The following is a 41,845-nucleotide window of genomic DNA, read 5'->3' on the forward strand; positions in this document are numbered from 1 at the left end:
TCTCTCCCGGTTTCGTTTTTTAAGCTTCAACCGGTCAAAAGCATTTTTACACTTTAGGTGTATTGCCACGCTGAAACCAACGAATAAGATTGTGGTAATTGTCAAAATACCGCTTGGAATGATATTATTTTTATGCTTTTGGATTAAGAACTATTTATGGTTCTCTGGAATAAATAATGGCCCCCATATACCCTTCAGTAATTTAGGGCCTATAAGCTTTTTGGGAATGATTTATTTATTTATTTTTATCATAGCACTAATGAATTTACTAATGGAAAAGGCCCGAATGGATACGATGATCCGGGAGCTAAGGGAAATTCTGAAAGAGTTAATCAAAGAACAGGAAGAATACGCTGACAGCGATGCCAGAGCCGAAGAACTAAAACCTAGAGAGAGCAGACTTAACCTTTTGTGAACAATGTATAGTAAATCGGCAATCCCGATTCAGAAAAAATCGATTGATTTTGGAGTCAAGTAGCTACAGGGTATTGGTGAGAATGTTTCGGGTTAGCGGAAAAAAGTCCTTTCTCTTTTGTACCGTCAAGATGCATGAAGCAAGTGTTTTTTTGATTATCTAATCAATTTGTTTTATATAAAAAAATAGTTTGAACCAATACACTCTTCTTACTTATCAACCATGAAATACGAACATCAGATTGATTCACTTTTAGCGGAATACAATCAACTCAACCAACCGGGATTTTCCGTTGGGGTTTTCCAAAATAATGAGTGGGTTTATACCCGGGGACTAGGTTTGGCCAACCTCGACTATAAAGTACCTAACTCCAAAGATACTGTATTCAGAATAGCCTCTACCTCTAAGCAATTTACGGCTGCCTGTATTTTTTTGTTGGAAAGACAAGGCAAGTTATCATTACAAGATCGTTTGTCAAATTTCTTCCCGGAGTTTCCGGAGTATGCACAACGAATCCGGGTGCATCATCTGCTCCATCATACCAGCGGTCTCCGGGACTATCTGATGCTGGCTTACCTTGCAGGTAAGAGAAAGGAAGATTACTACACAGACTTTGAAGTAATGGAGTGGTTGGTTCGTCAACAAAACCTGAATTTTGAACCCGGAAGTGCTTATGCTTACAGTAATTCCGGATATTGGCTGTTAGGGCAAATCGTCAGAAAAGTATCCGGGAAAACATTGGCAGAGTTTGCGCAGGAATATGTGTTTGCTCCTCTGGAGATGACGCATACTCACTTTCACGATGACCCTACACGTATTGTTGAAAATAGAGCCACCGGCTATACGGTAGATGAAAAGGAAAACTTTAAAATCAGTATGACTCCTTTGCCCATGGTGGGGGACGGTGGCGTATTTACTACTATCACTGATTTTAAAAAGTGGATAGATGAGTATGCGTTGTGTACCTATTTTGACCGGGAGTTTTGGGAGAAAATGACCAGTGTGGGCATGCTGGAAAACGGACAAAAAACCAACTACGCGGGAGGTTTGGAAATATCCACCTATCAAGGACTGAAAACGGTTAGCCATGGAGGTTCTTTTGTAGGGTATTTGTCACACTTTGTCCTTTTTCCTAAAGAAGAGTTGGCATTGGTTTGTTTTGCCAATCGCAATGATATTCTGCCCTGGGCCATTAATTTTATGCTGGCAGATGTTTTTTTAGATGGAAATGTAAATGCTCAAGCTCCGGAGAAGCAATCTGGTTCGCAGAAATTTCTTCCACTTTCAAGTGAGGAATTGAGTTCGTTTGCCGGGGAGTATGTCATTCAGCCTGGGATTGAATGTTTGATCGAGGTTGATCAAAGCGGATTGACTGTAATGCAAAACTGGAATGAATCTCAATATATTATCCGGCCCATCGCTACCAATGTCTTTGTGCTTCCGGAACAAGCGGAAATCCGTTTTGAATTTTCTGATTTTAGAGAGGGAAAAGCTTCTAAATTGACAGTGTTTCAACAAGGCAAGAAGACAGAATGTGAGCGAAAACAAGCAACAGACTTTTCCGGCTTGAATCTGGAAGATTATGTAGGAGTATATTCAACTAAAGAGTTGGATGTTCGTTACAATATGTTGATTGGCGACAAAGCCTTACTTTGTAAAGTAGGAAATCAGGAATGTTGGGAATTAATCCCCCAAGCTGACGATCGTTTTGTTACTCAGGAAATGCAATTTATTTTTTGCCGGAAGGAAGGGTTGGTTTCGAGTTTTATTTTGGAAGTGGCAGGAATCAAAAATTTGGAATTTATCAAGGAATAAAGTTCACTGAAAATCCCCAACGGATTTTTAAGCGATAGAGCTATAGTGTTCATTCTATTGGGTATTTTGGCACAAATGTCTTACTTAATGCCGTCAACTTTAGGAAAATAGCTGCTTGTAAATATAAAAAGCCGGCTTTCTAATTACGTTGACAATCCTGAGCATCCCGTTGTACCTATTTTCAAAATGTCCAAATTGAACAAACAAATTTAGGTGAGATTTCAAGAAATTGCATCATAAAATTAATCGTATCGTTTATGAGCAATCAAACCCAGTTAGACCGCTTCAAGGCTGTGACCGATTTTCTTCGCGACAGGTTTAAAGACGACATCACGGCTAAGGATGTTGAGGAAATAGCCTATTATTCTTACCGGAATATCAACCGGATTTTTCGTGCTTTACAACATGAAACCATCGGACAATATATCAAAAGGCTGAAGTTGGAAAAAGCTGCCGAGTATTTGAAATATTCGGATGCCGCTATTTCCGATATTGCTTTGGATATCGGGTACAGTGATATTGCTGCTTTTAGCAAAGCGTTTAAAAACCAATTCCAATGTTCTCCTTTAGCATTCCGGGAGGTACAACACCTGAAACTGGAAATTACACAAAAAGCATCCGGTACGGCGACATTGTTCCAAACTCCTGAGCTTCCCTTTGAAATAGAAGAACTTCCGGTTTTGGAGGTTTTATACCTTGAGTACCAAGGAGCGTATGAAAATTTAAAAGGAATACAAGACACCTGGAATCAATTGATAGCCTATGCTCACCAACAGGGGCTTCTGACTGCTGATACTCTCTACCTGGCGGAGATTTTAGACGATGATGAAATCACGGATTCTTTGAATTGCCGGTTGAATACCGCTATTGTATTAGAGAAACCACTATCGTTTCCCTTGGAAGGTTTTTTCAAAACCAAACCAATCGAATCGCAGAAGTATGTCAAATTTGTGCATAAAGGAAGCCATGAAACATGTATGGATACCTATGATTCCATCTATGCCCAATGGATGGTGCATGTACAAAAGGAATTTGCAGACAAACCTATTTTGGAGTTTTATGTAAACGATGAAGCCGATACCCCGAAAGAGGAACTGCTCACCGAAATTCATATCCCGATTCTGGCGTAAACAAAGGGCAATATTCCTAATTCCTTCAATCCCTCATTCCTTCTATCCAACAATCCTTAAAAGATGAAAACCGAAGAATTGTTTCAATTGTTCAAGACCTCGGAGTTGCTTGAACTTGTAGCCTTGATATTTATCGTCAACCTAGGCATTACTTTTATCGAAATATTATTGGATTTTTTCACGAGTAAAGTGCGCAGGTGGAAAGATACCGGAGCGAATATTGTCATTTTTATGATGGGGCAACTGCTCGAAAAAACGGCATTCGGCTCTATCGGACTCGTTTGCCTTTTGCCCTTCTATCTATTGGTCCCTTGGGAAATTCCGATGACTTGGTGGACTTGGCTCTTGGGCTTGCTGGCCGCAGACTTTACGTATTATTGGATGCACCGGCTGGAACACGAACACCGGATTTTGTGGGCCAACCACAGTGTACACCACTCCTCCGAAGACTATAACCTAACGGTAGGCTTCCGGCTGAGTATAATTGAAAGTGCCATCGAGTGGGTCTTTCTGGTACCCATGATATTGGCCGGATTCAATCCCTTTCAGGCGGTTTTGTGCTTGGTGTTTGTTGCACAGTATCAGCATTGGATTCATACGGAAAAAGTCCGTAAACTGGGTTGGCTGGATGAAGTCTTCAATACGCCTTCCGTCCACCGGGTACACCATGGATCTAATGAAAAGTATTTGGACAAAAACTACGGAGGTATTCTGATCTTGTGGGACAAACTTTTCGGTACCTTCCAACGGGAAGAAGAAAAGGTAGTGTATGGCCTGACCAAAAACATCCGTACCAACAATCCCATCAAAATTAACTTTATCGAATACCGGCATATCTGGCGGGATGTCTGTCAGTGTACGAACTGGAAAGACCGGTTTAAAATGATCTTTGGAGCTTTAACCTGGCGACCGGAGTATTTTCAACAAAAAGAAGAAGAAAGGATAAATTTAGGAAACTACAAGAGATGTGAGTGATTACTATGCCCTGAAAAATTATAGTTTGCCACCTTTATCTTAAGATATTGAACGCTAAATCATATATTTAATGCCCGCCCCAGGGCTAATTAGCGTTAGCTTTGAATAAATGTATCTTATAAAAATGAATAAAAAAGAAAGAATAACATTAGCGCATACTTCTTTGAAAGGCGTTTCGATCGGAGATGCTTTTGGTGATAGTTTTTTCGGAGAAACGGATCAAGTACTTGCCTGCATTCAAAATAGAAAAATTCCGGAAACCTCTTGGGAGTTTACAGATGATACAGTGATGGCTTTGGCAGTTTTTGAGCAGTTGGAACAAAATGGAGAGATAAATCAAGATGATTTGGCACTTCAGTTTTCTGTGAATCATATAAAGGATCCTAACAGAGGGTATGGAGCAACAGCTAGAAGAATTTTGAGGAAAATAGAAAAGGGTGAGTATTGGAAAGAGACAGCCCAAAATGTATTTGATGGAATGGGTTCAATGGGAAATGGAGCTTCTATGAGAGTGAGTCCAATTGGAGCTTATTACTATGACGAACTAGAGAAGGTGAAGGAACAGGCAACTTATTCTGCTGTAATTACACATGCCAATCAAGAAGGAATTGCAGGTGCAATGGCAGTGGCCATTGGTGCTGCTTTGGCAACGCAATCGAAAGTAGAAGGACGGATAATGTCTCCGAATGAATTCATAAGTAATGTTGTGAATGAACTTCCAGATACAGATACTAGGGCGAAAATTCAAAAATCACTGACGATTTCAAAAGACTATCATATTAGTACCATTGAAACGATATTAGGAAACGGGATCAATGTTATAGCGCAAGACACGATTCCCTTTTCCATCTGGTGTGCGGCACACCATCTCTATAATTATGAAGAAGCATTGTGGAAGGCTGTTTCGATTTTAGGGGATCGGGATACTATTTGTGCTATAGTAGGAGGAATTACGATTCTATCTTCTCTGGAAGAAAAAATACCTTTGACTTGGTTGAGATCCGTAGAGGATTTCGATAAAAGCATCTTTAGAAACAAAAAAACTGCTTTCCCAAAGTGATAAATACTCTAGCATATCGTATAGGTAAATGGAAGTTTTTCATGGAGTATTTTTTAATAAATCACTCTTGTGTGCGAAGGATATCATCCATCATGGGGAATGTGAGATTCTTTTTTGTAACTAATAAATGGAATTCTGACATTTTTCCGGATAATTGATTCGTTTCTATCGTCTTTATTTCTTCTTATAAGCCAATCCGTTAGGGAGTATAGCGGGTTAAAAGTGCTGGGCTTTTATAAAAACTAAAGGTTAAAGATTTTGTAAGGCAAGGGCTGAGATATTTGGTATTGGTAAAAGATGACTACTTTTGGGGCTTTTAAAGCAATTGAAAATTCTGAAGAATACCATCAACGGTATGATCAGATAGCACAAACCCTAAACGTATGAAAAGACTTTTTCTCTTACTTTTGTTTTTATTTCCTTATACCGTTTTACAAGCCCAGCAGCAACTTACAGAGATAACTTATAGGGATGGGAATGGTGGCTCCAGTCCTGAAAACTTTATCGAGTTTAACGGCTTGATGTTTTTTATCGCAAATTCAAAAAGTGAAGGTAAAGAAATATGGGTGAGTGACGGTACCAAAGAGAATACTCAGGTATTAAAAGATGTTTACCCGGGGCCGGAAAGTAGCATTTTCGATTATTTTTTATCAAGCCCTATACTGGAGCAAATTTCAGCTGTGCTAAATAATAAGCTCTATTTTATAGCCAACGATGGGCAAAATGGACCTCAAATTTGGGTGACGGATGGGACGCGACAAGAAACAAAGAGAATTACCAATGTTCCAAATTTTCACCCATCCCGGTTGACGGTAGTGGGTGAAAACCTTTTTATGATTTCAAAAAAAGGTGATTTATTAGAAGTTTGGAAAAGTGATGGGACCAATGATGGGACAGTTTTAGTAAAAGGAGATATACCTAGTAACCGTGTAGCAGTGATTGAATCGAGTGTAAATAATCTTTTTGTCTTTGCTCACTCCATTCCAATGGCGGGCGGTTATAATGTTTGGAGAAGTGATGGGAGTGAAGCAGGTACGTTTCCAATCCTGCAAAATTTACAGGGAAGTGCTAGTGGGCTTAGCCATTTTATTGAATTTCAGAATGAGTTATACTTTGTAGCAAGAAAAAATACTCAAGACTCTAGTTCTTTATTATTTTTAAAAAGTAATGGCCTAAATGCAATAGTGATCAAGGAAGTAAATATAGATCAAGAATGGATTGATTTCGAGGATGTGATAAAGGTGAATAACAAATTATATTTTTCCTTTTATAAGTTTGAAAGCAATCACTTTTTTATATGGGAGTCGGATGGCACCGCACAAGGAACCAGAAAAGTACATGATGAAACAGGAGGTAAGTATTTTATTCCTTCAAATTTAAGTACAGATGGAAACCATTTAATTTTTACTAGTAAGAATATTAATGAAGAAACTGCTCTATTGAGATTGAAACCGGATACATATGAGCTGGAAGAAATTAAGACGTTGGTAACTGATCCTGTAAAACCATACTTTTTCTCTCGGTTTGATATAAATGATATTCAAAAAATTAAACTTGGCTCCTACTTAATCTCCTTTGGCAATTCTCAGGATCAAAAGAAATATTGGAAGACTGATTTTTCCACGGCTAATACCTCCCCAATAACCAATATACCTGTTATCGGTGCTTTTTTCCATTATAAGAATCAAGTGTATTTTTCAGGATATTCAGAAGCGATTGGTTATGAGTTATGGAATGCTAATTTAGATTTTACGAACCCTCAGCTCTTTGCTGATATTAATACATCAAGGTATGGTTTGCAAAAAAACTTCGGACGATTCCAATTTACGGAGTTGAATGATAAACTATTATTTAGTGCGGATGATGGTGTACATGGAAACGAGTTATGGACATACAATAGCTCTACAAATACAAGTCATTTAGTCAAGGATATCTTTATAGGTGAAAACTCTTCAGGTCCTTCAAATTTTATTAGCTATAACAACTCCTTATATTTTACTGCTAATAATGAAAATGGTGCCAGAAGGGTATGGAAAAGTGATGGTACAGAAGCGGGGACAACTATGATAAACGATTTGTCTGTTGGGTTTAACGCCTTTACTCGAAACCACATGACTTTCTTCCAGAATAAAATTTTGTTCATATCAGAACAAGGTGGAAACCATGTACTATTTGCAATAAATGGAGAGAATATAGAGATGATCAAAAACTTTGGTGAATATATTATGAATATCGAAGAGATGGTTGTTTCTGGAAACAAAGTGTTTTTTTATAATCTATCTTCTCAGGGTGGTATTTGGGTAAGTGATGGAACGGAGATGGGTTCTTTTAAAATCAAAGATCTTTATTCTATTAGAGAATTGACGGCTTTCAATGGAAAAGTTTTCTTTTCCGCAGCGAAAGAACAGGGAGGAGAGATAGAGTTATGGCAAAGTGATGGAACGCTGGAAGGAACAAAGATGGTAAAAGATATTGGAATGGGGTATTCCTCCGAGCCTGATGACTTGGTGAGCTTCAATGAAAAGTTGATTTTTACAACATACACAGAAGAAACCGGAAGGGAGTTTTGGGTATCGGACGGAACCGCAGAAAGTACTGTACAATTGATTGATATTAACCCTGGAAGAAAGGCATCTGTATTAACTAAGGATTATAATATCATTACCTCTCTCTATCGTCCCAAAGTTGTCGTAGGGTATACAGAGTTAAACGGGTTCTTGTATTTTACAGCCAATGACGGGGTACACGGTACCGAGCTTTGGAGAACAGACGGGACGCCTGCCGGAACTACTTTGGTGAGTGATATAAACGAGGGGGCTTATGGTTCGATTCCCAGGGATTTGACAAGCCATGAGGGAAAACTCTATTTTAGTGCCTATACGGAAGAAAGTGGCGTGGAGCTTTGGATATCGGAAGGAACTGATGCAACCACCCTCCAACTGTATGATGTCATCCGTGGGCCTGAAAGTTCTCTCCCCTCACATATATCCTTTATCAATGACGAGATATACTTTATTGCCGAAACGGAAAATCACGGAAGGCAACTTTGGAAGGGGGGAGAAGATAGTGTGACAGGGATAGAAGACTGGTTGGAAGATGATGGGCTGAAAGTCTATCCGAACCCGACCTCTGAGTACCTAATGTTTGAACATAGTGACTGGCGAATTCAACAGGTGAAAATAGTGAATATGCAAGGGCAAACCTTGTCTGTCCAACCGGATGCCACCAACAAAATCTATGTGGGTAACCTACCGTCCGGTATGTATTTGTTGATTGCCGAAGCAGACGATCAAAAGCTGGTCAAGAAGTTTATTAAGGAGTAGCTTAATATGCTGTTTGGTGAATTGAATCACTAGGGTAAAACCCGGAAAAGAACATGTTCAGGCATGTTCTTTTCCTTTTTAAATACAATTGAAATGCTTTTACCTTATTTTTGCCCCTGTTAATTTGTACCTTCATGATTGAAAAATGATCAAGGTGATTAAATCCGGATTTTGGAAATCAACAGGTGGAAACCCTTTTTGGATCAAGGTGATTGAAAACAATGTTTTCGGGTTGGGCATGAATAATGTTTCCCAAGAGTATACTCTTGGGGAAAAATGGTGCCATGTAGGGAAGGGCGAAATCCAGGATATGTTTTTATATCTGGAGTGGTCGGATATTCCCGGTGGAACCGATGAACTAAACGGGAAAATTAAGGTTGAAACCCTCAACGAGACAAGGATGAAAGTGGTGGAAGATTCCGGGAGCCTTGGTTTGTCCACCTGGAATCGGGTCAGCAATAAAAAGGACTTTGCAGACTGTCTGATGTCCGAAAATCAAGAAATCAATGGATAAGGTTTTTTGTGTTATTTTAAATATTATTCAAACTATTGTTCATATTCCATATTGGAATTTAATTGGATCAAATGGAAATCAATGCACAATTGAAGCGAATTAAAATCAAACTTTCAGAGTTAAAGCAACTTGACAAAAAGTTTGAAATTTTTGGGGCGTTTGACCACAAATATCAATTTAACCTTCCTAAGACAGAGGCGGAATTGACGGAGTTTGAAAGCAAGTATGGCATTGTATTGCCCTCTGGCTACCGGGAGTTTTTAAAAGAAATCGGCAATGGCGGGGCCGGGCCTTATTATGGACTGGAACCACTTGAAAACAGTATTTTCGCAGACCTGGATCATATGGATGAGAAAGATGTTCTCAATCCGTCCAAGCCGTTTTTGTTAGAGGATGCTTGGAATCTGGATTTTGAGGAAGCTACCGAAGAAGAAATTCTGCAAGCCGAAGAAAAGTATTTTGATAACCAATGGGTAAATGGCTTGTTGAGAATATCGAATTATGGTTGCGGGGTTTCTCTCAATATTGTGGTGAACGGTGCGGATTATGGTAATATCTGGGTGGACGACCGTGTCAACGGAGGAGGCATTTACCCGGACTCTTTTTTTGACCAGGAAGACAAAACTAACTTTTTGGAATGGTACGAGCTTTGGCTGGATCAGTCGATTTATGAGCTGAAAAATTAGTTGTAAAAAAAGAAACAGAAATAATAGAAGGCTATTTACAAATTGTACTGTAAATAGCCTTTGGTTTTATTGTTTGGCAATGAAAAGGGGGGAGCGTGAAAATAGTCCATATATATGGATGGCATTGATGTATATTCATAATTTGTATAATATAACATAATATTCAGTTAAAGGAAGGGAGTGGAAAGATATCCATCTTTGTACATGGATATATTAGTTTCAGTGGCCTCTTTTCAGGCTTTTGTGTCTTTTTTGTTGTTGACCACACATAAAAGTAAAAGCACTTTCGACCGGATACTGGTTTACTTTCTGATGTTGATGATGGCACATCTCGGTACGAAGTTTTTCGTTTTGGTGATTTTGCAAAACGAATACATCTTTCATCATTTGGTGACCGGCTTTGGTTTTGCTTACGGTCCTTTTGCCTTTTTAGCTACTAAAAAATTAATGGAAAAGTCTGTTAAGAAGTATGAGGCTTTTTTGCATTTTGCTCCCTTCTTTATTATTTCACTTTTGTACTTATGGGTAGTAATGGACATAGATCCTCATCACCCAACAGGTTTGACATGGGTGTATACCCGGCATATTCCCTCATTAGAGATGTTCTCCTTTACTGCCTATAATTTGTTCAGTTTGTACTTACTCTATTCTTTCCATCAGAAAAGCAACACGGACCAATTGCAAAAACAATTGATGATATTGATCTGTAGTTTATTGTTGTTGTTGGTATTGTCAGGGTTTGGGTTGCACCATCTGACGGTGCATATTTTTCAAGGCGTTTCAGTGCTTAATGTCCGCATTGCCCCCTACAGTATATTGCTTTTGATTTCGATTCTTATTATTCATTATAAATTCAAGGTTATCACTTTGAAAGAAGAGAAGCCCGTTGTTTCTGAAGAAGTGATAAAGAAATATGAAAAATCCGGTTTGCAAGCCACTGATATAAACAAATATCAACGCCAACTGGATAAGCATATGTTATTCAATAAACCCTACCTGGATTCGGAGCTTACCCTTTCGGAATTGGCAGAGCAACTAGCAATGCCGCGTCACCACCTTACTCAATTATTGAGCAGCCGGTATCAGCAAAGTTTTTATCAGTTTATCAACGAGTACCGGATCAAGGAAGCTACTGAAATTATGAAAGCTCAAAAAATGAATGGAAACTTCCTGAACCTGGCACATGAAGTGGGCTTTAATTCCAAATCCTCTTTCAATAATTATTTTAAAAAAATTACTGGAAAGACCCCATCTGATTTTAAAAATCAATTGAATAGTTAAGCGTCTAAAAAGTAACCAAATTGACAGGGTAGTTGTAGTTCTCTGTTTCTTCTCATAAAAAGCAATTCTTTTCGGAGAATAAGGAAATTTAACGTGTAGATAATAAATATTTAAAACTTTTAAGTATATGGTTTTCAGTTAGTTGTTTTTGTGATAGGTTTTTCCCTGCTGAGCAGGACAGGGGAAATGTAGTCGCCATCCGGGAACGACTATTATTTGTGAATTCTCTGTTTGATTTGCACGAATCATCAAATTTCAACTTATCATGAACAAACGTTTCATCAGAGCCGGTAAATTAAAAAAGGCTTTATTTCCGGGCTTGTATCATGCTTTGCCAGAGGCTCAGGTAGGGCAGCAGTTAGCATTCACCGGTAATTGTTCACACCTGAAAAACGGCTATTCAAATCACATTTGATAGCATTAAAAAAAAAGTATTTGATCTAAGTATTCTTCGTCTGTTTTTTCGTATCAATTGAATTGTTATAAAATGATATAGGAAAATGTATATATGATTTCTACAATCCATAAAAACAATGGGTTTGAGAGAACAAGTCAGAGAGATATTTGAAGTAGAATCAGACGGTTAAATTATTTATTTGACAACCACAAAAGTAAAATCTTCAAACATGCAGTTTTCATTTGCAAAAGAAATAGTAGGCGTTTTCTTATTAGGATTGTTATTTACAGCTTGTAGCACCCCACAACTGGTAGTAGAGGATGTTTCTTTACCCACTGATCTTAAAATCAACCAATTACAAGTATTGGGGACGCATAATAGTTATGCCCAACCTGTAGACACTGCGGTTTTAAATTATATTGACCCTATTTTCGAAAAAATGATGGGGCAGTATTTTGCCAATCAGCCGGAAACTATAAAGGCAAAGTATAAGGAATACCACCCCAATGAGGTAAAAATGAGTGAGGGGTTAGCGTACAATCATCCGGATTTTGAAGCGCAGTTGAATGCCGGAATGCGGTCTTTGGAAATAGATGTGTATCACGACCCTACGGGAAATCGCTTTAACCGGCCGGCGGCTTATGAAGTGTTAAAACAAATGGGGAAGACGGATTTGCTGCCGTTTGACAGTACGGGCTTGGACAAACCGGGGTTCAAAGTGCTTCATATGGCTGATATTGATTTTCGAACCCATTATACAACCTTTGAAAAAGCCTTACTCGCATTAAAGGATTGGTCAAATGCACATCCTCAGCATAGTCCCATTTTTATCATGATAGAGGCCAAAGACAGTGGGATTCCGGTTTTTCGGGTTCGGCTGAAGTATTGCCTTTTACAAAGCAGGCTTTCGGTGAATTGGATGAAGCGGTTTTATCTATGTTGGGAAGGGAGAAAGTGATTACACCGGATGATGTCAGAGGGGAATACTCCACTTTGGAAGAAGCAATATTGGCGCATAATTGGCCTGCTTTGTCTGAGTCATTAGGCAAGTTTGTGTTTATGCTTTTGCCTTCTACTGCGGGAATATCCGAAGATGACCGTTACATTGAAGACCATCCGTCTTTAAAAGGAAGAGCGATGTTTGTACAGTCGGAGCCCGGTGCGCCTCATGCTGCTTTTTTATTATTTGATAATTCCATCCTGAGGAAAGAAGAGATCAAAGCGGCCGTCCGGAAAGGGTATTTGGTTCGCTCCCGGGCGGATATTGAAACCTATGAAGCAAAAGTAAATGATATGACCCGTGCTCGTGCAGCTTTTGAAAGTGGGGCTCAAGTCATTTCTACGGATTTTTTCAAACCGGGCAACCGCTATGGAACGGACTATTTTGTCAAAATGCCTAATGAAAAACCTTTGAGAATAAACCCTGTGAATGGCCAAAAGTAAAGTGATTCATTCTTGTAAATACATAGGTTGCTGGTTGTCAGATCCGTCTGACAACCAGCAATGATTCATAATGCAATGCCCCTGTATTGACAAATCATCAGAACGTTCACTTCTGCCTTTGGCTTTCACCGTTATTTTTAAACCTTGAAAACTAAAGAAAAATGAAACATGCACTCATCTCAGTTATTGCCATAGTTCAAATGCTTGTCATCAATCGCTGTAATGACAGCATTCGGGAATCACCGGAACCGGCAGAGAAGAACGTTGTAGTCGATTACAGACAGGAAATGAGAAAATTTGTGACGGACCTGGGGGCTTATGCCAGAAGTTATAACCCCAATTTTTTGATTGTGCCTCAAAACGGACAAGAACTTGTGACGAATACCGGGGAGGGGGACGGAACACCTCAAACGACCTACTTACAAGCCATTGATGCTACCGGAAGGGAAGATATGTTTTATGGATATTACAACAAAGACGATGTGAGAACCCCCAAAGAAGATGAAGAATATTTGCTTGACTTATGTTTGGTGTGTGAGCAATTTGATGTGGAAGTTCTGGCTACGGATTATTGTTATACACCAAGTAAAATGGATGACTCTTATCAATTGAATGAGCAATACGGCTTTATTTCTTTTGCCGCTGACGAACGGAACCTGAATCAGATTCCACGTTACCCTGCAAAACCTTACCATGAAAACAGCGACAATATTACGCATATTTCACAAGCCAAAAACTTCCTTTATCTGATCAATAGCGAACACTTTACCACCAAACAGGATTTTATCAGTGCCGTTTCTTCGACCAACTACGATGTGGTCATTATGGACCTGTTTCACTTTGGGGTGGCTTATACAAATGCTGAGATTGAGCAGTTAAAAACCAAACAAAACGGAGGGAGCCGCTTGGTGTTGGGGTATTTAAGTATAGGAGAAGCTGAAGATTATCGCTATTATTGGAATGATGAATGGAAAACCAATAAGCCCGGATGGCTGGAGCCTGAAAATCCTGATTGGGAAGGCAATTACAAAGTGAAGTATTGGTATCCGGACTGGCAAAAGATCATTTTCGGTAATGAGGAATCATACTTGAAGCAAATCGTAAATGCAGGATTTGACGGGGCATATCTCGACATCGTGGATGGCTTTGAGTATTTTGAAGAAATGTGATTTTTCTGAATATAAGTTTAAAAGGAGGGTGGCTGAAGTTAGAACGAGCTTCTCTCAAATTATAAACCGGTTCCCTTCAACGTTACTCCATCTTCCGCTTTCTTTGTAAACTGTAGAGGAGGCCTTTGAAGGGTTTGTTTTTCCAATGAAAGATGAGTATGAGTAAGATCAATGAATATGATTTAGGGCATTTACAAAAAGTACTGTCAGGTTCCGAAAGGGGCGAACGGTATATATACCTACCTTTGAATAATGCCGAATATACGATTCAAGAACCTTACAGAAGTACCTATTACGGTATCGGGTTGGTGCATCAAGGAGAAGTAAACTTATATACCGGGCTTACTAAAAACCATATTTCCGGACCTTCAATAGTCGTGATGGGGCCTAGTTTGATCAAAAGGTGGGAGTTGATGCAAAAGGGTTTTCAGTCAGAGTCCTTGCTCTTTCTTCCGGAGTTTTTACAAGAGCGTTTTGCGGATGTTTCCTTCCTGAATTCTTTTCCGTTCTTTACCTGTGGAGGTAAATTTATTTCGTCTTTAACAGAAGCTCAATTTGATAATTTTAAGGTGCTGTTCGGACTCATCCGGAAAAAAGCAATTCAAACTTCCCTGTATGATGTGGAGGCGATTAGAGGCTATACCTATAGTATGATTAATGAGCTGGCCGCTTTGTATGATCAGGTGCATCAAGAAACTCAAACGGTGCATCCTTTAGAGAAAAAATTCAAACAGGCCCTTTTCAAGTACTTTAAAAAAGAAAGGTCAGTGAATTTTTATGCGGACATGCTACATGTACACCCCAAACATTTGACGCAAACGATAAAAGCGGTGACTGGGAATACCGTAAGTGAATGGATTCATAACCTGGTGATCCTAGAGGCAAAAGTTGCCTTACAAGATCAAACGGTTACGGTTGCAGAATTGGCACATGCGCTAAATTTTCCCGATCAAAGCACCTTTGGGAAGTTTTTTAAAAAATACAGTGGCCTTAGTCCCACAGCCTACCGGACGCATCTTACCTTTTGACCAAGTATACTATCTTTCAGCCCTTTATTTTGCTTTAGCGGGTAGCTAGCTTTGTGTTATCATTCAACGGTTTAATTATGAAGAAGATAACACTTTGTATTGCCATGGCCCTCTTCTTGGCGAACGTAGCCATGGCCCAAAAAACGCTTAATCATCAAACCCCAAAAGGCACAATAACAATGGAAAACTTACTAAAATACCGGTCAGAATTTGATAATCTGGGTAAAATATACCCTGCTTCGAAAAAGGTGAGGCAAGAAAAGGTACTTCTGCATGAGATCACTTGCTATTGGTTCAGGCCTGTTCAGCCTATTCAGGATAAGATAGCCATCTATTTACACGGAGGGTCTTTTGCCTTGGGCTCAATTAACTCTCATCGTGCTTTGGTCAGTAATATGGCAGAACAATTGAACATGTCCATTCTCTTTGTAGAGTATGGATTGGCTCCTGAAAATCCCTATCCTCAAGGAATTTTGGATGCAAAGCAAGTATACGGTTCAATACAAAAATCATATTCGGACAAAGAGATTATCCTGATAGGGGATAGTGCCGGAGGTGGGATTGCTATCAGCTTGTTAGACGAATTGAAAAATACAGGTTTCCCGGCACCGGAAAAGCTTGTGTTGATTTCACCTTGGGTGGATATTGCCTGTAGTCATCCGTCCATTACGGGCAATGCATCCATTGACCCGATACTCAGCCGGGATGAATTATTGAAATTTACAAACTTGTATGCGGCTAGTGAAGGGGTAGCCCGGGCAAACCCTTTACGGGTGGTTCATAATATTTCATTTCCTTCAACTTTGATTATGGCCGGGACCAACGAGATTTTATTGGATGATAGTAAAGTTTTATATCAAGCTCTCAAAGAGAAAAAAGCAGCAGTAAAATTACATATTTATGAAGAGCAAACACATGTTTGGCTGTTAACGGATTTCTCTTCTGACGCAGCTTTAAAATCGATTGAAGATTTAAAAGCATTTGTGCTGAGTAAGTAGAAATTAGCAGTGGAATTTCAATGAATAAAGCCTTTCAAGTTGACAGTACTTGGAGGGCTTTTTAGAGCGTGAAAAAGAAATCTATTAGCTAAAAAAGGGTAGTTGTATGGTGAGAGTAGAATGTATGAAAATTAAAAAAGGCTCTACAATTTGCAGAGCCATTTTTACTATTAAACCAAATAATCCTTGAATTATGTGATAAATATAAACTATTTAATTCATACAATACAACTTCTCATAGAGATTGTAAAAAGCTTGAAGAAGGGTAAAAATGGATGTTAATTTTCAAATAATTGAATTATTTATAGTTTTGTAAGAAATGGAGATTGGCGTAAATATTTGATAATGAATGATTTGTTTGTTTGTTTTTTGTTGTATTGATTGGACTGGTTTATAAAATATTATGTAATATTTACACTGAAAAACAATTTTTTTAAATTCTTAATTAACGTTAATGCGGAAGGGTGGGGTGTAATTAATAGGGCAAGCGTGGATTTTCACACTAGATGGAAAAAAAATAAGTATGTAAGATTTTGAGATGTATTGTGGTAGTTTTTCAATATCATCTTTTTGCTGGGGTTTTACATATAAAAATTGTCTTTTCAAGTGAGTCAAATGATCGTGAGTTTTAGGAAATGATTCAACTTTTGAATATTGTCAGGGCTGCCGAATACATACAATAAATCATCTTGTTTGATTTGCGTTTCCGGGTGAATATTTGTGATAAACTTACTGCCTCGCTTGATGGCCAAAACGGTAATACCATAGTGCGTTCTGAGGCCGGATTCATACACGGACTTTCCGATAATCTTATTGGGTCCTTGTTGTACAGGCAAAGTGGCTATTTCAATATCAGGGATGTGTAAAGGAAAAACAGAGGAATTTTGGCTTAAGCCACTGATATTTCGCAGCATATCGTAATTATCCGACCGGATATGATTAATAAATCCCTGAATTTCATTGTCAGGAACCAGGTATTGTCGAAGCACACGGGTAAAAATCTCGATGGAGGTTTCAAATTCTTCCGGAATGACTTCATCCGCCCCCTGTCTCAAATACTGTTCGATATCGCGAAGGTAGCGTGTCCTGACGATGATATAAGCGGTGTCCGTAAATTGCCGGATGCGGTTCACAATAGCCTGAGTGGTATCAGAATCCGAAATGGCAATCACTACCACCCGGGCTTTATGGATAAACACATGTTTGAGGATGGTTTCATCGGCTGCATCCCCAAAAATCACATTTTCATCCCGGAGTTTGGCTTTGCGGATTTTACCGGGGTCCAATTCAATGATGATATATGGAATTTGTGCTTGTTTGGCAGCTTTGGCTACATTTTCTCCATTGATTCCATAGCCTACGATTACCAGATGGTCGTGCAAGTCGGCATGGGCTTGAGCGGCTTCTACTTTTGCCTTTGTATAAGTAGAGAGCCGTTCTCTAACGGTTTTCGGCAATGGGGCTTTGATCAGGAAATCGGCAATCCGGGAGCTGTAGTTCATCATAAAGGGTGTGGCTCCCATCGAAATAATGGAAATGGCAAGAAAGTATTGATAAGTACTTTCGGGAATCAGTCCGTATTGCATCCCCGTGGCAGAGAGTAGGAAAGCAAATTCTCCAATTTGAAACACGCTAAATGCCGTTTGAAAGATAGTGCGGGGAGGGTAGCCCAAAATAAATACGGCAATAGCGGCAATGCTTCCTTTGAGGAAAATTGCGGCAAAGGCCAATAAATGAATGACGGCAATGTGCTGAATGAAAAACTTCAAATCCAACAGCATTCCCACAGAGACAAAAAAGAAGCTGATGAAAATTTCCCGGAATGGCAGAATGTTGGCCGTGGCCTGATGGCTATAGTCCGATTCGGAGATGATCAATCCGGCAAAAAACGCTCCCAAAGCCAAGGAAAGCCCTACGCTGGCAGTAAACCAGGCCGTGGCAAAGCATAAGCCCACCACCGTAATAATAAACAGTTCCCGGCTTTTGGAAGTGACAACCAAATGTAAAATAGCCGGAACGAAATAACGGGCCATAAGGATTACCACAGCAATAAAAGCAGTGACTTTGGCTAACATGATTAACAGTGTTTCCAGGGCGTTGTCCGTGTGCCCGGAAAGCAAGGGGGTAAAGAGCATCATCGGTACTACGATAAGATCTTGAAAAATCAAGATGGCAACCGCGATGCGGCCATGAGGAGAGGTGATTTCCCCTCGCTCTTGCAAGAGCTTCAGTACAATGGCAGTACTACTTAATGAAAGCAGAAAGCCCATAAAAATAGCTTCTTTGAGCGAAAGTCCCATCAGTTTGGCACAGACAGCCGTTGTGAGAATGGTACCTCCTACTTGTAGTAAACCGCCCCAAAAGACGGTGTTTTTGATGGAAGAAAGCCCTTTGAGGGAGAACTCGATGCCTATGACAAAAAGCAGGAAGATAACACCGATTTCCGAAAGTAATTCCACTTCATGGACACCTTTGATCAGGCTAAGTCCGTGGGGGCCGGCAATAATACCTGTTAATAAAAAACCCATGATAGCCGGAATCTTCAATTTCTGGAAGACCAGTATGATGAGCACTGATAGTCCAAGGATAATGACAATGTCTTGTAATAAGTGGAATTCCATAAATTGCTATCGTTAAATTGTTGCTATGAAATTACTCAGCAATACAAAAGTTAGCAAACCTTTATTTGGATTCGTGAGGGAAGCCGCCAGTAAATTAATCCTTTGACGGGAGATAACTATCTGGAAATAATGTGCTTGAAGTATGATTGCCGGCATTTATTAAAAAAGGATTAGAAAAGAACTATACTTGTTTGAAAAGGTTGGGGTACTCTATCACAAACCCTTCAGCGTCTGTTGAGATTTCCGATTCAAAATTGGTGTCAAAGTTTTTGTAAAAATATTTCCCTTCGTCAAGTTTGGTATATTCTTGCCGCATGATCTGAAGGGAGGCTTTAGGGTAGGCAATATAGATTACCCGGATTTCTTTTTTCTCTCCTGTTTCTAACTGAAGGTGCCGTATTGGCAATGTATTGGTGAAAGGGGTTAGCCGGAAGTCAATGTATTCACAGTTTTCGAATGCTGGTTCTTGGGCTGAGCGGATTACCCGTAGTACTTCTCCTTGTGTGTCATGCAGGTAAAACTCCTTCCAAGTCCAATCTTTTTCTAATTGAACCTGGTAGCGAATATCAATACTATCGGCTTGTAAGATCCCCTTAAGCTGTGATTCTACTGAGAAATGATGGGTGTGTTCGGTGATGGTAAGTGTTTCGGCAAGGTCAATGGAAATGCCTTGCCACCGGATTGTTTTGTTCATTTGTATGGTTTGTTTACGAATTGTTTCCGAAAATCAAAGTAGCCTTTCTAAGGCTATTGGGTTTTGTGGATTGTCAAGGCCAACCGTATTTTATAATATTCAACTTGTTCTTTTAAGTAGTCGAAAACAGGTTTTAATTCATTGGGCTCTCCACAAGCATTCCATGCCAAGATGATTTTATCAAACTCATCCTGGGCTAAGTACTGACGCAAAGGAATGTTTTCCCCTTTTTCATATAAATAGGCGAGATGAGAAAATACCGTTACGATATTTAATTGGCGTTTTATCGCAATTTCTTCAGGCGGGTTGCCTTGTTTAAAAAGCTTTAGTGTTTCCAGATAGGTTTTTCCTTTTACTCTGGAGGGGGTGCTTTCGCGGGTGATGTAGTTCTGGATAGCTTCTAAGAATACATCCCCGTAATGCTCCAGTTTGTAACGGCCTACACCCGGTACGTCTTCCATGTCCGATAAAGTGAAAGGACGCTGACTAGCCATTTCTTTCAGTGTATTGTCCGAAAAAATTACATAAGGAGGGACTCCCTGCTCTTCGGCTAATTGTTTTCTCAGTTTGCGTAAAGCGTCAAATAAGCCCTCTTCAAATAGCTGGGTCTTGCTTTTCTGTGGTTTGCGCTCTTCTTGAGAGGCCTTTTTAAACTCTTCCCACTGGCTTAAAGTGACCGTTTTTCCGTTAAACAAAACCTCTTGCGCCAAGAGGGTAGCTTTTAATTTGCTTCCATCGGTGTAATCCACTTCAAAAAGCCCTTGATTGATCATTTGAGTGATAAAGAAGACCCATTCGTTCCGGCTAATATTGCTTCCGGCTCCATAGGTTTTGATCTTATCATATCCTTGTTCGATGATTTCGGAGCGGTGGGAGCCGCGCAATACATCTATCAAAAGATTCATATTGACTTGCTCTTTGAGGCGTTTACAGGCCGAAAGGGCTTTTTGGACAATTACGGTACCGTCAAAGCCCTTGGGAGGATGAGTGCAAATATCACAGCGGCCACAGCTCTCTTCCCGGTGTTCTCCGAAATAGCTTAACACCAGGTTGGTCCGGCAGCTGGTTGCCTGGCAATACTCCATCATCCGGTTGAGTTTGGCCAACTGTACTTGTTTGAAATCATCTTTTGCTTCGCTGTCAACAATAAATTCCCTAAGGATTTTATAATCGGCAAAACTGTAAAAAAGCAAGGTATCTGAAGGAAGGCCATCCCTTCCGGCCCGGCCGATTTCCTGATAATAGCTTTCCAGGTTTTTGGGCAAATTATAATGGATTACCCACCGGATATTGGATTTGTCGATTCCCATTCCGAAGGCAATGGTAGCGCAAATCACTTGAAGTTCGTCCTTTTGGAAATTTTCTTGAATACGGTGTCGTTGCTCACCACTCATTTGCGCATGGTAGTAGGCTGCTTTATAGCCTGCGTTTTGCAACTTTTCAGCCACTTGTTCGGTGGATTTGCGGCTGAGGCAATACACAATCCCCGGTTGTCCGGGCCGGTCTTCCAAATAACGCAAAATGCGTTGGATTCGATTTTGTCCGGGAACCACCCGGCTGTTTAAATTAGTCCGTTCAAAGCTGGATAAAAAGAGCTCGGGGGATTTCAAATCCAGTTGATCGGCAATATCCTTTTGCGTTGCTTTATCTGCCGTGGCTGTCAAAGCCATATGTGGTATGTTCGGAAACAGATTGATCAGTTTGTTGAGCTGGATGTATTCCGGCCGGAAGTCATTTCCCCAAGCGGAAACACAGTGCGCCTCGTCAATAGCCAGTAAGGAGACGGGCTGACGCTGGATGAAATTTAAAAAGCGTTCGGATACGGCCCGTTCGGGAGAAACGTACAACAGTTTGATGTTGCCATTGTTCAGGTCGTGGAAGATCTCTTGCTCTTCGGTACCTCTGAGCGTACTGTTAAAAGAAGCCGCCGGAATACCATTGGCTTTGAGGCTTTCCACTTGATCTTTCATCAAGGCGATCAAAGGAGAGATTACCAAAGCAAACCCATCCAGTAGAAGGGAAGGCAGCTGATAGCAAATGGATTTTCCTCCACCCGTAGGCATAATCACCAAGCTGTCTTTTTTATTTAAGGCATGCTGAATGATTGCTTCTTGTTGCAGTCGAAATTGATCGTATCCGAAGTACTGTTTTAATGTGTCGAGTACTTGCTCTTTGGTAAATATTTGGTCCATATCTCAGGGATCTTTTTCGGTAGTTAAAGGGCTTTTACCAGGGTGTTGGGTCATTATTCAAATGAAAGCGTACTATCCTGGCAGCTGTTGACCGTTATCACAAAATGCTTGAACTTTTCGCAAAGATTGCTAATTTTTTCTACTTATGCTTAATAAAAAAGCATTTGATGGGTATTTCTTTGAAATACAAAGCGAAACTAATGGCTTTTTTTCAGATAAGTGGCTTTATTTTATGGTCGTTTTTGATCTTGTGAATATATTGGTGGGTATTTTCTACTATTTTCCCCTCATGGAACAAGCAAAGTGTGCAAAACAAGAATTCCGCAGGCTTGTTTAGTTCGCAATATTCCATATCCCGTTCAGGTATTGGTACTCACTTCCTTAAGGTGGCTTTTCCTAATTTGTCTTATTGTCAATGATGGCGCTTGATTTGCCGGGGAGTAGGTTTTTCAAGTGAGATAAGACATTAATGTATTGAAGAAGGGAGAGTCTGTTAGTGAAGCCTGTCTTGGAAATCCAAAGATAAAAAAGTAATGAGCATATATTTTGCAAAGTATTGCTCAACTATTTAACATAAGCCTTTTTCTTATTTTGGGGAAAAGACCATTTTACCTTGATTATTATGATGCAACTAATTATATAACAATAGAAACATGCACGGACTTATTTTTCACGAATTAAACAAGTATATTAAAGAAAAAGCTGATTATACTACCCGAAAGCAGATTTGGAAAGATGCCGGAGTAGAAGGTAAAGTTTATTTTGTTACTCAAATCTATCCGGATCAAGAAATTCAGGCCATTGTCAAGGCTTCGGTGAATTTATTAAATATCTCGCAGGAAGAATTACTGGAAGGTTTTGGCAAATTTATCGTGCCCGATCTTTTAAGTGTGTATAAATCTGTAATTCCCTCCCATTGGAAAACACTGGATATTTTGGAGCACACGGAAAATACCATGCATAAATCCGTCCGGTTTAAAGATCCAAATGCCGATCCGCCAAAGCTCATTTGTCAGCGAGTGAATGAAAATGAAGTCATCATTGATTATTCCTCAGAAAGAAGAATGAGTGATTTGGGAGTAGGGATTGCCAAGGGGATTGCAGAATTTTTTCAAGAGACTATTGAAATTACAAAAAAGCAAGTACAGAAAGATGGAAAAGATATTGTCGAGATCAGAATAAAAAAGATAGAGGAATAAGAATCAAAGGATCATTAAGCGTATTCTTTAGAGAAGCTTGCTTGAAAGAGCAGGCTTTTTTTGAAAAAAACTCCCTGCAGAGTTCTGTAAGGTGTTTGAATAAACCCCTTTCAAGTAGGATTTGAGCTGCTCCACAATCTCAACCTTCCCCGGTTAACCTGCTTGTCAGAGACAAACGAGGCCTTGCTTTTACAAGAAAAACAAGGTAGGGCCTGCTTTTAAAAGGAAGCTCACTCGGTTATTTGTTAACTGTTAGGTTTAACAAACAAAATCCAGAATCCGCAGGGAAATATTTTAATCTCTTTGTTCTCGATTTCGGAGTGCAAATATAGTAGGGCAATGTGAATTTGCAAATTCAGAAAAATGAAAGATAGAATTGACTAATTATTTTTATTTTTAAAAAACGAAACCATGAGGATGAGCAGATGAAAAATACAAAACATAATTGTCTCTTTACTCCCGTTCAACCTGCTGTAAGTCAGCATGGAGGAAAAGCGGTTTACTCGGAGATTTTTCCGGATGTCAAATTGCAAGCGTTTATTTATTGTTATTGGCAGTTAAAATCAAATGAACCTTTGGATAAACCCTTTTCGTACCGGGTAGTAGCTGACGGATGCATTGATTTGTTATTTGAGCTACATCACCCTGAAAATAATTTTGTGGCCGGGTTTTCCACTTCATTTTCGGAATATTCCTTGGGTTGTTCCTTTAATTATATGGGTGTGCGTTTTTTGCCGGGGGCCTTTCCTCTTTTATTTAACATCAATGCCTCCGAATTAACCAACCGTTTTGAACATCTGGCCCCGGTAGATCCGTCAATTTCTGCATTCATCCGGAATCGTTTTGAAGAGGCTCTCTCTTTGCAAGCCATCAAAGTACAATTTGATCAATACTTTTTAAACCATTTGGCAAAAGGAAATATCACTGTCGATAAAAGGCTATTTGAAGCAATCAAATTGATTTTGAACAGAAAGGGCATTTTGCATGTGGAAAAAGAGTTGGATACGGGGCTGAGTAGCCGGCAACTTCGCCGGTTGTTCAAGTTTTATATTGGGGATACGGCTAAAACCTTTAGCAAGGTGGTGCGCTTCCAGAGTCTGCTTTCTGCCAAGCCTTCAACGGAAAGTTTGAGGAATAACAAGTTGTTTTTAGATGCCGGGTATTACGATCAAGCTCATTTTATTAAAGAGTTTAAAACCTTTTTCGGGCTTACTCCCTCTCAGGTAAAGGATTGACAGATTGAAGAGAGGAGGGTTGAAGGATTGACTGCACCGGATAAAATGTCCGATTTTTACAAGCTATTCACAGGCCAGGAAAGGAAATTTGTAGTAAATCATTGCATAAATTATGAAAACAAAAATCCTTTTTCTAATGGCTGTTTGTAGCAGCTTGTATAGTTATTCTCAATCCAAAACTATTCACCAAAATCAGACAAGCATGAAATTAAATGCCGGAGTTGTTACCGAAAAACTAGCCGAAAGCAAGGCGTTTTATACCCAAGTCTTAGGCTTTGAAGTGACGTTTGAAAATGAATTTTACCTGTTACTGCATACTCCGAACCGGGGGGCTGCCATCAGTTTTTTATTGCCGAACCATCCTTCTCAACAAGCTTTGTTTCACAAACCTTTTTCCGGTGAAGGAATGTACTTAACCATCGAAGTGGAGGATGTTGATCAACTTTATCAGGAAATTAAAAGTAAGAAGGTAGAGATCAAGATTGACTTGAGGGATGAGCCTTGGGGTGACCGGCATTTTGCCATTCAGGACCCCAATGGTATTGGTATAGACTTGGTCACTTATTCCCCACAGGAAGCCGAAAAATAATTTTTCGGTATTTTTAAATTTTAACTTGCTCTTTTTAACCTGTTTAGGCTTTAAAGAGCATTTTTTTCTTGGAGAGGAGTGATGCCAAAATATAAATGTATCCGGAAATTATTGTACTTTTGATTTCGAGTAAACCGGGGTTTTTACAGAGTTGTTGAAAAGTCAAACAGGAGGGCTGGGAATAGAGATGACTTGAACTGTAACATTTAATCATAACCACTGGATAAAGCACCTATCATCATGCAAAAACCACTTTCCAACGAGTACAATCCTTATTATCAAAACTACATTGATTTAGTGCCTGATGGGGATTTTTTTGAAATGCTTCGCGATCAACGGGGGGCTATCGTTCGCTTTTTTGAAGACCTTCCGGAAGAAAAATATGATTACCAGTATGCAGAAGGCAAATGGACTATCAAAGAAGTTTTGATGCATATTTTGGATACTGAAAGAGTGATGGCGTATAGGGCTTTGGTAGCCGCAAGAGGCGATAAGACTACCAAGCTTCAAAATATGGACGAAGGCCTGTATGCCCGTAATATGAATGCCTCCGACCGGACGATGAAAAGTCTGCTGGATGAGTTTAAGGCAATTCGCCATTCTACGGTATTTTTATATGAAAATATGCCTGAAGAACAGAGTCAATGGGAAGCCGATGCCGTGACTCATCCCTTTACTGCCCGGGCCTTAGGGTATATTATTATCGGGCATGTGCAACATCACCTTAACGTTATCCAAGAGCGGTATCTGTAACTCTACGCAGTAATAAGGAAAGTAAGGAGTCATGAGAAGTTTTGCGCAATTCTCATGGCTTTTTTTGTGTGTAAAAGCCGAGACGGGCTTTTTTTGTTTGTTTTATGCTCTTTAAATTCAGGGGGAAAGGTATTAGTGTAAGGAATAGAGGTGATTATTGTAAAAAGAGTTGGCCAATAATAAGATGTCTTTCTATTGTTTCTTTACCAAACTGTACTATTCATAGATTTACCATCCTATTTTGGGATAATCGGAAGGAGTGCTGTTTTTTGATGTGTAGTATGTTATATGGAAAGGAGGGGTGTTTTTGTAATAAATCAAGGTAAATGATATAATAATATTCACAATTAACAATTTAGTAGATAGAGTTAATACATATTTATACTTGTAAAAAGTACTTAGATTTGTCTTGATAACAATATTCAGATATGGGTAGTTTTCTAAAAAATGCCCGTTAATGATAAAGGCTTTTTCATTGGACTTTACAAGTTTTTGAGCAGGCCAAATCATTTTACAAAAGTTGCACAACTAACTGAAAATTGCTCTGAAAACAGGCAATAAAAATTGTAATCCTAAAATTCTTGAATTAAGTAATGAACAGGAAAACTACTATGCAAATCAGGCAATGCTGTTTACTGCTTTGCCTCTTCCTATCCTTTTCTGCCTTTGGACAAACCACCATTTGGTTGGAAGATTTTAACCTGCCTAATTACTCTACCAGTGATAATGGAGCTACGGCTTGGAGCTCTACTCAGCCAAGTGGAGCAGACTGGTGGATAGTGTGGTCATCGGAATATTATGGAAAAGATCTTGATGGAGAAGCAACCTGGACATCGGAACAAATCGATATTTCCACTTATACGGATGTATCGATTTCCATTGATATGCGGGAAAGTGGAACCTTGGAAAGTAGCGACTATATTCGGGCGTATTATTCCATTGATGGGGGGGGAGAAGTTTTGTTTGGCGCAGAGTCCGACGACTTTACAAGTACAACTTTTTCTGCTGCCAACCTGAATGGAAATACACTGAGAATCATTATCAGGGCAAGAAATGATAGTAATAACGAATATTATTATTTTGACAATGTGCGTGTAGAAGGGACCTTGGCCAAAGATATGGAATACCTATCCAGTACATTGACTCAAAACAGCGATCAAGTAGCGGTGGGTAGTACCCATCAAGAGGTAATCGGTATTCAAGTAAATACTGAAAATACTAAAAACCCCTTGAATGCGAGTTTGTTTTCTTTTGCCACTCAAGGAAGTACGGATGCTGCCAATGATATTGTCAATGCAAGGCTATATTATACAGGTACCAGCAGTGTTTTTTCGACAGGGAATCAATTCGGGGGTACGGTTACTTCTCCCAATGGGACTTTTTCAATCAACGGGAACCAAACTTTGGCCGAAGGGACGAATTATTTTTGGCTGGTATACGATATAGATGCCAATGCTACGATAGGGAATCTGGTAGATGCGGTATGTCATAAGTTAACCGTTGATGGCATGGACCGGATTCCTTCCGTTACCGACCCTGCGGGGAGTAGAAAAATCAACAATATTAGCTGTAACACAACTATCTCAAGTTTTCCTTATTCAGAAAGCTTTGAATCCGGCTTGGGTAATTGGACTCAGGGTACAAATGATGATATTAATTGGACCCGGAATAGCGGAGGCACAGATTCGGGAAGTACAGGGCCTTCTTCGGCGGCCGATGGCAACTATTATCTCTATACTGAAGCATCTTATCCAAATAACCCGAACAAGTCCGCCTACTTGATCAGTCCTTGTTTTGACTTGAATGGAACCTCAAGCCCTACTTTGTATTTTTCCTATCATATGCAAGGGGCAGATATGGGAACACTTTATTTGGATGTGCAAGAAAAGGAAGGCGTTTGGATTAATTTGTTTTCACTCGGTGGTCATCAGGGTGTCTTCTGGAACGAACGGGAAATAGACCTTTCAGCGTATGAAGGTAAAAATATTAAGTTCAGGTTTCGGGGAATGACCGGAAACAGTTATCGCAGTGATATAGCTATCGACAAAATCGGAATTGAGAGTCAGCCGGATATGATATATCAATCCAGTACATTGACTCAAAACGGTAATCAAGTCGTGGTGGGTAGTACGGATCAAGATATTATTGGAATTAAAGTTACGACTTTAAACCCCTCCAATCCCTTAAGTATTAGTTCTTTCTCTTTTGATACTCAGGGAAGTACGGATGCTGCCAATGATATTGCCAATGCGAAACTCTATTACACCGGTACCAGTAATGCCTTTGCCACAGGCAATCAATTCGGAGGCACTGTCACTTCACCGAATGGAGCCTTTACTATTAACGGCACACAAGTGTTAGCAGAGGGTGATAATTATTTCTGGTTAGTGTATGATATTGACGCCAATGCTACAGTAGATCATTTGGTGGATGCGGTATGTAACCAGTTTACGATTGGTGGTGTGGGTGAAGTCCCAGCTATTACCGCTCCGGCAGGAAGTCGTAAAATCACGGACTTGGACTGTAGTACGATTGTATCCGTTTTTCCTTATTCAGAAAGCTTTGAATCGGGGATTGGGGATTGGATACAAGATACCGGAGACAACTTTAACTGGACGCGTAATTCCGGAGGGACCTCTACAGGTAGCACCGGTCCTTCCGAAGCGGGACAGGGTACGTATTATATGTATACGGAAGCCAATGGAAATACCAACCGTACGGCCAACTTACTCAGCCCTTGTTTTGACTTGAGCAGTATGACCAATCCTTACTTCTACTTTATGTATCATATGCGAGGGGGTAATATGGGAAGTCTACGGGTGGAGGTTCAGGAAAATCCGGGGGTGAGTGCCTGGGTAACCCTGCAAACCTTTAGTGGGCATCAATCAAGCGAGTGGAAATTCAGTCAAATTGATCTCTCGGCCTATGCCGGTAAAACCATTAAGTTGCGCTTCCGGGGAGTGACAGGCGCTGGTATTGAAAGCGATATGGCTATTGACAACCTCTTTTTGGCCGAAAAGCTATTGGAAATTACACCGAGTGTTTCTACTGCCGATTTTGCGCAAGCCATTACCGGGACGGGAGTGGAAATCCGAAACCTGACTTATACCTCAGCCCATCCCGACTCGTACGGTACTTTTACGCTCAAAGACGGTACGCAAATCGGCTCGGCCCATGGAATTGTAATGTCTACCGGGGATGTCAGGGATATCGACCGGCCAAATAGTCGTAGAAATACTACTACAGAACTAGGCAGGTCAGGGTATACAGACTTGAATGGAAATGGGCGAACAACCTATGATGCCAGTTTTATAGAGTTTGATGTGGTACCTTCGGGTGATACGTTGAAGTTCAACTATACCTTTCTGTCTGAGGAATACACCGAATATGTAAATGATGATTATAATGATGTCTTTGCGTTTTATATCAGCGGGCCGGGGATTACCGGAGAGCAAAATATTGCTATCATTCCGGGAACTTCTACGGAAGTATCTATTAACAATGTAAACCAAGGAGAGTATACGCAATATTTTGTGAATAACGATTTGCATAGTGACAATACCATAGAAGATGTCGCCGGTTTTTACAATATTGAATACGATGGGTATACGAAAAACCTGGTTGCGAAAATTGCCGTGCAAAGCTGTGAAACCTATCATATCAAGTGGGTAGTAGCCGATGGGAATGATAGACAGTATGATTCCGGTGTATTTGTAGAAGGTTTGTATAGTAATGATATCACAGGCGCTTCTTCCGTATCGGAAGTGTATAGCGAATGTGTGGAGGATCCTGTGACGGTTGAGTTTACAAGAGTCGGGGATGTATCCAATAACTTGACCTTGGATGTAAATTACTCCGGTTCGATGACAAGGGGGGTAGATTATACTACCAGCGGTACCTTTTTAGGGCGTTTGACTTTCTCGGCAGGAGAGGCCACCAAGGCCATTACCATCACCCCTACGGTTTTGTACAGTATCAATCAGTTGGATAGTATTGTGGTCAGTTTGTCGAATTGTTCGGGAAGTGAGTTTGCCGCAACCAAGGTGTATTACAAACCCGATCCGGATTTGAGCAGTTATGGAACCTTGGAGATTTGTAGCGATGGAGAGTCAGCGATTGACCCGGGAGCTTATGCCAATTATCAATGGAAAGATGCTTCCGATAATATCGTCTCTACGGATCGTATCTTGCGGACAAATGTAGAAGGGACGTATACACTTACCGTGTTGAATGAAGAAGGTTGTACCGCTTCTTCGGACCCGATCACTATTGTGAAACTTCCCGAATTGATTGTTGCTGCCTCAGCTACTTGCCAACCTGCAGGCACAGGAAAAACACAAGTGTACCTGTCTGCTACCGGAGGAGGAGGAAGCTATCAATATAAATTAAGCACGGACCCTGCATCGGCATTTACATCCGATCCGGTGTTCTTAGTTGATAATGGAACAACCGTTGCATTTGACATACTGTCTAACAAAGGATGTGAGAAAACCATCAATGTGACGACTCCGGCTGCTACTCCTGTAGAAATCTCTACTACAGACAAGACGGGGGATTGTGTGTTGGCAGGTGACAATGTATTCTATAATATCATTGATGACGAGGGGAACCTGATTGCCAGTATTCGGGATATGGGGAATAACCTGGGAGTGTTAACGGCAGAAGTGCTTATGGATGCTACGGTACAAAGCTACGATGGAGAGCCTTACTTACAACGGCATTATAAGATTACGCCACAGCATAACGGTTTGAGTGCCATGGTTCGCTTGTACTTAACGCAACAAGAATACGAGAACCTTGCTTTGGAAAATCCTGAAATTCCATTGCCAATCCTTAGCGGAACCAACATTCTTGGAATCAGTAAGTACGATGGGGATGCTCCGGGATCGGGCAATGAGACGTTTATTAACAGTGATTTGGTCGTAGATGGGTTTGATGGTGACAGGCACTATATTGACTTTACCGTGCCGAGCTTCTCTTCCATTTATATACACAGTGCGGTGGATAATGATCCTTTACCGGTACGCTTCCTGTCAGTAGAAGCAAAACAGCAAGGCAAACACAATGTGGCATTGTTGTGGAAAACGGCCGATGAACACAACAATAAAGGATACGAAATTGAAAGAAGTGTACAAGGTCAAACCTTTGAGAAGATTGCTTTTATAGAAGGGAAGAATGTAAAAGGAGAGTCGGCTTACGAATACACTGACTACGGTGTGCAAGGAACGGTGTACTACCGCTTAAAGCAAGTAGATACCAACGGAGATTTTGAGTACAGCAAAGTGGTTTCCGTCACCTTGGAGACACTTCAAGAATTCAAAGTCAAAGTCTTTCCGAATCCGTTTACACAACAGCTGACCTTAGAAGTTTCGAACCCGGAGCAAATACCGGTCAACGTACAGGCATATGATGCCACCGGAAGACCTGTCTTCAACTTTACCTTGGAAGGTTCATCTTATATCAGCAAAGAGTTGAGTAATCACTTCCGGAACTTGTCGAGAGGGGTTTACACCTTGAGAGTTGAATCCTCTAACCAAGTGAAGTATGTAAAAGTTGTGAAACAATAAACTAAGATGAATTCTTAATAATATAAGCCAGCGAAACCTTCGCTGGCTTTTTTTCGGAACCCAATCCAAAGGATAAGGTTTAAGAGCATGTTTGAAATTTCTTACGAGGCCGTCCACCGAATGTCGGACCACCGAATGTCGGTCCATTCAAAAAGTTGCACTGAGGTTCCTGAAATGGGGGGACAACAATATAAGCACGCTCTAAGAAGGATGGCGTAAGGTGTTCAAACAAAGTAGGCTGTATATTGTTGATGAGGAGGAATCATGACTTTTTGACTACCGTGAACCGGAAGAAACAAATTCAGTGATAAATTAAAACACCCGGTTAATCATCAAGTGTTAACCGGGTGTTTTTGTATATGATCAGGTAGGACTCAACTACACTATTTTTTATTTTAAAGAGTTTTGTTCGGATTGGTGTTTTTCAATGGCTCCAGGCTTATAAGAGGCTCCCCCAAACAAATGAAGCATCAAAGCTCTTGAAAAGCGAAAGGTAAACGGAACAAGCATCAAGCAAGGAATCATTGCAGATAATATCCAGACAACGGTGCTTTCCGGATTGATCAACACATAGGTAGCCACGGCACAGCTGATCATAATGGCCATGTTGATCCCATAGCTAAAGTACATGGCCCCAAAATAAAATCCAGGCTCCGGTTCAAAGTTACATCCGCATTTCGGGCAACTTTTATTCATTTTAATAAATTTTCCAATATTCAAACCGGAATGCTGAAACATCTTACCTTTTCGGCATTGTGGACAACGCAAGCTCCACATAGCTTTGATACTCACTGACATGATAGTATTGTTTTGGGTTTCTAATATCCTTCTTAGGATTCAGCTGACTTTAGTCCCGCAAAGGTACTTCCGGAAACCCAATTTCGGAACAGTTCATCTGCTTATAAAGGAACCGAGGATAATTTTAGAAAAGATTTTTCTTTTCTAAAATTATCCTCGGCTAGATTAAGGGATGTAAACCTTAGTTTATGACATTCTTATCTAATCCTCATCATTTTCATTTTCTTCCAGTGAGGAGGATTTGCCAGTAGTTTGCGGCTCACCCTCGGCTATGCTGGACCGCATATCCGTATCGGCTTTGATATTACTCATTTTGTAATAATCCATAATACCCAGATTTCCGTTTCTGAAGGCATCTGCCATTGCTAATGGTATTTCCGCTTCTGCTTCGATTACCTTGGCTCTTGCCGCTTGTGCTTTGGCTTTCATCTCTTGTTCTACAGCTACCGCCATGGCACGTCTTTCTTCGGCTTTTGCCTCTGCTACTTTCAAATCCGCATTGGCTTGGTCGATTTGCAATTTCGCTCCGATATTACTTCCGATGTCGATATCGGCAATGTCAATGGATAAAATCTCGAAAGCCGTTCCCGAATCCAAGCCTTTTCCCAATACCAGTTTGGAAATCTTATCTGGGTTTTCCAACACATCTTTGTGTGACTTGGAGGAACCGATAGAGGTGACAATCCCTTCTCCTACACGGGCCAAAATCGTTTCTTCACCGGAACCCCCGACCAATTGAGCAATGTTAGCCCGGACGGTAACTCTTGCCTTGGCGATCAGTTGTATCCCATCCTGAGCCACTGCAGCTACAGAAGGAGTATTAATTACCTGTGGGTTTACGGAAATTTGAACCGCTTCAAACACTTCTCTACCGGCCAGGTCGATGGCTGCAGCCTGTTTGAAGGTCAGTTCAATGTTGGCTTTGTCCGCTGAAATTAAGGCTTTGATCACCGAAGGAACGTGCCCACCTGCCAGGTAATGCGTTTCCAGGTCATCGGTAGTGAGGGTAAGGCCTGCTTTTGTTGCGGTAATGAGTGATTCAACAATGACTCTGGGGGGGACTTTCCGTACACGCATCAGGACTAAATTGATTAAACTGACTTTTACGGAAGAAAATACCGCCGTAAACCAAAGATTTACAGGGATGAAGTAAAGAAAGGAGAAGAGAAAAATAATTCCTCCAACTAAAAGTATTAGTATGTTATAAGTATTGCTCATAGATTAAAAATTCTGTAATGACTATGTTTAACTTAATTTTTGCTTAAATTAATACCTATATTGAAAATATTCACAAAGTTATAAGAATATTTTAAGTTAAAAACTCCTTGTAAAAGGTAAGCTTATTTTTTAAATCATAAAGGGTAACGTATTCACGTATGTGCTTACATCATGCGAATAGAGAGTAAATTATAAACTTCCTCTTAATAAAACCAGAAACTTTGTATTTTTAAAACTAACCATAACAAAGAATATCCATAAACAAACACATAATCAGTATGATACAGGTGAAAATAGACCAAAGTGCTGCCGTATATGAGGTGACAGAAAAAGACGATAGACTTTTTGTAAATAATCAAGTGGTGGAATGGGACATCGTCCGTTTGGCCGATCAGCGTTTTCATATCCTTTATCAGAATAAATCCTTTAATGCGGAATTTATTCATGCCGATGCGGTAAAGAAAGAATTTATCTTGAAAATCAACGGAAGGGTTTATCATTTGGAAGTAAAAGACCAATATGATATTTTGTTGGAAAAACTGGGAATGAAAGATGCCTTGCTACAAAAAGTAAACGACTTGAAAGCCCCGATGCCAGGGCTGATTCTGGAAGTAAAAGCCAAAGAAGGGGAGCGGGTGAAAAAAGGGGAGCCTTTGTTGATATTGGAAGCCATGAAGATGGAAAATGTATTGAAAGCTCCCGAAGATGTCACCATCAAGTCAGTAAAAGTAAGCCAGGCAGACAATGTGGAAAAAAACCAACTTTTATTAGTGTTTGAATAAGGGAGAAGCCTTTCTGAACGAGATTTTTTACTTTACAGGCTGGCAACTGCCTACTGCTTTGTAGCTTTGCCGGCTCACTTAACGATTGTTGTATACATGCTTCTACCATATTTTAAAGAGGGCCGGATTGAAGCCGGGTTGGACGAAGCGGGGAGAGGTTGTCTGGCCGGGCCTGTAGTTGCTGCTGCCGTGATCCTTCCCGTGGATTATAAAAATAGGCTGCTAAATGACTCTAAAAAACTCACCAAGAAAATCCGGAATCAATTAAGGGAAGAAATCGAACGGGAAGCTTTGAGTTATGCCGTGGCCGAAGTCTCTCCGAAGGAAATTGATAAGATCAATATTTTAAAGGCTTCTTTTTTGGCAATGCACCGTGCCTTGGAACAACTCGAGCCCACTCCGGAACATTTGATCGTGGATGGCAACCGGTTTACACCTTATCCGGATATTACTCATGATTGTATTGTGAAAGGAGATGGAAAGTACGCTTCCATTGCTGCGGCTTCTATCCTGGCAAAAACTTATCGCGATGACCTGATGGAACAGCTCGCTAAAGATCATCCTCATTATCAATGGGAGCAAAATGCCGGGTATCCCACCAAAGCGCACCGGGAAGCGATCCGGATACACGGAACCAGTCCATATCACCGGATGAGCTTTAAACTTTTGCCGGAACAAATGGAAATTAAATTTTAATTTCTTCATCCATAAAGATTTTCGTCACCATTAGCTTTCAAAGAGATTTCCATGAGTTTCTTTAAAAGTTAATGGTATATTGAGGGCCTATCGGGGGCATTTTCCATCCTTTTGAAATTCTCTGAGTGTGATGGAAATTCTTTTACCTTGATACTTTTTAAAATACGGGACTTCATGAGTCCAGTGTAAATTTGTTTCCCAAGGAATTACAATGACCCCATGTGCTGTCATCGGTAAGTCTTTAAACCCTTTTTCTTTCCAATGCTTCATCCGGAACAAGCGTTCTTCACCGGATGAGAAAGCTGTTAAACCATGCCTTTTATTCAATTTTCATCAAAAAATAGCTTGTTTTTAGGGCTGAATATGAGGGCTGTTACGTTGCCAGAAACGACTTCTAGTAAGTGAATGTAATGATTGATATACCCCGCTTGTATAGCATCGTTGTCTCCCCAAAAGTCAATACGCTTTTTGGTGCCGGAAATCAGTGATAAGTCTTTTTGCCCTTTATATAAGGAGAGAATTTCTTGCGTATCTTCTACAACTGCCTCGCTGTCATTTAAGTGAAAATAGAAGCGGTACTTTTCGTCAATAAGAACTTCTAACCGGGTGTTGTCCGAAAGTAATTCGTAATCAAAGTTTTGAAATATTGCTTCGTGAATTTTACTCAGGTCATCGTGAAAGATTAGATGATGATAACTTACACCACCCATTCTATTGGCTTGTTCAGGGTATTTTTTCTCTAGCAATGAGGTTTTCAAAAAATCATATCCATGCGTCTCGTTAATAAGTGGTTTAAGCTTTTCTAACTTAAGCCGCTCGATAGATTGACGTAGATTAGATTCAATGATTTCCCCGATCGTTGTATAGTCTTTTTGTTGTAAAAATCCGGCCAGTTTACCGAACTCCGCATTGACGAAATGTAAACTGTAATCGGATGTGGCTTCTTCTTTCTTTTGAAAATACCAGTCCAACGCTTGTTCATACCGTTTTGCGTATAATAAAATGTAAAAAAAAGTGCGTTGGGACGGAAGGCTGTGGGTATTGAAAAACAGCGCGTGATCAGGATTTTCTAATGCTAAATTGTCAGAGCGAAATTGAATTAGATGGCGGACGTTTCCGTGAAGGTCAAACCAATACAAAACTTTTTCCTCTATACTTGCGCAAATTTCTCTTAAGGATAGTTCTGCCGTAAGTTGAATGGTAAAGTTATGCGTGTGTTTATAATTGATTCCCAGGGACTGAATACGCGTACCCGTTTCCGGATATATCGTATCCATTCCTTCGTATAAATAATGATTATTGATGTTCACATAAAACATTTCACCTCCCCATCTGGATTTTTGAATATTAATCGTTTGCACGACAAAATCATCGGTCAGGCGAATTAGGCTGCTGGTTTTAAACTTTGAGAAGCCATATTTTTTCAAGGGCTTTACAAGCCATTTGGTGATTTCTTTGTTGAAATTTTTGGGAGTATACATTTCTAAAAATAATGATAACGGTTAAGTGTAAAAGTAATAAAAGGAAAGGGTTAAACCTCTATGCGGTTTTTGAACATCCGCTTCGGTGGCTTGGCGGGGATGTGTCGTAAATGAGCCGGTATGTTAATCCTATCACCTCAAAATTCGTGCATGAGGACATTTAGCGACTCCTGCATAACAGACCCGGGTGACAGCGCTATGTTATACGGTGTTCAACATAGAATAGCCATACGGTTAAATAATGGCATTTAACAATATTTAAGGTCTGCAAAATTTGTCAGAATAATCAACTTGATGTAGTTTCGCCCTCCAGATGACAAAGACATTCATTAAATATCTTCTATCTCTAAGTATTTTTCTGTTGGGTGGTTATAGCCAATTGGCTGCCCATACTTCTCAGGAAGATACCTGTCTTTCTTTAATCAAGCGCCTTAAAAAGTCTGAAGGTACCGGCTTTGGTACTATCCGAGAATCTCAGGATTTGAGCCGACATGCTATTGTATCCAGTTCAAAACAAGAAGGCGTAGAAATAGAAGCAGAAGACATCGAGGAAGAAGATGACTTGTTAACGTCATTTGAGAGAAAATTAAGTAGTGGTAATTTGTTTGCTGCGATTTTTAATGCCCAAGCGGCTGAATTTCTCTTCAGTTATATAAGAAAGTGTTTACGGGATGGTAAGCCTTTTTTGTATATAAATCCTTATAGTCGGCAGATCATTTTCCAGGTGTTTAAAATTTGATTTTACTCCTTCCTATTGGCTAAGGCATACGGCCAACGTTCCACTTTTTTTATACGGTTTATCATTCGGTATCCATAAGCCTGAAGCTACGTGAGATGCCATAAGTGTACTGTATTTACACTTCCCTAAAACAATTTAATAAGAAAATCAAAGTGCTTTTCAAAGCACGATTATTATGAAGACACTCCTCATATTCATGGGTTTGTGCACCTTACTGTGCCATACTGGCTATTCTTCATTACACTCGATGAAAAGGTTTGAGCATTCCAGCCTTGGCATGGGACAAAATACCCAGGTCTTACTTGTTCATTCAATTTTGTCAGGTAGAAAAGAAGAGTGCCGAATAGGGGTAGCGGATGTTGAGGAGGAAGACGACAAGTTGCTTTCTTTCAAAAAGCGCTTAAAGAGCACGAATTACCTCTGGGGTGTTTATGCCCAAGCCTCTGGATTTTACTCCAACAATATAGCTAAATTCATAGGGGATAGTTTACTCTATTCCTGCGCCTCCAAGAGGTACATAATCTTCCGGGTACTCAGAATATGATTTAATACTTTCCAGGAGAGTTGGGGACCTAGTGTCACCTAACCGTTCACACCTGTTGTTTTTCACTATTCACTGTCAACACACCTCTCAAAAAAAGTATAAAAACCGAATTGTTTTAAAGTACGAATTTATGATAAAGACAATGCTCTTGTTTATGGGTTTGTGTGCCTTGCTATGCCATACAAGCTGTACAACAGAAAAAGTAGAAGGAAAGGAAATGGGGACTAAATTTCTGGTAACCAGTCCGGTGCAAATGGATACTTCCATTACTAAGGATTATGTATGTCAGATCCACTCTATTCGTCATATTGAACTAAGGGCTCAGGAAAAAGGCTATTTGCAAAAAATCTTTGTAGACGAAGGACAATTTGTGAAAAAAGGACAGCTGTTATTCCGAATTATGCCCAACCTGTACCAAGCCGAACTGCAAAAAGCTCAGGCGGAAGTCAACTTTGCTGAAATTGAATTGCAAAACACGCAATCACTGGCCGATAGCAATATCGTGGCCCCGAATGAGCTAGCCATGGCCAAAGCTAAATTTAGCAAGGCCAAAGCGGAGTTGGCATTAGCACAGGTGCATTTGGGATTTACAGAGATCAGGGCCCCCTTTGATGGTATTATTGACCGCTTTCATGTACGGCCAGGGAGTCTGGTAGACGAGGGCGAGTTGCTCTCTAATTTGTCGGACAATAGTAAAATATGGGTGTATTTCAATGTTCCGGAAGCCGAATACCTGGATTATAAAACCGGTGAAAACCAGAAAAGTACCGGGATAGTAAACCTGTTAATGGCAAATAATAAATTGTTTGAATTTTCCGGAAAGGTAGGAACTATTGAGGCAGATTTTAATCATGAAACGGGGACTATTCCTTTCAGAGCTACATTTCCCAATCCCAAAGGGCTGCTAAGACATGGCGAGACTGGCAATATACAAATGGCTGTACCCCTTGACCGTGCGCTGATTATTCCTCAAAAAGCCACTTTTGAAATCCTGGAAAAGAAGTATGTTTTTGTGGTAGGGGAGGATAATAAGGTAATGACCAGGGAAATTACCATCGGTGCGGATATGGAAGATTTGTATGCGGTGAGTGAGGGGTTAGAAGCAAACGAAAAGATATTGCTTGAAGGGTTGCGAAAGGTAAGAGACAATGAAGAGATCACTTATGAGTACCTGAAACCTGAGAAGATCATCTCCCAATTAAAATTATATGCCGAATAATTTAAGGTTTTAAAAGCGAAAGAAAATGTTTAATAAATTCATTCATAGGCCTGTCCTTGCGATAGCGATCTCACTCGTTATCATTTTCATGGGGATTTTGGCTATGACCAATTTGCCAATATCCCAGTTCCCCTCCATTGCCCCGCCAAGGGTCAATATTTTTATTGCCTATCCGGGTGCCAGTGCCGATGTACTGGTGAAATCCGTGCTTATTCCTATGGAAAAAGCCATTAACGGTACTCCGGGGATGAAATACATGACTTCGGATGCTACCAGTGCAGGGGAGGCCACCATACAGGTAGTGTTTAACCTGGGCATTGATCCTAGTCAGGCCGTAGTAAATGTAAAGAACCGGATCGAGCAGGTAACGAACAGGCTTCCGCCTTTGGTGCAACGGGAAGGGATTATCGTAAGTCGTTCCCAGCCTAACATGTTGATGTATGTAAACCTCTTCAGTAAGGATAAAAATACAGACCAAAAATTCCTTTACAATTATGCAAGTGTTAACATACTCAATGAATTGAAAAGGCTCAATGGGGTAGGGAGTGCTAAAATTCTCGGTAGCCGTCAATACGCCATGCGTATTTGGTTGAAGCCGGACCGGATGCGGGCTTACAACATCTCTACGGAAGAAGTAATGGAAGCGCTGGAAGAACAAAGTATTATCGGTTCGCCGGGTAGGTTGGGAAGAAGCTCGGGCAAACGCTCACAATCCCTCGAATATGTATTGACTTACCAAGGGAGGTACAATGAGCCGGAGCAGTATGAAAATGTGATTGTCCGGGCGAATGCGGAAGGAGAAATTCTTCATCTGAAAGATGTGGCGGAAGTAGAGTTCGGAAGTGAGTTTTACGATATTTACTCCAACCTGGACAATCTTCCCTCGGCAGCGATTACCTTGAAGCAAACCTATGGCAGTAATGCCAGTGATGTCATTGAAGAGGTGAAAGCCAAAATGGATGAGATCAAAGCCGAATCATTTCCTCCCGGGATGGACTATGAGATCAGTTATGATGTATCCAATTTCCTGAATGCTTCCATTGACAAAGTGGTGCATACCTTGGTGGAAGCCTTTGTTTTGGTGGCGTTGGTGGTATTCTTGTTTCTGGGTGATTGGCGTTCTACGCTGATCCCAACGTTGGCCGTGCCGGTGTCTTTGATCGGGGCTTTTATTTTCATGCAGTTTTTGGGGCTAACAATCAACCTGATTACTTTATTCGCCTTGGTACTGGCCATCGGTGTGGTAGTGGACGATGCGATTGTGGTGGTGGAAGCCGTGCATGCCAAAATGGAAGAAGAGCCTGATTTATCCCCATATAAAGCCGTAAAAAAAGTACTTGGGGAAATTAGCGGAGCAGTCATTGCCATTACTTTATTAATGACAGCGGTATTTGTGCCGGTAGCCTTTATGACCGGCCCGGTAGGGATATTTTACCGGCAGTTTTCCATCACTATGGCCGCTTCTATTGTGCTTTCTGGTATCGTAGCGCTTACACTGACTCCGGTGCTTTGTGCAATGATTTTGAAAAATACCCATGGAAAGCCCAAAAAGAAAACGTTGATGTCCCGGTTTATCGATGGTTTTAACAACGGGTTCGAAAAGCTCACGGGGAAGTATGCCGGACTGCTCAAGTCCATTGTGAGCCGAAGAGTAGTTACCTTCGGTTTGTTGTTTGCCTTCTGTGGCGGAATATGGGTGACCAGCCTTGGATTACCTTCCGGTTTTATTCCTGCAGAGGACCAGGGGATGATTTATGCCATTGTGCAGACACCTCCGGGTTCTACCTTGGAACGAACCAATGATATAGCCCGTGAATTACAGGAAATCGCCGAACACGTTGAAGGGATCCAATCGGTATCCGCATTGGCAGGATATGAGGTGTTGACTGAAGGGAGAGGTTCTAATGCGGGGACTTGTCTGATTAATTTGAAAAACTGGTCGGATAGAGAACATAGGGTTGAGGAAATTATAGAAGAGTTGGAAGAAAAGGCCCATGAAATTCCGGGAGCAACCATCGAATTTTTCCAGCCACCGGCCGTGCCCGGTTACGGAGCGGCAGGTGGATTTGCACTGCGCCTTCTGGATAAAACCAATACAGGGGATTATAAAGCTTTTGAAAAGGTGAACAATGAGTTCATGGAAGCTCTTAAGAAGCGGAAAGAATTAGCGGGCTTGTTTACCTTCTTTGCTGCCAATTATCCACAATACGAATTGGAAATCGACAATCAAGCGGCTATGCAGAAAGGAGTCTCCATTGGCAAAGCCATGGATAACCTATCGGTTTTAATTGGTAGTTCATACGAATTGGGTTTCATCCGGTTCGGGAGTTTTTATAAGGTATATGTTCAAGCCGCTCCGGAGTATAGAAGATTACCGGATGATCTGATGAAACTGTATGTGAAAAACGACCGCGATGAAATGGTGCCTTATTCGGCTTTCATGAAAATCAAGAAGAAGCAAGGGCTTAATGAAATTACCCGGTATAATATGTATACCTCTGCGGCCATCAATGGTTCTCCGGCAGCAGGATACAGCAGTGGTGAGGCGATCAAAGCGATTCAGGAAGAAGCTGACAGGGTGCTTCCGAGAGGCTATGATATAGACTGGGCGGGCTTGGCCAAAGACGAAGTAGCCCGTGGAAATGAGGCCCTTTATATTTTCCTCATTGTTTTAGCCTTTGTGTATATAGTACTTGCGGCACAATACGAAAGTTTTATCTTGCCCTTGTCAGTGGTTTTCTCTCTGCCTGCTGGGGTTTTCGGAGCATTTATATTGCTCAAGCTGATGGGTTTAGCCAATGATATTTATGCCCAGGTCGGTTTGGTGATGTTGGTGGGTTTATTGGGTAAGAATGCGGTGCTGATTGTAGAATTTGCCATTCAGAAAAACCAGGAAGGTGCTTCTATACCGGAGGCTGCCATAGAAGGTGCCAAAGTGCGTTTTCGACCTATCTTAATGACTTCCTTCGCCTTTATTGCCGGCTTGATTCCTTTGGTGATCGCTACGGGACCCGGTGCCATTGGCAACCGTACCATTGGTGCGTCAGCCCTTGGCGGAATGTTGTTCGGGACAATCTTCGGGGTAATCATTGTCCCTGGGTTGTATTACATATTTGGCAAACTGGCAGAAGGCCGCCACCTGATACGCGATGAAGATGAACTTCCTTTAACTGAAGAATTTGACCATAATGCTTAAGAGAATCATATATCAATGTGTAGGAGTTGCCTGTATGGCATTAATTTTTACGGCATGTAAAACGCCAACAGTCGTAGAAAGAAACGCG

Annotated in this window: 33 protein-coding genes (1 of these 33 running past the window's edge); 26 read left to right on the forward strand and 7 right to left on the reverse strand. The window is 40.6% G+C overall.

Annotated features, from left to right (window positions below; genetic code table 11):
* From AAG747_RS24395 to AAG747_RS24465, 15 genes are all read left to right on the forward strand, one after another.
* Positions 1 to 415, forward strand: partial view of a hypothetical protein gene (locus tag AAG747_RS24395; RefSeq protein WP_346823868.1) — the 3' portion only. 224 nt of this gene lie to the left of the window's left edge; the window shows 415 of its 639 coding nt (coding positions 225-639); its start codon lies beyond the left edge, outside the window; it ends in the stop codon at positions 413 to 415.
* A gap of 222 nt (positions 416 to 637) precedes the next feature.
* Positions 638 to 2,230 (forward strand): serine hydrolase domain-containing protein, encoded by a 1,593-nt coding sequence (locus tag AAG747_RS24400; protein ID WP_346823869.1) that lies wholly within the window; start codon positions 638 to 640, stop codon positions 2,228 to 2,230.
* Between the two features lie 257 nt (positions 2,231 to 2,487).
* Positions 2,488 to 3,360, forward strand: a complete 873-nt coding sequence (locus tag AAG747_RS24405; RefSeq protein WP_346823870.1) for an AraC family transcriptional regulator — start codon at positions 2,488 to 2,490, stop codon at positions 3,358 to 3,360.
* 63 nt (positions 3,361 to 3,423) lie between these two features.
* The gene (locus tag AAG747_RS24410; RefSeq protein ID WP_346823871.1) at positions 3,424 to 4,335 is read left to right on the forward strand and encodes a sterol desaturase family protein; all 912 of its coding nucleotides are present in this window, start codon (positions 3,424 to 3,426) and stop codon (positions 4,333 to 4,335) included.
* A gap of 124 nt (positions 4,336 to 4,459) precedes the next feature.
* Positions 4,460 to 5,395: an ADP-ribosylglycohydrolase family protein gene (locus tag AAG747_RS24415; RefSeq protein ID WP_346823872.1), complete on the forward strand. Its 936-nt coding sequence runs from the start codon at positions 4,460 to 4,462 to the stop codon at positions 5,393 to 5,395.
* A gap of 383 nt (positions 5,396 to 5,778) precedes the next feature.
* Positions 5,779 to 8,718, forward strand: coding sequence for an ELWxxDGT repeat protein (locus AAG747_RS24420; protein WP_346823873.1), 2,940 nt, complete (start codon positions 5,779 to 5,781; stop codon positions 8,716 to 8,718).
* A gap of 145 nt (positions 8,719 to 8,863) precedes the next feature.
* Positions 8,864 to 9,232 carry a hypothetical protein gene (locus AAG747_RS24425; protein ID WP_346823874.1) on the forward strand — a complete coding sequence of 123 codons (369 nt, stop codon included), beginning with the start codon at positions 8,864 to 8,866 and terminating at the stop codon, positions 9,230 to 9,232.
* Positions 9,233 to 9,303: 71 nt separating this feature from the next.
* Positions 9,304 to 9,918 carry an SMI1/KNR4 family protein gene (locus AAG747_RS24430; RefSeq protein WP_346823875.1) on the forward strand — a complete coding sequence of 205 codons (615 nt, stop codon included), beginning with the start codon at positions 9,304 to 9,306 and terminating at the stop codon, positions 9,916 to 9,918.
* 204 nt (positions 9,919 to 10,122) lie between these two features.
* On the forward strand, positions 10,123 to 11,199 hold the full coding sequence (locus AAG747_RS24435; RefSeq protein ID WP_346823876.1) for a helix-turn-helix domain-containing protein: 1,077 nt from the start codon (positions 10,123 to 10,125) through the stop codon (positions 11,197 to 11,199).
* Positions 11,200 to 11,464: 265 nt separating this feature from the next.
* A complete protein-coding gene (locus tag AAG747_RS24440) occupies positions 11,465 to 11,614 on the forward strand; it encodes a hypothetical protein (RefSeq protein WP_346823877.1) in 150 nt (49 codons plus the stop codon).
* Positions 11,615 to 11,825: 211 nt separating this feature from the next.
* On the forward strand, positions 11,826 to 12,554 hold the full coding sequence (locus tag AAG747_RS24445; protein ID WP_346823878.1) for a Ca2+-dependent phosphoinositide-specific phospholipase C: 729 nt from the start codon (positions 11,826 to 11,828) through the stop codon (positions 12,552 to 12,554).
* Positions 12,533 to 13,039, forward strand: a complete 507-nt coding sequence (locus tag AAG747_RS24450; RefSeq protein WP_346823879.1) for a Ca2+-dependent phosphoinositide-specific phospholipase C — start codon at positions 12,533 to 12,535, stop codon at positions 13,037 to 13,039. The genes AAG747_RS24445 and AAG747_RS24450 overlap by 22 nt, the downstream gene beginning before the upstream one ends.
* A 161-nt stretch (positions 13,040 to 13,200) precedes the next feature.
* Positions 13,201 to 14,208, forward strand: coding sequence for an endo alpha-1,4 polygalactosaminidase (locus AAG747_RS24455; protein WP_346823880.1), 1,008 nt, complete (start codon positions 13,201 to 13,203; stop codon positions 14,206 to 14,208).
* A 158-nt stretch (positions 14,209 to 14,366) separates the two neighbouring features.
* Positions 14,367 to 15,236, forward strand: a complete 870-nt coding sequence (locus AAG747_RS24460) for a helix-turn-helix domain-containing protein (protein WP_346823881.1) — start codon at positions 14,367 to 14,369, stop codon at positions 15,234 to 15,236.
* A 77-nt stretch (positions 15,237 to 15,313) separates the two neighbouring features.
* On the forward strand, positions 15,314 to 16,234 hold the full coding sequence (locus AAG747_RS24465; RefSeq protein WP_346823882.1) for an alpha/beta hydrolase: 921 nt from the start codon (positions 15,314 to 15,316) through the stop codon (positions 16,232 to 16,234).
* A 611-nt stretch (positions 16,235 to 16,845) separates the two neighbouring features.
* Here the strand turns inward: AAG747_RS24465 and AAG747_RS24470 are convergent.
* From AAG747_RS24470 to recQ, 3 genes are all read right to left on the reverse strand, one after another.
* The gene (locus tag AAG747_RS24470; RefSeq protein ID WP_346823883.1) at positions 16,846 to 18,855 is read right to left on the reverse strand and encodes a monovalent cation:proton antiporter family protein; all 2,010 of its coding nucleotides are present in this window, start codon (positions 18,853 to 18,855) and stop codon (positions 16,846 to 16,848) included.
* 181 nt (positions 18,856 to 19,036) lie between these two features.
* Positions 19,037 to 19,549 (reverse strand): putative glycolipid-binding domain-containing protein, encoded by a 513-nt coding sequence (locus tag AAG747_RS24475; protein WP_346823884.1) that lies wholly within the window; start codon positions 19,547 to 19,549, stop codon positions 19,037 to 19,039.
* 53 nt (positions 19,550 to 19,602) lie between these two features.
* Positions 19,603 to 21,741, reverse strand: coding sequence for a DNA helicase RecQ (recQ, locus tag AAG747_RS24480; protein ID WP_346823885.1), 2,139 nt, complete (start codon positions 21,739 to 21,741; stop codon positions 19,603 to 19,605).
* Between the two features lie 145 nt (positions 21,742 to 21,886).
* Here recQ and AAG747_RS24485 point away from each other — a divergent pair, with 145 nt between their 5' ends.
* The 6 genes from AAG747_RS24485 (at position 21,887) to AAG747_RS24510 (ending at position 31,084) form a co-directional block, all read left to right on the forward strand.
* Complete coding sequence (locus AAG747_RS24485) at positions 21,887 to 22,078, forward strand: hypothetical protein (protein ID WP_346823886.1); 192 nt, start codon at positions 21,887 to 21,889, stop codon at positions 22,076 to 22,078.
* Positions 22,079 to 22,394: 316 nt separating this feature from the next.
* Positions 22,395 to 22,940: a heme NO-binding domain-containing protein gene (locus AAG747_RS24490; RefSeq protein WP_346823887.1), complete on the forward strand. Its 546-nt coding sequence runs from the start codon at positions 22,395 to 22,397 to the stop codon at positions 22,938 to 22,940.
* 425 nt (positions 22,941 to 23,365) lie between these two features.
* The gene (locus AAG747_RS24495; RefSeq protein WP_346823888.1) at positions 23,366 to 24,175 is read left to right on the forward strand and encodes an AraC family transcriptional regulator; all 810 of its coding nucleotides are present in this window, start codon (positions 23,366 to 23,368) and stop codon (positions 24,173 to 24,175) included.
* 112 nt (positions 24,176 to 24,287) lie between these two features.
* A complete protein-coding gene (locus AAG747_RS24500; RefSeq protein WP_346823889.1) occupies positions 24,288 to 24,764 on the forward strand; it encodes a VOC family protein in 477 nt (158 codons plus the stop codon).
* Between the two features lie 240 nt (positions 24,765 to 25,004).
* A complete protein-coding gene (locus AAG747_RS24505) occupies positions 25,005 to 25,517 on the forward strand; it encodes a DinB family protein (protein ID WP_346823890.1) in 513 nt (170 codons plus the stop codon).
* A 593-nt stretch (positions 25,518 to 26,110) separates the two neighbouring features.
* Complete coding sequence (locus AAG747_RS24510) at positions 26,111 to 31,084, forward strand: choice-of-anchor L domain-containing protein (RefSeq protein WP_346823891.1); 4,974 nt, start codon at positions 26,111 to 26,113, stop codon at positions 31,082 to 31,084.
* Between the two features lie 390 nt (positions 31,085 to 31,474).
* On the opposite strand, the gene AAG747_RS24515 is transcribed toward AAG747_RS24510, so the two are convergent.
* Positions 31,475 to 31,882 carry a DUF983 domain-containing protein gene (locus AAG747_RS24515; RefSeq protein ID WP_346823892.1) on the reverse strand — a complete coding sequence of 136 codons (408 nt, stop codon included), beginning with the start codon at positions 31,880 to 31,882 and terminating at the stop codon, positions 31,475 to 31,477.
* A 201-nt stretch (positions 31,883 to 32,083) separates the two neighbouring features.
* Positions 32,084 to 33,100 (reverse strand): flotillin-like protein FloA, encoded by a 1,017-nt coding sequence (gene floA / locus AAG747_RS24520; protein ID WP_346823893.1) that lies wholly within the window; start codon positions 33,098 to 33,100, stop codon positions 32,084 to 32,086.
* A 278-nt stretch (positions 33,101 to 33,378) separates the two neighbouring features.
* On the opposite strand from floA, the gene AAG747_RS24525 reads away from it, so the two are divergent.
* Both AAG747_RS24525 and rnhB read left to right on the forward strand, forming a co-directional pair.
* On the forward strand, positions 33,379 to 33,882 hold the full coding sequence (locus AAG747_RS24525) for an acyl-CoA carboxylase biotin carboxyl carrier protein subunit (protein WP_346823894.1): 504 nt from the start codon (positions 33,379 to 33,381) through the stop codon (positions 33,880 to 33,882).
* 96 nt (positions 33,883 to 33,978) lie between these two features.
* Complete coding sequence (rnhB, locus tag AAG747_RS24530) at positions 33,979 to 34,578, forward strand: ribonuclease HII (protein ID WP_346823895.1); 600 nt, start codon at positions 33,979 to 33,981, stop codon at positions 34,576 to 34,578.
* 87 nt (positions 34,579 to 34,665) lie between these two features.
* Here rnhB and AAG747_RS24535 read toward each other — a convergent pair whose 3' ends face one another.
* Together AAG747_RS24535 and AAG747_RS24540 are read right to left on the reverse strand one after the other, a co-directional pair.
* Positions 34,666 to 34,905 carry an alpha-ketoglutarate-dependent dioxygenase AlkB family protein gene (locus AAG747_RS24535; RefSeq protein ID WP_346823896.1) on the reverse strand — a complete coding sequence of 80 codons (240 nt, stop codon included), beginning with the start codon at positions 34,903 to 34,905 and terminating at the stop codon, positions 34,666 to 34,668.
* On the reverse strand, positions 34,902 to 36,059 hold the full coding sequence (locus tag AAG747_RS24540; protein WP_346823897.1) for a DUF4304 domain-containing protein: 1,158 nt from the start codon (positions 36,057 to 36,059) through the stop codon (positions 34,902 to 34,904). The genes AAG747_RS24535 and AAG747_RS24540 overlap by 4 nt, the downstream gene beginning before the upstream one ends.
* Before the next feature lie 313 nt (positions 36,060 to 36,372).
* Between AAG747_RS24540 and AAG747_RS24545 the strand changes: the two genes are divergently transcribed.
* The 3 genes from AAG747_RS24545 (at position 36,373) to AAG747_RS24555 (ending at position 41,757) form a co-directional block, all read left to right on the forward strand.
* Complete coding sequence (locus AAG747_RS24545; RefSeq protein ID WP_346823898.1) at positions 36,373 to 36,798, forward strand: hypothetical protein; 426 nt, start codon at positions 36,373 to 36,375, stop codon at positions 36,796 to 36,798.
* Positions 36,799 to 37,472: 674 nt separating this feature from the next.
* Positions 37,473 to 38,561, forward strand: coding sequence for an efflux RND transporter periplasmic adaptor subunit (locus tag AAG747_RS24550; protein ID WP_346823899.1), 1,089 nt, complete (start codon positions 37,473 to 37,475; stop codon positions 38,559 to 38,561).
* A gap of 25 nt (positions 38,562 to 38,586) precedes the next feature.
* Positions 38,587 to 41,757 (forward strand): efflux RND transporter permease subunit, encoded by a 3,171-nt coding sequence (locus tag AAG747_RS24555; RefSeq protein WP_346823900.1) that lies wholly within the window; start codon positions 38,587 to 38,589, stop codon positions 41,755 to 41,757.
* Positions 41,758 to 41,845 lie beyond the last annotated feature (88 nt).

The organism is Rapidithrix thailandica, assembly GCF_039710355.1.
GTDB lineage: Bacteria > Bacteroidota > Bacteroidia > Cytophagales > Flammeovirgaceae > Rapidithrix > Rapidithrix thailandica.

Coding starts and splice junctions, on each gene's coding strand:
- AAG747_RS24505 (WP_346823890.1), top strand. CDS start 25,005: ATGCAAAAACCACTTTCCAACGAGTACAATCCTTATTATCAAAACTAC.
- AAG747_RS24415 (WP_346823872.1), top strand. CDS start 4,460: ATGAATAAAAAAGAAAGAATAACATTAGCGCATACTTCTTTGAAAGGC.
- AAG747_RS24460 (WP_346823881.1), top strand. CDS start 14,367: ATGAGTAAGATCAATGAATATGATTTAGGGCATTTACAAAAAGTACTG.
- AAG747_RS24490 (WP_346823887.1), top strand. CDS start 22,395: ATGCACGGACTTATTTTTCACGAATTAAACAAGTATATTAAAGAAAAA.
- AAG747_RS24510 (WP_346823891.1), top strand. CDS start 26,111: ATGAACAGGAAAACTACTATGCAAATCAGGCAATGCTGTTTACTGCTT.
- AAG747_RS24440 (WP_346823877.1), top strand. CDS start 11,465: ATGAACAAACGTTTCATCAGAGCCGGTAAATTAAAAAAGGCTTTATTT.
- AAG747_RS24540 (WP_346823897.1), bottom strand. CDS start 36,059: ATGTATACTCCCAAAAATTTCAACAAAGAAATCACCAAATGGCTTGTA.
- AAG747_RS24420 (WP_346823873.1), top strand. CDS start 5,779: ATGAAAAGACTTTTTCTCTTACTTTTGTTTTTATTTCCTTATACCGTT.
- AAG747_RS24450 (WP_346823879.1), top strand. CDS start 12,533: ATGTTGGGAAGGGAGAAAGTGATTACACCGGATGATGTCAGAGGGGAA.
- AAG747_RS24550 (WP_346823899.1), top strand. CDS start 37,473: ATGATAAAGACAATGCTCTTGTTTATGGGTTTGTGTGCCTTGCTATGC.
- AAG747_RS24555 (WP_346823900.1), top strand. CDS start 38,587: ATGTTTAATAAATTCATTCATAGGCCTGTCCTTGCGATAGCGATCTCA.
- floA (WP_346823893.1), bottom strand. CDS start 33,100: ATGAGCAATACTTATAACATACTAATACTTTTAGTTGGAGGAATTATT.
- AAG747_RS24430 (WP_346823875.1), top strand. CDS start 9,304: ATGGAAATCAATGCACAATTGAAGCGAATTAAAATCAAACTTTCAGAG.
- AAG747_RS24470 (WP_346823883.1), bottom strand. CDS start 18,855: ATGGAATTCCACTTATTACAAGACATTGTCATTATCCTTGGACTATCA.
- AAG747_RS24425 (WP_346823874.1), top strand. CDS start 8,864: ATGATCAAGGTGATTAAATCCGGATTTTGGAAATCAACAGGTGGAAAC.
- AAG747_RS24495 (WP_346823888.1), top strand. CDS start 23,366: ATGAAAAATACAAAACATAATTGTCTCTTTACTCCCGTTCAACCTGCT.
- AAG747_RS24410 (WP_346823871.1), top strand. CDS start 3,424: ATGAAAACCGAAGAATTGTTTCAATTGTTCAAGACCTCGGAGTTGCTT.
- rnhB (WP_346823895.1), top strand. CDS start 33,979: ATGCTTCTACCATATTTTAAAGAGGGCCGGATTGAAGCCGGGTTGGAC.
- AAG747_RS24475 (WP_346823884.1), bottom strand. CDS start 19,549: ATGAACAAAACAATCCGGTGGCAAGGCATTTCCATTGACCTTGCCGAA.
- AAG747_RS24515 (WP_346823892.1), bottom strand. CDS start 31,882: ATGTCAGTGAGTATCAAAGCTATGTGGAGCTTGCGTTGTCCACAATGC.
- AAG747_RS24445 (WP_346823878.1), top strand. CDS start 11,826: ATGCAGTTTTCATTTGCAAAAGAAATAGTAGGCGTTTTCTTATTAGGA.
- AAG747_RS24405 (WP_346823870.1), top strand. CDS start 2,488: ATGAGCAATCAAACCCAGTTAGACCGCTTCAAGGCTGTGACCGATTTT.
- AAG747_RS24525 (WP_346823894.1), top strand. CDS start 33,379: ATGATACAGGTGAAAATAGACCAAAGTGCTGCCGTATATGAGGTGACA.
- AAG747_RS24500 (WP_346823889.1), top strand. CDS start 24,288: ATGAAAACAAAAATCCTTTTTCTAATGGCTGTTTGTAGCAGCTTGTAT.
- AAG747_RS24455 (WP_346823880.1), top strand. CDS start 13,201: ATGAAACATGCACTCATCTCAGTTATTGCCATAGTTCAAATGCTTGTC.
- recQ (WP_346823885.1), bottom strand. CDS start 21,741: ATGGACCAAATATTTACCAAAGAGCAAGTACTCGACACATTAAAACAG.
- AAG747_RS24545 (WP_346823898.1), top strand. CDS start 36,373: ATGACAAAGACATTCATTAAATATCTTCTATCTCTAAGTATTTTTCTG.
- AAG747_RS24435 (WP_346823876.1), top strand. CDS start 10,123: ATGGATATATTAGTTTCAGTGGCCTCTTTTCAGGCTTTTGTGTCTTTT.
- AAG747_RS24485 (WP_346823886.1), top strand. CDS start 21,887: ATGCTTAATAAAAAAGCATTTGATGGGTATTTCTTTGAAATACAAAGC.
- AAG747_RS24400 (WP_346823869.1), top strand. CDS start 638: ATGAAATACGAACATCAGATTGATTCACTTTTAGCGGAATACAATCAA.
- AAG747_RS24465 (WP_346823882.1), top strand. CDS start 15,314: ATGAAGAAGATAACACTTTGTATTGCCATGGCCCTCTTCTTGGCGAAC.